The organism is Bacillota bacterium (genome assembly GCA_013178415.1).
Lineage (GTDB): Bacteria > Bacillota > SHA-98 > Ch115 > Ch115 > Ch115.
This window is the reverse complement of record JABLXA010000011.1, coordinates 57,672-106,898: the sequence shown is the minus strand read 5'-3', so window position 1 is coordinate 106,898 and position 49,227 is coordinate 57,672. Positions and strand designations below refer to the sequence as shown.

At 53.1% G+C, this 49,227-nt stretch carries 42 protein-coding genes, 1 CRISPR repeat array and 1 riboswitch (1 of these 44 cut by a window edge); of the genes, 28 read left to right on the top strand and 14 right to left on the bottom strand.

Features of this window, described 5'->3' with window-relative positions; genetic code table 11:
- Positions 1–320 precede the first annotated feature (320 nt).
- The 8 genes from HPY52_10390 (at position 321) to HPY52_10355 (ending at position 9,731) form a co-directional block, all read left to right on the top strand.
- Positions 321–812: a nucleotidyltransferase domain-containing protein gene (locus HPY52_10390; protein NPV80667.1), complete on the top strand. Its 492-nt coding sequence runs from the start codon at positions 321–323 to the stop codon at positions 810–812.
- A complete protein-coding gene (locus HPY52_10385) occupies positions 809–1,219 on the top strand; it encodes a HEPN domain-containing protein (protein NPV80666.1) in 411 nt (136 codons plus the stop codon). Before HPY52_10390 ends, HPY52_10385 begins: the two co-directional genes overlap by 4 nt.
- 39 nt (positions 1,220–1,258) lie before the next feature.
- Positions 1,259–1,438: a hypothetical protein gene (locus tag HPY52_10380; GenBank protein ID NPV80665.1), complete on the top strand. Its 180-nt coding sequence runs from the start codon at positions 1,259–1,261 to the stop codon at positions 1,436–1,438.
- Positions 1,439–1,728: 290 nt separating this feature from the next.
- Positions 1,729–2,181 carry a hypothetical protein gene (locus HPY52_10375; protein NPV80664.1) on the top strand — a complete coding sequence of 151 codons (453 nt, stop codon included), beginning with the start codon at positions 1,729–1,731 and terminating at the stop codon, positions 2,179–2,181.
- 79 nt (positions 2,182–2,260) lie between these two features.
- Entirely contained in the window at positions 2,261–5,419 is a 3,159-nt protein-coding gene (locus tag HPY52_10370; protein NPV80663.1) for an AAA family ATPase, read from the top strand.
- Between the two features lie 528 nt (positions 5,420–5,947).
- Positions 5,948–7,687, top strand: a complete 1,740-nt coding sequence (locus HPY52_10365) for a M3 family oligoendopeptidase (protein NPV80662.1) — start codon at positions 5,948–5,950, stop codon at positions 7,685–7,687.
- A 556-nt stretch (positions 7,688–8,243) separates the two neighbouring features.
- The gene (locus HPY52_10360; protein ID NPV80661.1) at positions 8,244–9,002 is read left to right on the top strand and encodes a ZIP family metal transporter; all 759 of its coding nucleotides are present in this window, start codon (positions 8,244–8,246) and stop codon (positions 9,000–9,002) included.
- Between the two features lie 153 nt (positions 9,003–9,155).
- Positions 9,156–9,731, top strand: a complete 576-nt coding sequence (locus HPY52_10355) for a nicotinamidase (GenBank protein NPV80660.1) — start codon at positions 9,156–9,158, stop codon at positions 9,729–9,731.
- A gap of 65 nt (positions 9,732–9,796) precedes the next feature.
- Here the strand turns inward: HPY52_10355 and HPY52_10350 are convergent, their stop codons facing one another.
- The 4 genes from HPY52_10350 to HPY52_10335 form a co-directional block, all read right to left on the bottom strand.
- A complete protein-coding gene (locus HPY52_10350; protein NPV80659.1) occupies positions 9,797–10,615 on the bottom strand; it encodes a hypothetical protein in 819 nt (272 codons plus the stop codon).
- Between the two features lie 145 nt (positions 10,616–10,760).
- On the bottom strand, positions 10,761–11,099 hold the full coding sequence (locus tag HPY52_10345) for a P-II family nitrogen regulator (protein NPV80658.1): 339 nt from the start codon (positions 11,097–11,099) through the stop codon (positions 10,761–10,763).
- 290 nt (positions 11,100–11,389) lie between these two features.
- Positions 11,390–12,454: a Gfo/Idh/MocA family oxidoreductase gene (locus tag HPY52_10340; protein ID NPV80657.1), complete on the bottom strand. Its 1,065-nt coding sequence runs from the start codon at positions 12,452–12,454 to the stop codon at positions 11,390–11,392.
- A 247-nt stretch (positions 12,455–12,701) separates the two neighbouring features.
- Positions 12,702–13,070 carry a hypothetical protein gene (locus HPY52_10335; GenBank protein ID NPV80656.1) on the bottom strand — a complete coding sequence of 123 codons (369 nt, stop codon included), beginning with the start codon at positions 13,068–13,070 and terminating at the stop codon, positions 12,702–12,704.
- Positions 13,071–13,367: 297 nt separating this feature from the next.
- Positions 13,368–13,478: riboswitch (SAM riboswitch) on the bottom strand.
- Positions 13,479–13,641: 163 nt separating this feature from the next.
- Here HPY52_10335 and HPY52_10330 point away from each other — a divergent pair.
- The 3 genes from HPY52_10330 to HPY52_10320 all read left to right on the top strand — a co-directional run bounded on the left by HPY52_10330 (position 13,642) and on the right by HPY52_10320 (position 15,248).
- Positions 13,642–14,013: a helix-turn-helix transcriptional regulator gene (locus tag HPY52_10330; GenBank protein NPV80655.1), complete on the top strand. Its 372-nt coding sequence runs from the start codon at positions 13,642–13,644 to the stop codon at positions 14,011–14,013.
- Between the two features lie 265 nt (positions 14,014–14,278).
- Positions 14,279–14,794 (top strand): hypothetical protein, encoded by a 516-nt coding sequence (locus HPY52_10325; GenBank protein ID NPV80654.1) that lies wholly within the window; start codon positions 14,279–14,281, stop codon positions 14,792–14,794.
- Positions 14,709–15,248, top strand: coding sequence for a hypothetical protein (locus tag HPY52_10320; protein ID NPV80653.1), 540 nt, complete (start codon positions 14,709–14,711; stop codon positions 15,246–15,248). The genes HPY52_10325 and HPY52_10320 overlap by 86 nt, the downstream gene beginning before the upstream one ends.
- Before the next feature lie 589 nt (positions 15,249–15,837).
- On the opposite strand, the gene HPY52_10315 is transcribed toward HPY52_10320, so the two are convergent.
- Positions 15,838–16,083 carry a hypothetical protein gene (locus tag HPY52_10315; GenBank protein NPV80652.1) on the bottom strand — a complete coding sequence of 82 codons (246 nt, stop codon included), beginning with the start codon at positions 16,081–16,083 and terminating at the stop codon, positions 15,838–15,840.
- 208 nt (positions 16,084–16,291) lie between these two features.
- Here HPY52_10315 and HPY52_10310 point away from each other — a divergent pair, with 208 nt between their 5' ends.
- From HPY52_10310 to HPY52_10300, 3 genes are all read left to right on the top strand, one after another.
- On the top strand, positions 16,292–17,248 hold the full coding sequence (locus HPY52_10310) for an L-lactate dehydrogenase (protein NPV80651.1): 957 nt from the start codon (positions 16,292–16,294) through the stop codon (positions 17,246–17,248).
- A 282-nt stretch (positions 17,249–17,530) separates the two neighbouring features.
- Positions 17,531–18,586 (top strand): hypothetical protein, encoded by a 1,056-nt coding sequence (locus tag HPY52_10305; protein ID NPV80650.1) that lies wholly within the window; start codon positions 17,531–17,533, stop codon positions 18,584–18,586.
- A gap of 167 nt (positions 18,587–18,753) precedes the next feature.
- Positions 18,754–19,827 carry a hypothetical protein gene (locus HPY52_10300; protein ID NPV80649.1) on the top strand — a complete coding sequence of 358 codons (1,074 nt, stop codon included), beginning with the start codon at positions 18,754–18,756 and terminating at the stop codon, positions 19,825–19,827.
- Positions 19,828–20,233: 406 nt separating this feature from the next.
- Here HPY52_10300 and HPY52_10295 read toward each other — a convergent pair whose 3' ends face one another.
- Entirely contained in the window at positions 20,234–20,530 is a 297-nt protein-coding gene (locus HPY52_10295) for a methyltransferase (GenBank protein NPV80648.1), read from the bottom strand.
- A 394-nt stretch (positions 20,531–20,924) separates the two neighbouring features.
- Here HPY52_10295 and HPY52_10290 point away from each other — a divergent pair, with 394 nt between their 5' ends.
- Positions 20,925–21,410, top strand: coding sequence for a tetratricopeptide repeat protein (locus HPY52_10290; GenBank protein NPV80647.1), 486 nt, complete (start codon positions 20,925–20,927; stop codon positions 21,408–21,410).
- Positions 21,411–21,477: 67 nt separating this feature from the next.
- Here the strand turns inward: HPY52_10290 and HPY52_10285 are convergent, their stop codons facing one another.
- The 5 genes from HPY52_10285 to HPY52_10265 form a co-directional block, all read right to left on the bottom strand.
- Positions 21,478–22,377 carry a carbohydrate ABC transporter permease gene (locus tag HPY52_10285; protein ID NPV80646.1) on the bottom strand — a complete coding sequence of 300 codons (900 nt, stop codon included), beginning with the start codon at positions 22,375–22,377 and terminating at the stop codon, positions 21,478–21,480.
- 14 nt (positions 22,378–22,391) lie between these two features.
- Positions 22,392–23,285 (bottom strand): sugar ABC transporter permease, encoded by an 894-nt coding sequence (locus tag HPY52_10280; protein ID NPV80645.1) that lies wholly within the window; start codon positions 23,283–23,285, stop codon positions 22,392–22,394.
- 64 nt (positions 23,286–23,349) lie between these two features.
- A complete protein-coding gene (locus tag HPY52_10275; protein NPV80644.1) occupies positions 23,350–24,378 on the bottom strand; it encodes an ABC transporter substrate-binding protein in 1,029 nt (342 codons plus the stop codon).
- Between the two features lie 18 nt (positions 24,379–24,396).
- Positions 24,397–24,603, bottom strand: a complete 207-nt coding sequence (locus HPY52_10270) for a hypothetical protein (GenBank protein NPV80643.1) — start codon at positions 24,601–24,603, stop codon at positions 24,397–24,399.
- A 255-nt stretch (positions 24,604–24,858) separates the two neighbouring features.
- Positions 24,859–25,866, bottom strand: coding sequence for a LacI family DNA-binding transcriptional regulator (locus HPY52_10265; GenBank protein NPV80642.1), 1,008 nt, complete (start codon positions 25,864–25,866; stop codon positions 24,859–24,861).
- Between the two features lie 280 nt (positions 25,867–26,146).
- On the opposite strand from HPY52_10265, the gene HPY52_10260 reads away from it, so the two are divergent.
- The 10 genes from HPY52_10260 to proC all read left to right on the top strand — a co-directional run bounded on the left by HPY52_10260 (position 26,147) and on the right by proC (position 42,826).
- A complete protein-coding gene (locus HPY52_10260; protein NPV80641.1) occupies positions 26,147–27,460 on the top strand; it encodes an MFS transporter in 1,314 nt (437 codons plus the stop codon).
- Between the two features lie 382 nt (positions 27,461–27,842).
- Entirely contained in the window at positions 27,843–29,999 is a 2,157-nt protein-coding gene (gene cas3 / locus HPY52_10255) for a CRISPR-associated helicase Cas3' (protein NPV80640.1), read from the top strand.
- A gap of 150 nt (positions 30,000–30,149) precedes the next feature.
- A complete protein-coding gene (gene cas5c / locus HPY52_10250) occupies positions 30,150–30,815 on the top strand; it encodes a type I-C CRISPR-associated protein Cas5 (protein ID NPV80639.1) in 666 nt (221 codons plus the stop codon).
- Positions 30,809–32,620: a type I-C CRISPR-associated protein Cas8c/Csd1 gene (gene cas8c, locus HPY52_10245; protein NPV80638.1), complete on the top strand. Its 1,812-nt coding sequence runs from the start codon at positions 30,809–30,811 to the stop codon at positions 32,618–32,620. The genes cas5c and cas8c overlap by 7 nt, the downstream gene beginning before the upstream one ends.
- A 3-nt stretch (positions 32,621–32,623) precedes the next feature.
- Complete coding sequence (cas7c, locus tag HPY52_10240) at positions 32,624–33,493, top strand: type I-C CRISPR-associated protein Cas7/Csd2 (protein NPV80637.1); 870 nt, start codon at positions 32,624–32,626, stop codon at positions 33,491–33,493.
- Positions 33,490–34,188: a CRISPR-associated protein Cas4 gene (gene cas4 / locus HPY52_10235; protein ID NPV80636.1), complete on the top strand. Its 699-nt coding sequence runs from the start codon at positions 33,490–33,492 to the stop codon at positions 34,186–34,188. The genes cas7c and cas4 overlap by 4 nt, the downstream gene beginning before the upstream one ends.
- A 67-nt stretch (positions 34,189–34,255) precedes the next feature.
- On the top strand, positions 34,256–35,287 hold the full coding sequence (gene cas1c, locus HPY52_10230; GenBank protein ID NPV80635.1) for a type I-C CRISPR-associated endonuclease Cas1: 1,032 nt from the start codon (positions 34,256–34,258) through the stop codon (positions 35,285–35,287).
- Between the two features lie 278 nt (positions 35,288–35,565).
- Positions 35,566–35,856, top strand: a complete 291-nt coding sequence (gene cas2, locus HPY52_10225; GenBank protein NPV80634.1) for a CRISPR-associated endonuclease Cas2 — start codon at positions 35,566–35,568, stop codon at positions 35,854–35,856.
- Positions 35,857–36,037: 181 nt separating this feature from the next.
- A CRISPR array of direct repeats spans positions 36,038–41,039; the repeat unit is 32 nt; unit sequence GTCGCGCCCCACGCGGGCGCGTGGATTGAAAC.
- A gap of 308 nt (positions 41,040–41,347) precedes the next feature.
- Positions 41,348–41,860, top strand: a complete 513-nt coding sequence (locus tag HPY52_10220; protein ID NPV80633.1) for a nitroreductase family protein — start codon at positions 41,348–41,350, stop codon at positions 41,858–41,860.
- 144 nt (positions 41,861–42,004) lie between these two features.
- Positions 42,005–42,826 carry a pyrroline-5-carboxylate reductase gene (proC, locus tag HPY52_10215; GenBank protein NPV80632.1) on the top strand — a complete coding sequence of 274 codons (822 nt, stop codon included), beginning with the start codon at positions 42,005–42,007 and terminating at the stop codon, positions 42,824–42,826.
- 140 nt (positions 42,827–42,966) lie between these two features.
- Here the strand turns inward: proC and HPY52_10210 are convergent, their stop codons facing one another.
- On the bottom strand, positions 42,967–44,430 hold the full coding sequence (locus HPY52_10210; protein ID NPV80631.1) for a hypothetical protein: 1,464 nt from the start codon (positions 44,428–44,430) through the stop codon (positions 42,967–42,969).
- Positions 44,431–44,816: 386 nt separating this feature from the next.
- On the opposite strand from HPY52_10210, the gene HPY52_10205 reads away from it, so the two are divergent.
- Positions 44,817–45,311, top strand: coding sequence for a hypothetical protein (locus HPY52_10205; protein ID NPV80630.1), 495 nt, complete (start codon positions 44,817–44,819; stop codon positions 45,309–45,311).
- A gap of 380 nt (positions 45,312–45,691) precedes the next feature.
- Here the strand turns inward: HPY52_10205 and HPY52_10200 are convergent, their stop codons facing one another.
- Complete coding sequence (locus tag HPY52_10200) at positions 45,692–46,894, bottom strand: FprA family A-type flavoprotein (GenBank protein NPV80629.1); 1,203 nt, start codon at positions 46,892–46,894, stop codon at positions 45,692–45,694.
- Positions 46,895–47,284: 390 nt separating this feature from the next.
- Positions 47,285–47,449, bottom strand: a complete 165-nt coding sequence (locus HPY52_10195; protein ID NPV80628.1) for a rubredoxin — start codon at positions 47,447–47,449, stop codon at positions 47,285–47,287.
- A gap of 206 nt (positions 47,450–47,655) precedes the next feature.
- On the opposite strand from HPY52_10195, the gene HPY52_10190 reads away from it, so the two are divergent.
- Together HPY52_10190 and pstC are read left to right on the top strand one after the other, a co-directional pair.
- Entirely contained in the window at positions 47,656–48,513 is an 858-nt protein-coding gene (locus HPY52_10190; protein NPV80627.1) for a phosphate ABC transporter substrate-binding protein, read from the top strand.
- 217 nt (positions 48,514–48,730) lie between these two features.
- Positions 48,731–49,227 carry the 5' portion of a phosphate ABC transporter permease subunit PstC gene (pstC, locus tag HPY52_10185; GenBank protein NPV80626.1) on the top strand. Its footprint extends 376 nt past the window's final position, so only the first 497 of its 873 coding nucleotides appear in the window; the start codon lies at positions 48,731–48,733; its stop codon lies off the right edge, out of view.

Genomic DNA, 49,227 nt, shown 5'->3' with positions numbered 1-49,227 from the left:
ATTGAATCTTTGCAGTTTTGTCCATCAGCTTTGGGGACCTCCTGTCTTTGTGGGGTTTCGTTAATGTTATACCAGGAGGCTCCCCTTTTATCAATTCTTATCCGATTTCATTACAGGACTGCTCTGGTGGTGCTACCGCGGTAGCATGGGGGTCTGTCATGCAAATCGTGTTTTGGAATTGTCTCAACCGCATCCCCATCACCATTTCGGTATTTCGCTGGTTCAATTGTTGCTATAATGAGACTCTATTTAAGACATGATAGTCGAGAGGAGACATTGGGCTTTATGTCGAAAGAACATTCGGGAGAGGAGAGATCTCCATGTTGCTGGAATCCCTCGATAGGCTCCTTGAAGTGATTAAAGAGAAGGCCCTGGACCTCTATGGAGAACGCTTGATCACCTTGGCGGTCTACGGGTCAGTAGGACGTGGAGTTCCGCGGCCTGACTCTGACGTGGATTTGTTAATCGTGGCATCCCGCCTCCCTGAGGGCAGATTGAGACGTATGGAGGAATTCTCTCACTTGGAAGATTCCTTAAGCGATGTTTTCGATAACATGAGGAAGTGTGGGATAACGCCCGTGCTTTCGCCTGTGATCAAAACCCCGCATGAGGTAAAATCGGGAAGTCTTCTGTTTTTGGACATGATTGAGGATGCAAGGATACTCTATGATAGGAATGGCTTTTTTGCAGGTTACCTGGATGAGCTGAAAACGAAGCTCCAGGCGCTGGGGGCAAAGAAGGTAAAGTGGAAGGGAGCCTGGTACTGGGATCTAAAGCCCGATTTCCGAAGGGGGGAGACAATCGACCTATGACCGGCCTGACTCTCGGAGGAAGCTACCTGATCAAGGCTGAAAAACGCCTTAAGGCCCTCGATGTGTTACTTGCGGAGGAAGACTATTCAGATGTAGTCCGCGAAGCTCAGGAGATAGTTGAACTAGCCTTGAAGGGAATGCTGAGACATATCGGCGTTGAACCTCCCAAACAACACGATGTGGGCAGCTTACTGCTGGAACATGCGGTAAGGTTTCCGAATGACGTCAAATCTCAGCTCCGGCGACTTGCCGATATTTCAAAATGGCTGCGCAAGGAGAGGGAATTTGCCTTCTATGGTGATGTAGATTTCATCCCAACTGATGAATATACCAAGGAAGATGCCGAAAGGGCGCGCGAAGACGCGAGGTTTGCGGTGGCGATTGCACGGAAGGCAATGTCGGCATGACAGAGCGGATGAGAACACGAGGGAAAGAGGGATCCGGACGTGAATGAAGCACAGGGTCACAGGGTCCCTTACGTTGCTTTATTCCTGGCGCTTGGTATTGTGTTTGGAACGCTGGCCTTTGAAATCACAAAGCGGCCATTGTATATTGGAGTCGGAGTTGGGATGGGCACTGTCATAGGCGCTGTAGCGCAATCTTTGACGGACCGCAGAGGACGGTAACGAGAATCGGCGGATTTCAAACGGGATAGCATACCCTCTTCCTCGACGTGGAGAGGGTCTTGTTTTTTGCGGCGAGATGATGATATGAGGGAGAGGGGACAGTTCGCCAGATGGAGAGTAAGAGGGGGTCATCATCGCTCCGGTGGTTTCCAGCAAATGTAACCTCATAATGGGCCTCGGATTGGTGGGTTGCAAAATGGGCAGCAGGTAAGAATGTTCAGGCGTAGAAGTATAAAACCGGATGCGGGACTTCCTGGCATGGCACGTCGATATGGGGGGAGTAGCTTGCGATGGATGTGTTTGGATTGCGCGACAACCTTATATCGGATTATAGTAGCTATGTTCGGAGCTTTATCACCGAACGCCCAAAGAAGGAGGGCCGGCCCGCAGCCGTTGTGCAGCGATTGCATCGGGGATTGCGCACGCCTGAAACCGCTTTTCGGACGCCCATCCTTGAAGCCTTGGCGGAGCTTGGTGGTTCTGCGCCTGTCAATGAGGTCCTTGAACGCGTTCATGGGAAGGTGAAGAGTCACTTAAACGAGTACGATCAACAATCGCTTCCTTCTGATCCGAGCGAGCCGCGATGGCGAAATACCGCGCAGTGGTGCCGACTTTTGCTGGTCCATGAAGGGTTGCTGGCTGCAGACTCGCCGAGAGGGATCTGGGAAATAACCGAGCTCGGACGAAAGGAACTGGCTCGTTTAAGCCAGCCTGACGATGATGCAAAACAGCAGCTAGAATAGAGAACGGTCGAAGGCACCCTGCGCTCTGCGGTGAGACTATACAGTGTTTCTTGTGGTAGCTATGCTAGGGGGTGTCGTTGTGACCTACGAGGCGATCACCGAAGAGATGATTAGGGCCCTCGGTGACGAGGTGGAAGCCATCAAGAGAGGAACCGGGGGACAGCAGGTCGGCCTCCAGGATGGAGTCAAGCGCGGTTTTTCCGTGGGGCGATACCTCTATTCTTTCAATCTCGCATTTGAGCTCAACGTTCCGGACGACACTCCCGCTCAGTTGATAGTTGGAGAAACCAGGTACAGCGTGACGGTAGTCACCGTTGATGGGTTTGAGATAATCCTCATGGTGACCAAAGATCTGGGCGAGCGCGTGCCGTCGGCCAGACTCAACACTTCTCCGTATTACCTCCTGGAAATCCTACAGACCAGGCTCCGCGAGACGCTATCGGGCTCGCTCAGAGCCAACAAGGAAATGGCGATGAGGCTATTCAACCAGGCGCCGAATGAGAAGTTCTCTTTCGAGCCGCCAGTCGGGCTCCTGCCATCGGGCGAGCACGAGCCCAATTCGGAGCAGAGAGCCGCTGTGTCAAGGGCGTTGTCGCAACGAGTTACCTTCGTCTGGGGACCGCCCGGCACAGGCAAGACGACGACTATCACTTACCTGGTTCCCTTATTGATTCAGCGGGGGGAACGAGTACTCATAACATCTCACACGAATACGGCTGTAGATCAAGTACTGAAGGCAGCCAAGAAGGGATTGACTCGCGAGCAGATCGACAACGGGGTTATCCTTCGCATTGGGCAACCCAGAGAAATGGACTCGGAAATCCAAGAGCTCCTGTTGGAGACGGTTGTGGAGAAACGAGGCGCCGGCCTCAGGCAGCGGTGTGAAGAAATCGAACGATGTCTCGCTGCCGCGAGAGAGCTAAGCGATCGGTGGGCATGGTGGGAGGAGAGGCTGAGAGAGGTATCTGACTTGCGCAAACGATATGACACGGCCAAAGACGATCTGGCAGCAGCAAGGGACCGGAATACCGAGCTCCACGGGCGGACGCAGGCATGTCTGGGGGAGAAGGAGCTATTGGAAAGAAGGCTCGCTGATGCGAGGCAGGCAGGCTTCTTCCGCAGGATATTGTTGGGGTTGAATCCAAAGACTATCGAAGCCCAGCTGCAAGAGAAGGAAGCCGAGCTAGTCGGAATCCGAGAAGAAATTGCGCGGATTGAGCAGGCGTTGCCTCATCTGGAGTTGTTAATGGAGGAAGCTCGCACAGCGCTTGATGACGCTCAACGGGTGCTTGAGAAGTACGCGCCCGTGCCGACGGCGGACGAGGTTCAGTTGCAGCTCGGGCGGTCCCGGACGGAAGTCAAGCGCCTCGAAGGTGAGCTTGCGGCTGTCCAGGCGCAAATTGCGCATCTGGTGGAGACGGTGATCGTGGAGGCGAAGGTAGTAGGCGCGACGCTCTCAAAGCTGACCACAACTCAGGAGCTTTACCAGGCACAATTCGACGATGTCGTGGTAGACGAGGCAAGCATGATACCGCAACCTCACCTCTGGTTTGCGTCTACTCGCAGCACCAAGCGTATTGTTGTACTCGGTGATTTCCGCCAATTGGCACCCATTTGTGCTGCCAATGAATCAGCCTTGGCGGTGAAGAGGATAGGCACCAGCATCTACGTCGAGTCCGGTATCATTGATGGCAGCGAGAGAGTCCAAAGGGAAGATCCGCGGCTGGTTTCACTCCAAAAGCAGTACCGAATGCACGAAACCATCGGTGACCTGGCCAACGAGCTGGTTTACCTGCCAGATGGCAATCCCCTTACGCACCACGCAAGGTCTGACGAGACTGATCGCGGACTGCAGGCTCTACCCAACGAAGGTTCGCCCATCGTCCTCTGCGACACGTCGTCTGCGAATCCGTGGTGTGCCTGGTTAGAAGGGACATACTCCCGCTACAATATCTATAGTGCCATTGTCACAGTGAGGTTGGCCGAGCAAGCTATGCAAAGCGTGGTGGAAAAAGGAGACACCAAGATGGAGATAGGGATAATGTCTCCCTACAGCGCGCAGGCTCGTCTCCTTCACGTGCTTGCCAAGGAGCACCACTTGGGTGACAACGTGAAGATTGCCACAGTGCATCGCTTTCAAGGCAATCAGAAGGATGTCATCATAGTTGACCTTGTCGATGGCCCGCCATTCAAGCCGGGAACGCTTCTGACCAACGCCCAAGCGAAGTGTCTCCTCAACGTGGCGTTCACAAGGGCGAAAGGGAAGCTCGTCCTCGTTGCGAACTGCGAGTATTTGCGGCAACGCAGGGTGGGCAGCGCACTGGAGGTCGTGCTGAGGTACTTTGGGCAAAACGCGAGTCTGATAGACAGCAGGACCGTGCTATCGGGGTATGAAGACAGTGAGACACTCGATCTCAACGAGAGACTGCAGCCGAGAGTGGACGTAGGGAATCCCGAAGGGATGTCACTGTACCATGAGGTCATGTTCTATCCAGCTTTCCAGCGGGACCTAATGTCCGCGCAGAAGTCTGTAGTCATTTTCAGCCCTTTTGTGGAGCTACGACGGACGGCACAGCTCATACCCGTAATCAGGCACCTGATCGGCAAAGGGGTGGAAGTACACGTCTTCACTCGCCCTGGTCGTGCCGCGCATCAAGGGGACACGGACTACGAAAGCGGCGACTCACTTCTGCAGCAGCTGGAATCCGTCGGTGTCAAGATCAACGTGCGTAAGGGTGTGCATGAGAAGTTGGCCTTCATTGATGACCGGATAACCTGGTGTGGTAGCTTGAACATTCTGTCTCACAGCCGCACCACGGAACAAATGATCAGGTTCGAGAATCCACGGTTGACCGAGATATTCCTCGAGTTCAATGGAGTCGTAGAAGCTTTCAACACGGAGAAAAGAAGGGAAGCAGCCGATGCTCTGCTGAAACGCATCTCAGCTGCCTTGGAGAAAAGGATGGGGCGGCCGACGTGTCCCAGACCCGACTGCCGGCGGCCGATGGTATTGAGGACGGGCAGGTTCGGTCCGTTCTTTGGGTGTTCGGGTTACCCGCGCTGCAACGAGACTATGAACATATCGAGGCCAGTGCCCGAAGTCGTCATTGAGGAACTCGATATCCCTTGTCCTGTGTGCAAGACCGGGCGGATGCGCTTTAGGTCTGGGCGGAGAGGCGCCTTCATGGGGTGCAGTAGATACCCCGAGTGCAAGGGAACCGAGCCTCTCGAGTCATAGAACCCATCTTCTCGGCTTCTGACAGATGCAGCCTGCCTTCTGACGACGGATCCCGCGACTGGCCTCGGCGGGTCCAGCGTGTGCGAGGCACGCCGAACAAAGATATGATCATGGGCTCAGCGTTCCACGAAACCCTGGCAGACATTCTTGTGAGGGGCGAAGCGCCTTGTGTATATGCACGGCGTGGATCATCTGTGTGACATACTTAAGGGGCTGCAGGAGCCTCCAGAGGCAGTCGTCGAGAAACAGAAACGCGACCTTTGGACCGATGATTATATCGAGCTTGTCAGGCGCGTCAATGCTGTACATGGGTTCGGGGCTGCGCGGCTCGCCACACGGATCCAGGAGTCGATGGCGAAATGGTTGTCTGGGTACTTGCTACAAACCCGTCCCGCAGGTTTTACGAGAATCTTGGAGCCAGGGAAATCACACAGCTCTGGCCGAGCACGACCACGGTTTTTACGGTTTAATCGGACTTTGTTTACAAAATACGGGAAGTATCAACAGTCTCATAAAGGAGTTATGCATATGATGGCAACACCGCAAACACCCACAGATCCAGCCAAGATGCCGGTTGATCCATTCGAATGGGGCACCGTCCGGCCGCTTTTCGACACTCTGCAGGCGCAAGACCTGACCCCCGACACTGTCGGCACATGGCTGCAGCAATGGAGTGACCTGCGCTGTATTCTAGAAGACGCGTCCTTTGCTGCCTATCGCGCGGTTACGGAAAATACCGCCGATGCTGAAGCAGAGGCCCGCTATCTGCACTTTGTGCGGGACATCCAGCCGAAGATCACCGTAGCTGAACAGGGGTTACGCCAGAAGCTCCTGGCTTTACAAGGATATCAGCCTCCGGAAGAATTCCGGGAAACCTACCGGCGCTTCCGTAATTGGGCAGAGCTGCATAGGGACGAGAATGTCCCTCTGCAGGCGGAACTGGCCAGCATGGAGAATGAGTACAACAAGATCGTAGGAGCCATGTCAGTCACCTTGGACGGGCAGGAAATGACTCTGCAGCAGGCCAACCAGCGACTGTACAGCCCGGACCGCTCTGTGCGCGAGCAGGCCTGGCGCCTGGTGCAGGACCGCTGGCTGAGAGACCGTTCCGCCCTGGACGCCCTTTATCTTCGCATGCTGCAGATTCGCCGCCAGATGGCCCGCAACGCGGGATTGCCAGATTTCCGTTCCTATCGCTGGCGTGAGCTGTCGCGTTTTTCCTATACGCCGACGGACTGCCTCCTCTTTCATGAGGCTATCGAGCAGCAAATGCTGCCGTTGGCTCCCAAATACGCTGCCTGGCGCCAACGCTCATTGAGGGTTGAGCAGCTGCGGCCCTGGGATACGGAAGTGGATCCTCTGGGCCGGCCTGCCCTCCACCCCTTTGACACAATAGACGAGCTCGTCGAGGGTGCGCAGAGGATCTTCAATCATCTAGATCCCGAGCTGGGTCGGTATTTTGCGATCATGCGCGATGGCAATCTGGATCTTGCATCGCGGCCCAACAAGGCTCCGGGTGCCTACAGCGGAGGTTTTCATATCACCGGGAAGCCCTATATCTTTGCCAATTGTGTAAGCATTCAGGATGATGTGAATACGTTGCTGCACGAAAGTGGTCATGCGTTTCATTTTATAGAATCCAGCCGGGATCCGTTGGTTTGGAACAGAATGGGCACGGATGCTGTTAATTTCGAATTCGCCGAGGTAGCCTCCATGAGCATGGAGCTGCTTGGCGCCTCTTACCTGGAACACAGCTGGGGCGGCTTCTATTCTGAGGCGGATGCCCGCCGCGCCCGTGCTGAACACCTGTTGGGCATCATCACATTCCTCCCCTACATGGCCGTGGTAGATGCCTTCCAGCACTGGGTGTACAGCGAGGCGCCCGAAGACGTTTCCGCAGCGGATTTGGATCGGGAGTGGGGCGCGCTCTGGGATCGTTTCATGTCCTGGACCGACTGGACGAGGCTCGATGACGCGAAGGTTAGCGGGTGGCATCGTAAGGGGCATATTTTTGAAACGCCCTTCTATTACGTAGAGTATGGGCTGGCCCAGATTGGGGCGCTTCAGATATGGCGTAATTCCTTGCATGACCATGCCGGTGCCGTGAGTTCTTACCGGAAGGCCCTGGCGCTGGGTAACAGGCGGTCGTTGCCGGAGCTGTTCCAGGCTGCCGGCGCCCGCCTGGCCTTCGATTCCCAGACCCTGGGGGAGCTGATGTGTCTGGTGGATAGCGAGCTGCAGAAACTGCTGGCGCCGTGCCGCCTGTAGCTATCTCCGGGTAGAATGTGATCTAGCGAATCTGCCTGAAGGGCCATCGGCCGTTCAAAACCTCCTTTGATGGTAGGCCATGGCTTCCGCAAAATGCTTTGATCCTCCGCCCAAACCGCTATCGCCTGCAGCCTCACCTTATAGTACGAATGCCCTTTGCACCCGAAGAGCTCTTGACGGTAAAGTCGCAGGGTAGTAGATTGGGAGCGGAAGGTAGGGTAGTCCAGTCAAGGCGAGCTTCCGCCGCATTGTATCTACGTTGAAATGCGCCATACTGTATCTGCTTGAAATGCGCCATTCGAACCAGTAGCCAGGGATGTGCCATATCCGGTGACATTGGTCTCCAATGGCGATTTATAGCCGCAAATAGGCCAGATAAGCATAGGAGATGCTACTTTTCGGCAGGCAAAAGTGGCGGCCGGATGAAGTGTAAATTTTTTCCTTCGAGCGACCCTACTGATCGGCATTTTAACAGCGCATAGAGAAAGGGATGGAGCATTGGGCATCCTGACTACTACGGTCATTGGTTTCCTGGCGGGAATTCTCGGGACTGGAATTGGCGGAGTCTTTGCACTGTGGTTTAGGTTTCGGGGGGCGGGATAGCCTCAGTTTTCTTTTGGCAGCTTCTGGCGGGGTCATGATCAGCATTTCTCTTGTAGACCTCGTGCCAGAGGCCATAGAAGTCGGCAGTAAAGGCTGGGCTTCGCTGGGCCTCCTCCTCGGTACCGTATCCTTGCTGGCATTGGACATGATCCTTCCCCATATGCACAGTGATCCAGTTAGGATAGGGAAGGGGCAGGAATGGGAGGTTTGCCATGGGCAAAAGGCTAGACATGGGCGAGGATGGGAGATTTACCATGGGCAAAGGATTGCGAAGCTTAGATCCATGGGGCTTTTGATCGGTCTCGGCATTGCCATGCATAACGTCCCAGAGGGACTTGCTATAGGTGCGGCATATGCCCATGAACAGGCTTTCGGGGTTGGGATAGCGTTTCTCATCGTAGCCCAGAATGTCCCGGAAGGAATGGCTATCGCGGTACCTTTGAGGGCGGGGAAAATGGGGCCGTTGAACGTCATTATATGTACTATGGTCGCGGGATTGCCCATGGGCCTCGGGGCACTTGCCGGTGTGGCCTTTGGGGCGGTGTCGCCTCATTTCCTCTCAATTTGCCTTGGTTTTGCCGCAGGCGCCATGATGTATGTGGCAGGCGACGAACTGATTCCTGAAGCCCACCTCTCGGGATCGGAGCAATATCCGACCATCGGGCTGGTCACCGGGATAGTTGTGGGTGTGATAGCCAGCTTTATAGTATAGGCACCATAATATAGACTGCCAAGTTTAGAGTTGACGGATTGTGCAGAGAGAGAGACTGTAATATGCTTATGCATTGCCACGATTTCGGAGCGGACCACCTATGGTAAGCTAGAGTAGTCTAGAAAGTCCATATCTGGAGGCGATGGTTCTGTGATTGCCAAGGACACTTGTCTTGCCATCGTCGATGTCCAGAATGATTTTTGTCCCGGCGGGGCGCTGGCGGTACCTGGGGGAGATGAGGTAATTCCGGTGATCAATTCCTGGATCAGGCGGTTTCAGGAGGCCGGGTCACCTATAGCCTATACCCAGGACTGGCACCCCAAAAACCATTGTTCCTTCCGGGAAAATGGCGGCATATGGCCTCCTCATCATTGCGTGCAGCGGACCAGGGGGGCGGAATTTCACCCTGATCTTGTCGTAGACGGCACGATATTTCGAAAGGGCTTTCTCCCCGACAAAGAAGCATATTCGGGGTTCGATGGTACACTTGACGGGAAGCTTGGGAACCCGGCCCTTGGACAATGGCTTCGGGAAAATGGGGTAAAGTGTCTTTATGTAGGGGGCTTGGCCACTGATTATTGTGTCAAGGCTGCTGTCCTGGATGGCATCAAAGAGGGGTTTCAGGTAATCCTGATCCGCCAGGGCATTCGAGCTGTGAATGTCAACACAGGTGATGGGGATAGGGCAATTGAAGAAATGGTCGAGAGCGGGGCACAGGTTTATGGATGAGACTCCCGCTACTTGCACCGGAGGAACTAGCTACCTTCCAGGACATCGTCAAGCTTAGCGCGGTCCTACATGTCAAGGGCACCGCCTGCTTCTCCCGCAAGTGTTATTCCGAGTTTGGAGCATACGGGGCCTATGAGTTCATAAATGACAGTTGAGGCGACAACCGTGGTAGATATGAATTCTCCGATTTCAGGGAACTGCTGTTTCACAAGCAGGCTGAGTCCAAGCGTCACTCCGGCCTGGGGCATAAGGCCTAGCCCAAGGTATTTTCTAACTGATCGAGGGGCCTCGGTGATGGTTGCGCCCAGTGAGGCTCCCAAGATTTTGCCCAGCACCCCGAAGAAAACATACCCAATACCAACAAGCCCGACCTTGCCCAGGAGTTCAATGTGGAGTCCTGCTCCTGACAGAGTGAAAAAGGCAACATAAACTGGGGTATCCAGCGCCTTGATTGCATCAAAGACTTTGTCGCCACGGCGAGAGGCATTATCTACCGCAGAACCAAGAGCCATGCAAGTCAGAAGCGGCGACAAGTCAAGCGCCAGCGCCAGTCCAGCCCCGGCAAAAATCGCCCCCAGCGTAAGCACCTGTAAGTCTGGTTCATCCCGGATCTTTTTAGCAGCAAGCGATACGAGGAATCCCAGGGTCAACCCCAGCAGTAGCGCAAGGAGTATTTCCCAAAGGGGTCTGAAGATCATGCCGGTGAGGGAAACATCAGCGTGCTTCATCAACATGGCCGCAATACCCGAGGCTATGCCAAAGGCCATGGCACATATTGGATCACCTATGGCAACTACGGCAAGTAACGTTTCCGTTAGCGGCCCTCTCGCCCTGAGCTCGCGAATTACCAATATCGTAGCTGCAGGCGCCGTCGCCGCGGCTATCGCACCATAGAGAAGGGAGACCGCTCACTAGTTAAAAGATTGGGCATAGAAGGCCCGATCATGATGCCTGCAATAAGATAACCAGTAACGGCAGGGAATCTCAGCAGATTTGCCAGCTTTCCAAAGCAAAATGACGTAATGGATTTCAGACCGGGTGCGGTTCATCCTGAGAGATCCGGCTCAACCCGACAATTCTATCTACCGGAATAGTAAAGATTATTGCGGTATCAGGGTTGTCCAAGTGTCCAAGGACTTTAACGAGAGCTTCGATCACTGGGTCGACCTTTTCATCTCTCATAACGGCGAAAATCGTGTAATTATAGGAACGCCCGTCATCGAGCATCATACCGAGGCTTGCGAAGATAGGAACTTGCTTAGCCAGTCTTCTCCCCATCCCCGTGCTGTTTAGGATCGTTGCGCCTTTAACGTCACAATCCAAGAGAGCCTTCAATACTTCATCTAGCTTATCTGTTTTGTTAAGCACCAAAAAAGGCCTTCAAAATAGCTACCTCCAGCTGGCTCCCTCCACTATGTCTTCCTGAAAAAACTGGGCTCCTTAAGGTGTCGGCCATCCCGACTAGAGGGATCCTCTTCCATGGTAGCACAGGTCGCGCCATACATAAAGGCAGTCATTTTATGAAAACGGAAGGGGAACTCGAGGGATTCCGCGATGCCGTGTCTGGGGCGGACATCGTGGTGGTGCGGCTCACAGCTTCCCCTGCCAGTGAATAGACAGGCATGGATGCCCTCCCTTGCCAGAGCAGCACCTGGGGTTTATTCTGCACTCTGTCTGACATTAACCCATCCTCCTATTTTGTTGGATCTTTCGGCTGCCTCCAGCACTTCCTGCACCCTCAGGCCATCTTCGAAGGTGGCTCCCAGAGGTTCATAACCCTCCCCGGATAGACTTCTCAGAAAATCGAATTGGCTTGCGAGATGGTACCTTGTCCAGCCGATGGAGGATTTCGGACCAGGAAAGCCTGTTGCAGGCTTTGGGTAACGCTGAATCGTCTCAATGCGGATGAATCCGCTCCTGCCGCCCAGGGGTTCCTGAGGCTGAGCGGCATCGTAGAACCAGAGCCAATTTGGTTCCATAAGGCTAAACATCACGGCTCCTTTTGTCCCATGAATTTCGAAGCGGAGGTCATCATTCGTTCCTGTAGCTACACGCGAGGCCTCAATAATGCCAAAGGAGCCATCAGCCATCTTAACCTGGAGGATCACGAGGTCATCTACATCCACTTTCCCCTTAGCGCCGGGACGCTTTGGGTCAGGTCGTTCCATAATAAATGTGTGCAGCCTGGCCATCACATCCTGATAGTCCCCAAGTAGAAACCGCATCAGATCCACCACATGAGAACTCAGGTCAAAAAGTGCCCCTCCGCCCCCCTTTTCTCTGGTGAGACGCCAGCTTAGCGGGCGATTGGGATCTATATAGCCTGAATGAAGGTATTGAGCCCGGAAATGGAGGATCTGTCCCAAGGCGCCTTCTTCGATAAGACCCATCGCTCGCATGGTGGCCGGGACAAACCTATAGTGGAAGGCAACCTGATTTCGAAGCCCCGATTCCCTTGCGGGACGAACAAGCTCATGGGCCTCCTCCACGTTCATAGCGAGAGGTTTCTCGCAATAGACGTGTTTGCCGGACTTTAGCGCATCCAGGACCACGGGGAAATGAAGGTAATTGGGGGTACAGCAATCTATGGCGTCTATATCTTCCCTTTTCACAAGCTCCCGGTAATCTGTGATGCAGTCCTTCACGCCTGACTGCGCCATCGCGAGAAGACAGGATTCCTTGGACGCGGCGCATACAGCCTTCACCGAGACTCTAGCCGGCATTGGATCATAATAGAGCAGATTCCTAGATCCTTATACTCTAGGCCAGCTACAAGTCGCTCCTCGGCCTGTCTCACTTTGTGAGCCTTCAATGCCTGCGTCACCGTAGGGGGTAGCTTAATCGTCCGTCTGCTCCTTGAGGTCTTAGGCTCAGTAAATTGCCATCCCTTGTCCCTATATACAGCGTACCGAATATGTGCGGCTACCCACCCACGCAAAGACACGAGCAAGGACCGTCAGGACTACTCTGTTAACCAATTGGTGGTGTAGAAATATCTATCGCTTCACTCATCTTTTCGCGCACGCACCATCCGTGTGATAGTCTGATCTTGTCCGTCTGCAGGGGATACCCCGCCTGCACCTGGTCAGCGTCATCCTCTGACTCCAGGACCACAAAACCATATTCGGCAAGGTCAACCAGCGCCCATCTTATTCTCTGCGGAACGATTGTGGAATCTCTCTCAGGGCCCTTGTCTCGATGAGCAGCAAAGCTGCCATCCTTGCCGCTGGAATCAGGCGGATGGGCATACCCCATGCCCTCCTTTATGACAAGAATGGTCTCGATCATCTCGCACAACTGCAAAAGCAAATTGTCCAGCGCAGAAGCCAAGTCTCTCATACTGCCCGCCCCCCATACTTGCTCTATGGCCGGGCATGATCCTCGCCAGAGGACCAGCCTTGGCCGTCGCCCCCCAGGTCGGTCTGCAAGAGCAGCCTTCAGGCCATTAGTGTCCCATTATGGCAATAATGAGACATCGGGTTGGAAATCCCTGATGATCTAATGGCGCACCGATTGGCAACAGACCATACCCCCCTTCCATGACTTCTGTGTCCGCCCCCGAATCTGGACCCGCGGTCCGTATAACAAGAAGCCCTCTGTGCAAGGGAGAGGGCGTGCAACAGCCAATTGAATATGTCCTCATCTCTCAGCGGAAATCTTCGCTGCAGGATTTAGCACCTTACCCGTGATATGCTGGCAGGTTGCCGGGCTTCATCGGGCCAGTCCATCCGCCGCTCTTGATGAGAGTTTTAATTTTCGAATCAATCATGACAGTCCCTCTCCAATCTGTCAATATTCAGACCAGACCGCCAGACTATCTGTCATGACTAAGAGGCATAATTCTACAGACTATGGGTCTATTCCTGTTTGTCGCAGAGTCTGGAACAATAAAATTAGAAGGTGAAAATGCATGGAGGAGCTAAAGCGGCGTATAGGCAGCCGCCTGCGGGCACTGCGTCAGGACCGGCGGCTTACCCAGGAAAAACTTGCTGAATCCGCCGGGATACACCCGACGTTCCTGGCCAAAATCGAGGGCGGCCGAAGGTTGCCGAGCCTTGAGGTGATCTGCAGGCTTGCCAATGCTCTTGGTGTCCCTGCCGCGGCCATCGTCTCAGCCATCGACGAACGCGAGGGGGCCTCACCCAAGGATCGCCTGGCGGATGAGATTGTCATGCTTCTAGAAGACTCCACGAGGGAGGAGCTTGAGCTCGTAAGGGACTTCAGCATGTTGTTGCTGAAGCATAGGGACCCACGAAATCGAGCCGATCCCACTGATCAGTAAAAAACAAATATACTGATGCCTGACTGATTAGTGACTGATTAGACCACATCAAGCATCTAATAACCTCCTAGCGGGAGTTTCCTAGTTACGTCTAAAGAAGGCCGGAAACCCTTGATACATCTGGATTTTCTCATGTTGCCTAACAAAATGCGACCATCGACCGATGGTATGGCAGAAGTACTTGGGTAAGGCAGAGGACATCGTGGCTAAGCTGGAAGGTGCCGGGGCAGAGCCGCATATGGCGCGAGTATTCTCGTCCGGGGCAGTGGCGGCATTGTATCAGGTGGCAACGGAGTTGGCAGGCGAGTGTCAGGATGTAACGCTCATCCTGGACAAAGGTAATAATTCCAAGAAGAACATACTCCGGCTTTCGGATGCTATAGGGTTCGTGGGATCTCTCGTGCCAAGCCACCATCCGGAGCTTTTAGCGGTGCCAAAGACTGAGTTTGTGCCCCTGGAAGGCTCCCAGTTTGGAGGCGTGCTGGCGTATCGGACCAAGAAAGAAGTATTCGGGGCGAAACGCACGGTAGTGGTCACGTACAATGAGGCTCTCTATTTGGGCCAGATGCAGGGGTTGGTGATCAGCATGCGTAAGGCGAACGAGAGGCTCAGGGAGCTAAAAAGGGCCTTGACGAACGCAATTCCGGGCGGAAGACGCGAGGCAAAAAGCCACGGTTACAGGAGTGAGAGCCGGGGTGAGAAAGATCCTGGGCAATCCCCTGGACGGGATCATAAAGTGGGAGGTCACCGAAAAGGACGGGGGCATCAGCCTGGAGTATGAGGTCGACCATGAGGCTCAAGAAGCTTATGTAGAGAAGCACTTTGGCAAGAACATCCTTTTCACTAATCGGGATGAGTGGAGTACCGAGGAGATTGAGCTGTCATACCGCGGCCAGGGATGTATCGAGGGGAGTTTCAGGGATATGAAGGATCCCCATTTCATCGGGTGGAGCCCTATGTACCACTGGACAGACCAGAAGATACGCGTGCACGCCTTTTACTGTGTTCTGGCGCTGACACTGAGCGCGCTCCTGCACCGCCGGTTGGCAAAGGCAGGGATGGATATGAGTATAGAGGCCATCCTGGAGCAACTGTCGGACATCTATGAGGTAGCCCATATCTACCCGCCTGAGACCCGTAAGAAGGACACTTTCACGCTTTCCGAGATGAATGAGGTGCAACGTATGCTTACTCAAACTCTCGGTCTGGAGGCGATGCACCGGCTAGCCAGTTAGTAACAGGAGTACAAGGTCGGAAACCCTTGTGGTACCTGGGTTCTCGCTTTTGTCTGTGCGCTAACTAGGAAAGTCCCGCTAGGGAGTTACCATTACAAGACAAGATTTCACTGGCGCGCATTACTGCTGATAGTCCAAATCTCCATGTTGAAATCACAGCCCAAGACATATAGACCCTCCTATAACTTAACATCCATATTTCTATTTTCCCTATGGAGTTCTATAGAAAACTCCCCATCCAATCAAAAGCTTTCCTGCCACTGAACTGATGAGCGCCGTTAAAAACATCCATGTCAAGATGTGGCGGAACGCCCAGAAGATCATAGGCTCACTTTATTCTATCAAAGGTAAACCTTGCCGCCTCATGGGGAATATATGCTCCTTCCCTTGAAGCCATCCATGGTCTGGTGAATGATATGGCGCACTACAAAGGCTGCCAATTGGAATTTCAATACGAATGGACAGATCCCTGCTGGGCAGGCGCGCCCCGCGTTGATATTAGTCTCGAATCCCTAACTGATGTCTCCCTCTTTATAAATGACGGGCCCCTTCTGGAGCCCGTAAATTTTGATCTTGAGCCCCAATTCCCCTAATTGCCAATTCCACTTCCCGGATACACCTGGTGAAACAGGGGAATAGCGAAGTCCATGGTCACCATCAGGGCTAAGCCCACCTGCTTCACGTTCCACTTCTGCTTGTTATGCCCCCGCTGAGGTAATTCCGCCTCGCTTGCAGTATCTATCCAGGTGAAAAAGTTGGTCGTATCGTAAACCAGGCTGCGCAGGTCCAGGGAATATAGCTTCACCATCGCCAGGGATTTTGGCACCGGCAGCATTCAATGAAGGATCATTGATGATTTTGACGAACATACCAGGTGAATCCTTTAGGTTTATAGATCGCGGATCGGTTAGCTGCCTCACTTGTGGATAGTGGATAGTGGGAGATTGGGAGGGGTAAGCCCAGGAGGTAGCCGGTCCCGGGCATGGCCATGAGGCTAATGGGCCGTGCCATGTCGATGAAAACTTTGATAGGTGGTGATGGTAATGGAGCAACCTCGTTCCGGAAGAGCTACGAAAATATCGATTATTGGCGCAGGATTTGTTGGGTCGGCCTTTGCCTATTGTCTTATGATCAGTGGGCTTTCGTCAGAGATCGTTCTCGTGGATGTGAACTTCAAAAAGGCGGAAGGCGAGGCCCTGGATCTGAGTCACGGAGTGCCCTTTGTGCGCCCAGTTGTGGTGAGGGCAGGGAAAATGGAAGATATCGAAGGATCAGACCTTGTTGTGATCACGGCAGGAGCTGCCCAAAAACCGGGGGAAACCCGCCTTGACCTTGTGAGCAGGAACGCCGCGATATTCAAGGGGCTCATTCCAGAGGTCGTCAAATATGCGCCTGACTCAATCATTCTTGTGGTCACAAACCCGGTGGACATCATGACCTACATAGCGCTCAAATTCTCAGGTTTTCCAAAGAACCGGGTTCTCGGTTCGGGCACAGCGCTTGACACGGCGAGATTCCGGTATCTCTTGAGCAAACACTGCAATGTGAGCGCTCGGAATGTTCATGCCTATATCATAGGAGAGCATGGTGACAGTGAAGTTGCGGTATGGAGCCTGGCGAACATAGCGGGCATGCGGCTGGCTGAATACTGTCCATTGTGCGAGAAAGCCTGCCGGCCTGAATTTCGGGAGGAGCTGCTGGACGATGTAAGGCGCGCAGCATATGAGGTCATTGACCGGAAGGGAGCCACCTATTGGGCGATAGGGCTAGCGATGACAGAAATCGTGGGTGCTATTCTGCGAAATGAGAATGTGGTGATGACTATCTCGTGTCTCTTGGATGGCTACTATGGAGTAGATGATGTGTGCCTGAGCGTGCCTACTCTTCTGAATCGCACGGGTGTTGTTCATCCCGTAATGATCCAGTTGAATGAGGAAGAACAGGAAGCCTTCCGCAATTCGGCCAGGATTATAAAAGGGGTCCTGAAGCAGCTGCTGTAGCGTATATCCAAGCTCATTTCGCGGCCGCTCTGCAGATTGCATAGGCTACCTCCGGACTATTGCATGCCGGGCTGCGAGCCCCTCGCGCGGGCGTGCTGCAGATTGCAGATATGGTTATTGAATAATGAGGCAGGAGTTTCTGGCATCTTGCCGAAGTGAAATCTTCGAGTCGGCCCGGACAGGATCTGAATACCAGCGGGAAGGGGGATTCCCTTGAGTATCGAACCTTGTCGACCCAAATGGAAAGGCACGATGACCGATCGGGAGCGTTTCAACAATCAAATGCATTATAAACCGGTGGACCGTTGTTTCAATATGGAATTTGGATATTGGGATGAAAACTTCCGTGAATGGAGCATCTTCAGGGATAATCACATTACCAATAATAGGGAAGCCGATATCTTTTTCAACTTCGATAGAATTGAGGTCATCAGTGGAAACATATGGATGTCACCACCTTTTGAGCAAAAGGTCGTTGATGAAACCGCCACTACCAATGTGATCATCAATGCCGATGGTCTCTTAGCGGAGATCCCCAAGGATGGCCATGATACAATCCCGCATTTCATCAAGTCATCTATTGTGACGCCCGATGACTGGAAGAGGGTAAAAGAAGAGAGGTTTCGCCGAGACGACCCGGGACGCAAAGTCGACATCGAAGCCCTCAAAAAGGCCCACCCACCCGATCGTGACTATCCATTGGGTGTAAATTGCGGTTCTATGATCGGGAAGATAAGGGACATGCTGACCTTTGAGGGACTTATCTACGCCTGCTATGATTATCCTGACATGGTAGAAGATATGGTGGAGACTTGCTGCCTCCTCGTGGAGGATTTCCTGGACCAGGTGCTGCCTCATTTCAAATTCGATTTTGCCTCTGGATGGGAGGATATAGCCTTCAAGAATGGTCCGATTGTTACGCCTGGTTTTTTCCGTGATGTTGTTATGCCGAGGTATAAGAGGATCAGCAATAAGCTTCGGGCGGCAGGAATCGATATCTGGTATATAGACTGTGACGGTGATGTCCGGCCCATTTTGCCTTACATGCTGGAAGGCGGCGTTAATTGCTTATTCCCATTTGAGGTGAATTCTAGCGGGCATCCGAGGGAGTTATTGGATAAATATGGTCCCCAGCTCCGAATCATGGGTGGTGTCGACAAGATAGAACTCGGTGAGGGTAGGGATGCTATCAAGGCGTATCTAGAAACTCTCGTTCCATTGGTGGAGAGAGGTGGATATATACCATTTGTCGACCACCGTTGTCCGCCGAACGTCAAGGAGGAGGACTATCTTTATTACCTCGATCTAAAGGAGCAGATGTTCGGCATTCCCACATGAATCGCAGAGCCCGTGCTTGAAAGCATAGAAGGAGAGCGCTGACGCGATATAGAGGTAGTTGGGGGAAATCAAGGAGTATTTTGCCCTTTGGCGAGTATTTCCATGGAACGGAGGGGAGTCGCCGCATCTCCTTGGGCCAAGTCCCGGAGATTTCGGCGAGGCAGCATATGGAGTTCGCATTGAAGCCGGACTATGAAGAGACAAAAGCGCGTTATGACGCTTTCTGGCACAGGGAGATCGTTGACAGACCGCCCGTAAGCATCATCCTGCCTGTCGATAACCCGGCGCCATTGCCCAAGAAGACTTACAAGACTCACCGTGAAAGATGGCTGGATATTGAGTTTCGTGCAGAAGTAATGGCTATTGATCTCGCCAATCATATCTGCTATGCCGATGCGCTTCCAATTGCCTGGCCAAATATGGGGCCAGAGATCTTCAGCGCCTGGTGCGGTTGCGGATATGAATTCGGCGCTGATACTGCATGGAGCGAACCATGCGTTTATGACTGGCAGCGCGATGCTGATAAAGCTGTGTTCAATCCGGAGCATCCTCTCTTCAAAGCAACTATGGAATTTACCAGACTTCTCCTGGACCATGGGAGGGGCAAATTCATTGTGGGCCTTACGGATTTTCACCCCGGCGGTGATCATTTGGCTGCCTTACGGGACCCCCAGAAACTGGCTATCGACCTGATTGAAAACCTGGATGCAGTCAAAGCGAAGCTCCAAAGTTCTCAGCAAGAATACTTTTCTGTCTACAATATCTTTTATGAGATGCTTCGCGCTGAGGGTATGCCTATAACCTCATGGACACCATTGATTCATGATGGTCGCTATTATATTCCATCTAATGATTTCTCAGGGATGATCAGCAAGAAGATGTTCGACGAGATCTTCCTGCCTGGCATTATCGAAGAATGTCGTTTCTATGAACGCTCCATCTATCACTTGGATGGCCCTGGAGCTTTGCGCCACCTCGATTCTATATTAAAGATCAAGGAACTCAATGCAGTGCAGTGGGTCCCTGGAGCCGGCCGCGAAGGCTTTGCCAGATGGGTTGATGTTTATCAGAGGATCCAGAAGGCAGGAAAGGGAATCCAGCTAGGGATAACATTGGACGAACTACCCCTGGTTTTCGAGGCTCTGAAGCCCGAGGGGGTATGGTTCGCAAACATTAGCGGTATTGATAGCCGTGAGACGGCCGATAGGGTGTTGAGGCAGATCTCGCGGTGGAAGGTATGACGCCTGCTTACACATGAGCGAGCGCCGCAATGTCACCATGACCGGTTTCCCCCATCTGGTGGAGGCTCAATCCCCATTTTCCAGCACACGCAGCTGGCCCGATGCATAACATGTATCGCCCACATCTGTTAGCTGGGAAAGTCGCTGTGGTATACCGGAAAGGAGGGTCCATAGATGCCGGCTGCTCCGAAGGAATGGGGATTTGATTTCTGGTGGATCATTATAATCCTCCTTGTAGTCTTTTTCCTTTTCTTCTTTGTTTTCCCTCTCAATAAATAAAGTGCATCTTGGGTTGATAGAATCGCTTCCATAAAACCAGCCACCCGATGACTCTCATCCGCCGGATGCAAGTCTCGGGTGGCATGGGCATTTATCTATGAGCGTTCCAACGCCTTTATGGCATGTTTCACCCCGATTCTATGACGCGGACCCCGCCAAAAACGGATTTGATCTTATTCTCATACCATTGGCGTCGTTTTGTAACCATGATGAGACGGCCGCCGAGAATTAGGTGCGCAAACGCGCCCTCAATGAAACGTTTGGCCACGGAGAAATCTGTATGATAGGGAGGATTGGACATAATAACGTCAAAATCTTTATCTGGCACGTTCTCAAAGCCGTGGCTGAGCTCTATACGTATATGATCTACTCCATTTAGACATGTGTTACGTCTGGTGAGTCTCAAAATGCAAGAGTATGCCATTTATGACAACATCCATCATGAATACTGCTCCGTGTTTCGTTTATCCTTCTAAACTGATGATCCAATATACGAGACCAAGATCCCCATGTCAAAATCCGTTATTCAACCTATGCTAAGGATAGTTCCTTATGGGAGCGAGGATCCCTGCCAATGACAGCGAGGATCACCGGATTGGAGACTTATTATAGGTTGCTGGAAATATAGATTGCCAAGTCCAGAGTTGAAAGATAACCCGGCCATGTCACCGCACGGTTGCCAGGCGCGCCGTACACAGTTGGCTTACATTTCTAAATTCGAGCTTGGGCATCTATAGGCTGGAGATTGTCCTGGCAGGTGTTGGAGGCCTTCAGAGCGAATTCATAGATGAGGGGGCAAGTAAGGAGGGATGCCAAAGATGGGATACCGCATAGATGAAATCCGGGCTGCTGATCCCGAATTGCAGGCCAGAGTAAAGCAAGCCTTGGCTGAGGCCGAAAACCTTAGGCAGCAGGGGCGCTGTCAGGAGGGACTCGATCTACTGTCAGATGTGCTTGCATTCGGGATAATGAGAGCAGATATTCACTATAGGATGGGAAATCTCTATTTCGACTTAGGTGATCTCGACAGCGCGGAACGCGCGTATCGGAAAGCTATAGAATGTAATCCAGAGCATGTAAACGCCCATCATAACCTTGCCGTGGTCTGCAAGCGCAAGGGCAAGTTAGATGAAGCCGTAAGGCTTCGCAGGAGAGCTTTTGCGCTGGAAATGAAGCATCCTCCCAAGCCGCCGCAGGGGGCGGATGAAGATAATACCAAGAGGTTAAGTCCGGTACGAGTTGGCGCCTCGATCTGGCTCATCATAGGGATTGGCATCGCTCTCCTGCTCTTTCTACGTCACTAAGGAAGATGTATGGGCGCATCAGCTGGCAAAGGAGCGCCCATACTCGCCACTAATGGAGAGATGAAAATCATCCTTTAATCGCGCCTGCAGTGAGCCCAGCGACGATGCGTCGCTGGAAGAACAGAACCAGAATAATCAATGGCATGGTCACGATCACTGAGGCAGCGGCAATTTGGCCCCATGGGATGGTGTAGTCCCCGACTCCTTCAAAAAGTTGCATGGCGACGGGAACTGTGTAAGACCTGGCGTTATTTAGGAAGGTTCGGGCAAATAGGAACTCATTCCAGGCAAATATGAACACAAGGATTGCGCACGTAAACACCCCTGGCGCAGCCAATGGAATGATGACTTTTGTGAAAGCCTGCACCGGCGTGCATCCATCCACCTTAGCAGCCTCCTCCAATTCCATGGGCAAGTCCCGGAAAAATGCGGTAAGCGTCCAGATGGTAAGGGGCATTGCGAATGTAACATAGGGGAAGATCAATGCTAGCTTTGTATTCACCAAACCCAGCCGGGAAAAGAAAAGGTAAAGGGGGCTTACTATAGCTATGCCCGGGAACATGGAGACCGCAAGCACCATGCTCAAAATAAGATCCCGCCCGGGGAACTTCAGCCGCGCTAGGGCATAAGCAGCAAAAGAACCCACCAGGAGCGCCAGGAACATGGCTGAACCTGCGACTATGACACTATTTAAAATATTGAGGGCGAATGGACGTCCATGGAAGACCTCTATGTAATTCTTCCAGAATATAGGCCGTGAAATGAGTTCCGGCGGGGTTTTATAGAGCTGGTCAGGGGATTTGAGTGAAGTGCTGACAATCCAGAGAAATGGCGCAAGACAAAATGCCACGAGTAATACTACCCCCGCATAGAATGTGACATTACCTAGTTGTTTCTTCCAGTCATGACTTTTCCAGCCACGTCTTTGACCTGCTGTGTTTCGCGGCGGAGATTTCACGATGCTCATAATAGGACCCCCCATCAGCGGGAAGCGCTTGCTCCCAGGACCTTGATATAGACAAAACTAATCAGCATGACATACAGAAAAGTGGCTACAGATAGCGCCGAACCGTAGCCAAAATCGAGATTGACGGATAGCGATCGGTAGGTATAAATCGACAGGGATTCAGTGCTGAAACCCGGACCGCCGCCAGTGAGCACGAAGAGCAGGTCAAAGACCCGGGCTGCATCGAGCGTGCGGAAAAGTAGGGCCACTAAGATCGTTGGGCGCATAAGAGGTACTGTGATAAGCCAGAAACGCCTCCAGGCGTTGGCGCCATCAACCATTGCCGCCTCATACAGTTCTCCAGGAATCGTCTGAAGACCAGCCAGGAGAAGCAGAGCCATAAATGGAGTCGTTTTCCAGGTATCTGCGCCCACAGCAGCCCATAGAGCGAAGCTCGCGTCCGCAACCCATGGGATGTATTGGTGAATGATGCCTAATTCCTTCAAAATAGCATTGAAGATTCCATATTCGCTATTGTAGATCCAGGCCCACATGCGCGCCATCACGACAGTCGTGAGAGCCCAGGGCACGAGCACCGAGGCTCGGACAATGCCTCTGCCTTTAAATTCTCGATTGATAAGCAGGGCAATAGCCATTCCCAGGACAAGTTCGACCGCTACAGAAGAGCCCGCAAAGATGGTTGTCACTTTTACTGAGTTGAGGAAACGGCCATCTGAAAGCATGTTGATATAGTTTCCCAATCCGACAAAAGGCTGACCCAGGTAAGGGTATTTGAGGTTATACTCATGTAAACTTAACCAGGAAGCCGCAAGGACGGGAAAAAAGGCTATGGCACAGATGACAAGGACCGCTGGCGCCACCAGTACCTGGCCCAGCTGCGCCTCAGTCAGACTTTTGGGTGGCTTCATGCATTCTACCCCCTCATTTGCGGGTGAGGGGATTCCGCCCCTCACCCACCGCCCCGCCCGGTGGCTATTTCTTCGCCCGGTCGAGGATTTTCTTCATATCACGCAGCATGGCTTCCGCAGCAGCCTCGCCGGTCTTGGTTCCTGCCAGGACCGCAGCTATATGCGGCTGGATAGCCTCGACAGACATCTGAGGATACGCAGGAGTCACTGGCCGCGGTAAGGCGCCAAGGAATACATCGTGGAATTGTTTGAAATGCGGGAACATCTTCAGCACTTCCGGGTCATTGTAGACAGCCCTTCGCGCCGGTGGGTTGCCCCCCATGAGTGCTTTGATCTTCTGCGCTTCAAAGCTGGTCATAAATCTGACAACTTCCCAGGCTTCCTTTGGATGCTTGGTGAACCTGGAAATGCTGAGGTTCCATGTACCAAGGGTTGCTGCAGATTTCTTGCCCGGAGCATGGACCATGGGCACAATGCCGATCTTGCCTATGATTTTGGACATAGACGGATTTTGACCATTGGCATAGACTGATGGCCAACCCCTGTGGAAGACCGCCTTGCCTTCCAAGAAGACGGCCTGGCTTTCCGCTTCCTGCCATGTGGTGACCGCTGGTGGGGTGATCTTGTATTTATGAATCAGGTCACCCATCCACTGGAGGGAATCGGCGAGGGTTTTCTTATCAGCGACGAGATTGCCATCCTCATCCAGCATGCGGCCGCCCATGCCCCAAAATACTTCCAGCCATGCGCAAACAACGCCTTCGTACTGTTTACCCTGCCAGACAAAGCCATAGCGGTCAGGAGTTTGGAGTTTTTGGGCCGCTGCAACCAATTCATCGAAAGTTGATGGGGGTTTAATGCCTGCACCATCCAGCAGATCCTTGCGATAGAAGAGCATGCCTGCATTGTTAAACCAGGGTACCGCATAGATGTGACGCATGTAGGTTGTCCCCAGGAGGGGTCCTTCAAAATACTCATTCCGATCGGTGAACAGGTCATCAAGGGGAAGCAGCCATCCTGCTGAGGCAAATTCCGGGGCCCATGGGATATCTGTAGCCATGACATCGATGCTAGAATCCCGCGCAGCCAGCACAGTGACATACTTATCATGCTATTCTGTTGTGCTTGGGGGTAGCTCCTGGTAGTTTATTTTGATGTTATCATGGGTGGAATTGAACATCTCTACAAGTTTTACGTTGGCGCCTGATTGATCTTTTCCGCAAAACATGTTGATAACCACAGGCTCTTTAGCACACGCGCCAGCAACCATGCTCAGGACCAAAGTCAAGATAACGGAGAACATCAATATGCGTTTCATCAAGGCTTTACCCCTTTCTCTCCATATCATCCTGTTGTCTTTTGGAAACATCTGTCTTCTACGGTGCTAACCCACAGCCGTCCACGTGTCCACATGATAAATAAGCCTTAAGTCTACATCTATCACCCCCGTCATTTATCGCTGGTGCGATGTCCTGTGGGCCGGAGTCCGCAATTTCATTTTGCGTCCGAGCCCAGTCTGATAATGATGCGCCTGATGTGGCGGCGGAACTCCAAAATGAGCGATATGGTTCTCTTAATCTTCACGACGCCGGCAAGATGCCCGCTCCACCAGGCGACAAGGCAAGACAAATTGGTAATTCTCCACGTCAGCCTTTTGTATCAATCGATGCAGGACACTCATGGCTGTCCGGCCCATCTCAGTGATGGGCTGCTCTATGGTAGTAAGTTCCGGTGTGCACATAATTCCAAGCGGCACTCCATCAAAGCCTATTACTGAGATGTCCCCTGGCACGGAGAGCCCGGCTGCTTGCGCGGCTTTCATCGCGCCTATGGCCATCTCATCACTGGCCGCAAAGACCGCATCGATCTTTCGCCCGTTGGCGAGCAGCCTCTTCATGGCAGCCACTCCGCTCCCAAATGTCCAGTCCCCCTGAGTGATGAGGCTCGGATCAAGATCCAGGCCGTAAGCTTGCACTGTTTCCCTAAACCCCGCCAGCCTTAGCTGCCCGGGCCATGGATCTTCTAGCGGACCCCCGATGAAAGCAAGTCTGCGATGGCCAAGCTCAATAAGGTATCTAGTGGCCCGGCTCGCTTCCTTGAATTCGTCGATGACTATGGAGTAGAACTTGCCAGGCGGAACCTTTCTGCTGATGATTATTGCCGGAATATCTGCCTTCAGCAAACCCTCCTGGTCCTTTTCCTGGAAGTATGCGTTTAGATAGATAACACCGGCAGATCGATAGCCTTTTAGGATTTGAAGGTACTTGAGTGCCCTTTCCACATCATTATTTGTGATACATAGGACAAGAGTATAACCCAGATCACCGGCAACCTCCTGAATGCCCTGTAACAGTTGCGCATAGTAGAGGTTACTGATTCGGGGAAAGATCACGCCTACTATATTTGTGGCTGATCCTGCGAGCCCGCGCGCCAAGTCGTTGGGATGATAGTTGAGACTCGCCGCTATCTCCAAAACTCGTTCACGCGTAGGGCCCGAAATGCCGGGACGTTGATTCAATATGCGCGAAACCGTCGATTGAGAAACTCCGGCAGCTTGCGCGATGTCCTTAAGCGTGATCATAAGGTGGCATCTTCCCTTTGTTGGTGGTCATGTGCCTGCATATTCTCCTGTATGCTTGGATATGGTCGTTATTCTCGAGTTATTATTTCTGTCTATGCAAGCGCTTGCATTAGGTTAATTCTATAACATATGTCAGATTCCTTCTTTTTCGCCAGAGAATTTTTGAAGTGCGAGTGAGGAATTCCCATCCAGTGAGGAGGATATTTCCGAGGAGCAGTGAACCTGATATACTAGGCTATGCGCCATAAATATTGGAAAGAGGTATCATATGCCATCGCTTATGAATAGGATGACATCTTCAACTCCTGGCCTCAGGGCCATGCTCAAGATGCGCTTCGTGACACACTACCGTCGCATGGCGCATGGAATCAGCCGGAATGTGCGAATTCTCTTGCCGACAGAACCCCTGTGGGCTATTCCTGTCGCCTGGATCAGGACTTATGCCTCATTATTCATGGAACAGCTTGGACTGAACGCGGTCCAGATAGGTTGGCTCGCCTCCCTCACGTTGATAACTCAGATGTTGGTGGCGCCGTTTGGCGGCTATGTCGCAGATCGATTTGGACGCAAACGAACCCTCATCGTCTTTGACATATTCTCATGGGTTTTGCCGACGATCCTGTGGATGCTGGCCCGGAATGTCTGGTTCTTTGTAGCAGCTGCCATTCTTAATGGTATCAATATAATCATATGGCCTTCATGGTCTTGCCTTCTGGTGGAAGATACTCGTCCTGACCGCCGTCCAATCGTTTTTGCGGGTTTCCAGCTTGTAGTGTTGGGAGCGGGCCTCTTTTCGCCGATTGCAGGGTGGATTGTTGACAGATATGGCGTGATTCTCGGATGTCGTATCATCTATGCCGTGGCATTCACAACGATAACCATAATGACGTTCGTCAGAGGCCTTTTGACACGGGAAACTTCAGTGGGAGCCGCGATGGTGAATGAACTCCGTGGAGCCAGATTACGTGATTCTTTGGCCGGCTATCGGGAGATCTATGCTGAAGGATTCAAAAATCCCACCCTTATTTTGCTTTTCTTTCTGGTTGTGATCAACTTCGGCTATCAAGCCATCTGGACAACTTATTCAATTCTTTACATGACTCATCCGAAAGGCCTGGCTCTTTCTCCGGGTCTAGCCGCGGCATGGCCAACTTTTTCCTCCCTGGTGATGATCGCGACCCTTGTGTTACTCGTACCTCGAATACACGTGGAAAAGCTCCCTCACTGGCTCATCTTTAGTAGTGGCATGCTTTGCGTCGGCACATTGCTATTCATCCTGACGCCGGCAAATTCATATATCTTGCTAGCACTATCGGCTACTTTGATCGGAATCGGCACAGTCCTTGTAAACCCAGTGCGTGACGCATTTATTGCTAATGTGCTTGAAGACAGGCATCGCGCGACTTTGCTGGCTGGCATGAATTCACTTAGCATGATTGCCATCGTTCCTCTCACCCCTCTGGCTGGGCGCATTTTCGAGGTCAACCCCCGCGCTCCACTGGCCCTTCTTTTCCTGATCCTGTCTGCTGGAGTCTTTATATCTCTTGCGTTACGTCGCGTTTCTGTCACCGCCCATAAGGCAGAAGCTGAATAGGAATCGGGAGGGAACATTAGCATGGGCAAACAGTTTGGATGATGTTAATTTGAAGTCTAAACAAAAGTCTTACCTGAGCTCCGTTGAATCATTCCGCCTGTCGACCAAAGAAAAGCAGGGATATCCACATCATCTAGAGAAATTTGGTATAAGTATTTGGACGACATTAGACTCATGCACTCCCTAGGATTCAACTCATGCCCCGGATTCACAAAGGATAGGGTATGACCACTTTTTACACCGCAGAAGATGGAGCAGTTTTCGATATACAAAATACAAAGAGGACAACTTGCGATATACGGGTACGTTGGGGAAAGATGGGCTAAAGGATGGACCATTGAGAAAGAAAGGGATCGGAAAGGTGGCCTATTACGCGCATTCAATGGAGGGTGCTGGAGAAGACAGATGGCAACTTTTGAAGAATCATCTCGAAGGCACTGGCCAATTGGCAGCCCGATTTGCCAAGGGATTCGGAGCGAGCCTTTTTGCTCAGGCTGCTGGTTTGTTACACGATATTGGCAAGTATTCTGAGGAATTCCAAAGGCGTTTGAAGGGTAGTCCATTAACGGTGGATCATTCGACCGCTGGAGCTCAAGAGGCTGTGAGGCTGTATGGTGATGCGCTGGGCCGCATCCTGGCCTATGTAATTGCGGGCCACCATGCTGGGTTGCCTGATTATGGGAGTCCGGCAGATGATGATTCCCTCTGCAGACGTCTGCATAAGGATTTGCCTTACCGGTATGATGCGTACAAGAGGGAAGTGACCAGCTTACCAATAAAGGCGAGCCTGCCCATACGGCCATCCTCTGTAAACCCTGGATTCAGCCTCCAGTTTTTCATTCGATTTCTGTACTCCTGTCTTGTCGATGCTGATTTTCTCGATACAGAGGCTGCCATCGACCCACAGCGAGCGAGGGCACGTGGGGCCCACCCCGGGTTGCAGGAATTACTGCCCCATCTGGACAGGTATTTGGAGAGTAAGCGTACGTCGTCTCCCAAAACTCCTATAAACCGGTGGCGGCGTGAAATCCTGGAATCCTGCCAGGAGAAGGCAAATCTCTCACCAGGGCTCTTTACGCTGACCGTCCCGACCGGCGGCGGTAAGACTCTTTCATCTCTGGCTTTTGCATTGCGCCATGCAATCAAACATTGTATGGACCGGGTCATCTACGTGATCCCGTTCACCAGCATCATTGAGCAGAATGCGGCCGTTTTCAGGCAGATATTCGGAGAGAGTTGCGTGTTGGAGCACCATAGCAATTTCCAGTTCCATATTGATGACGACGAAACCTGGTCGCAAGAGCAATACAGGCTGATGCTTTCCACCGAAAACTGGGACGCGCCGATTGTGGTCACAACGAATGTCCAGTTTTTTGAGTCGCTATTCGCTGCTAAAGGCTCACGCTGTCGCAAGTTACACAACATCGCTAACAGCGTGGTCATACTGGACGAGGCCCAGATGCTGCCGACCCAATATTTGAAACCCTGTCTTCTGGCCCTGGCAGAGTTGGTGAGGAATTACCACACGGCTGTCGTACTTTGCACAGCAACACAGCCTGCCATAAAGACGTTTCTTCCAGACAATCTCGTCATCAAGGAATTAGCGCCAGATCCCCCAGCACTTTACGAGGCCTTTCGCCGCATTCATGTGGCCCAGCTGGGCGAAGTGGACGATGAGAGCCTGGCTACCATGATGAAGGAACATAGGCAGGCTCTGTGCATCGTCAACACTAGAGACCACGCATTGAAGGTGTACAAACTGATCCAGGGCAAAGGGGCATTTCACTTGAGTGCCCGGATGTATGCGGTGCATCGTTCTCGGAAGCTGCAGGAAATCCGGGACATTCTGAAGGAAGGAGGTGAGTGCCGTGTCGTTTCCACGCAGCTCATAGAAGCTGGCGTGGATGTGGATTTTCCAGTAGTCTACAGGGCTGTTGCAGGAGTCGATTCCATTGCTCAGGCGGCGGGCCGGTGCAATCGCGAAGGCAGGCTGCAGTCCGGGGGAAATGTATACATATTCAGACCTGAGCGCCATGGGCAGCCTCGCGGCTGGCTCAGCCGGACTGCAGCGGTAGCGGAGATGGTGATGCGAAATTACGATGACCCGCTGTCACTGGAGGCCGTGCGTCAGTACTTTGCACTGTTATATGACATTGAAGGTAAGAAACTGGATGAAAAAGAGATCATACAGCAGTTAGAGGCGGATGCAAAGCGCCTGGCTTTTCCCTTCCGGAGCATCGACCCGGCTTTTCGGATTATCGAGGGTGACATGACTCCAATCGTTATCCCACGCGACCCCGAATGCATCGAATTGGTGCAGGAAGCGAGATGGAACGGCGCAACTGCCCGGCTATCAAGAAGTTTGCAGCCTTATTCGGTTCAAGTCTATTTCAATGAGTATATGGATCTTTTGGATCGTGATGCTCTGGAGGTGATTGCGGGGCAGTATTGTGTGCTGAAGGATCTCACTCTCTATAGCGAGGAGACTGGATTGACTCGTAGTAGCTCTGTCTCCGCCGATGATCTTTTGATCTTCTGATGCTGGGTGAACGGGAAAAGTATTGAGAACCAGGCTTAACCCTGCTCCATGCGGGCTGAGAAGTGAGACAATCATGGACTGGATGATACCATGGAGTATTGCGTTCCATATGAGCGCCCGGTCCTAAACAAAACAAACGAGGTGGTGGATGTGGGATACGGCATTAAACTCAAAGTCTGGGGGGACTATGCATGCTTTACCAGACCGGAAATGAAGGCTGAACGGGTTAGCTATGACGTAATCACTCCGTCAGCGGCGCGCGGGATACTGGAGGCCATTCACTGGAAGCCCGCCATACGCTGGGTAATTGACAGAATCCATGTGTTCAATGAGATCAAGTTCGAGAATATCCGGCGTAATGAGGTGGGAAGCAAGATCCCGGCGAAGAATGTCAAGACGGCCATGAAAGGGGATCCAGTGGTATTGTGCCAGTACGCTGCGGACGACCGCCAGCAGCGCGCGAGCTTGCTATTGAAGGACGTAGCCTACGGCATCGAGGCTCATTTTGAATTGACTGAGCAGGCTGGTGAATCGGATACCCCCGAGAAGCACTATAACATGTTCCTGCGTCGGGCTCGAAGCGGGCAATGTTATCATCGCCCATATCTCGGGTGCAGAGAGTTCCCTGCCCAGTTCGAGTTGGTGGAGGGTGAGGACTTTCCCAGGTCTTTCTACAGTGGGGAAAAAGACCTCGGCTGGATGTTGCTTGACATTGATTTCGCTAATGGCATGGTGCCGAGGTTCTTTCGAGCAGTGATGCGTGATGGGGTGATCGATGTTCCTCCTATGCCTCAGGGGGAGGGGTCATCATGCTGATCAATGCCTTATACCAGTATTACCGGTTGCTGGCTTCTGGCCCCAACCCCGAGGTCCCTCTCCAGGGGTACAGCATGGCAAATGTCTCTTTTGCCTTCAACCTGTCAGAGTCTGGGGAGCTGCTGGATGTCATTCCATTGGCGGATCACAAAGGTAAGCGGGTTATCCCCGTGAAGATGCAAGTACCGGAGCAAGAAAAACGATCCTCCGGTATTGCGCCCAATTTCCTCTGTGACAATAGTAGTTACTTTATCGGCTTAGATAACAAAGGCGATAAGAGCAAGCCAGATAGATCAAACCAGACCTTTCAGGCTAGTAAGGATCTTCACTCCTTTATACTTGGCCAGGTAGATGACCCTGGTGCTAGAGCTGTTTGCAGTTTCTTTGAAAACTGGGTGCCGCGACAGGCAGCGGACCATCCTGTTCTCAAAAATTTCCTCGAAGATCTATCGTCCGGTGGTAACATTGTATTCCGGCTCGACGGGCAGCCAGGTTACATTCATGACCGGCCTGCGGTGAAGGCTGCCTGGATGCGATACAAGATGGGAAGGATTTCCACAGTCACCGGGCAGTGCCTGGTTATGGGCGAGGTCGCGCCCATTGCCCGGTTACATCCAAGCATCAAAGGAGTCAGAGGAGCGCAATCCAGTGGGGCATCTCTGGTATCCTTCAACTTGGATGCATTCACCTCCTATGGTAAGACTCAAAGTTACAATGCGCCGGTTAGTGAGGAAGTAACCTTTGGATATACCACTGCTCTCAATTACCTGCTGGCAAGCGACCGCCAGAGAATTCAACTTGACCCAGGTACCACGGTGGTGTTTTGGTCTGGAAGCCGGGCCAATGGTCCTGAGGAGAATCTCATGGCACAGCTCCTCTTTCCATCTGGCGATGGTAATCAGGAAGTTGGGCATCCTTCAGGCGATACAACCCTACCAGATAGGGAGACCATTCAACTGGTAGGGGATATCCTGCACCGAATACAGAATGGGCAGCCTATCAGCGTTGATCCTGCCAGGCTTGACCTGGGGTCACAATTCTACATCTTGGGATTATCTCCCAATGCCAGCCGGCTGTCGGTGCGGTTCTGGCATGTTGATACCTTTGGCAGACTGTTGGATCGAGTGGTATCGCATTATAGGGATCTGGCCATGATCCGTCCCTTGAAGGGGGATGAACCGGAATTCATCCCGGTGTCCAGGCTTCTCCTGGAGACAGCACCTCTGGGCGATCGAGAAAAGATCCCACCTCTCCTTAGCGGTTCTGTGATGAGATCTATACTCGGTGGAGGCCCCTATCCCCAGGGGCTCTATACCGCAATAATCTCGCGCATTCGAGCTGACCACAATGTCAATTATGTGCGGGCGGCCATTCTCAAGGCATCTCTAATTCGTAAGAAGAGATTTCAAGGTCAGATCACTGGTATGAATACGGAGGTGAGTATTACAGTGAGTCTAGATGAACAAAACACCAACACAGCTTATCGCCTTGGCCGGCTTTTCGCTATCCTCGAAAAGGCGCAGCAGGAGGCAACTCCCGGCCTGAACGCTACCATACGTGATCGCTATTTTGGAGCTGCTTCCGCTACTCCCAGAGCGGTCTTTCCGCAGCTATTGCGTCTTGCCCAGCACCATATCTCCAGGGCGGAATATGGCGGCTTGTTGGATAAGCAAATCGAGAAGGTCATGTCCGGGATCCACGAGTTTCCTTCGTATCTGAACCTTGCAGAACAGGGCCTGTTTATGCTCGGTTATTACCATCAGCGTCAGGCTTTCTATCAGAAAGAAGAAAAGAAAGAGGGATGAGAGATGTCCAACGTAATTCAGAATCGTTATGAATTTGTGATGTTGTTTGATGTAGAAAATGGTAATCCCAACGGCGACCCCGATGCGGCCAACTTGCCACGAATTGACCCTGAGACAAGCCATGGATTGGTTACTGATGTTTGCCTGAAACGTAAGATACGTAATTATGTTGCTATGGTTAAAGAAGGTGTGGAGGGTTATGACATCTATGTGCGGGAAGGTGCTGTGTTGAATGCTCAACACAGGAAGGCATACAAAGCTTTGGGGATTGAGCCGACAGAGAAGAAGTTGCCCAAGGAGGAGGAAGAGGCCCGCAAGCTAATTGCTTTCATGTGCCACCATTTCTTTGATGTTCGCACGTTTGGAGCAGTGATGACAACTGAGGTGAATTGCGGCCAGGTGCGCGGTCCAGTGCAGCTGGGGTTCGCCCGCAGTATAGATCCCATTGTGCCGCAAGAGATAACAATTACTAGGGTGGCTGTAACCTCGGAAAAGGACGCTGAAAGGAAAGACCGGGAAATGGGGCGCAAACATATTGTCCCTTATGGTCTTTACAGGGTAGAAGGTTATGTTTCGGCGTGTCTAGCGGAAAAGACAGGTTTCTCCGAGGATGATTTGGAGCTGCTGTGGGAAGCTCTAGCTAATATGTTTGATCACGATCGCTCAGCAGCCAGGGGCAAGATGGAGACCCGACGCTTGATCGTATTCAAACATGGATCGAAGCTCGGTAATGTGCCTGCCCATCAGTTATTTGAGTGTGTCAACGTGAGACGGGAGGATGCTTCTCGCCCACCGCGGTCCTACCAGGACTATAGGGTAGATCTAAATATCGCTGGCATCCCGGCGGGGGTGAACATGATTGAAATGGTATGATCGCCATGACATATGACGAGGAGTCTCTATTGCCCCTTTCGGGGATACAGCACTTTGCCTTTTGCCGGCGCCAGTGGGCGCTGATCCATATTGAGAGACAATGGAGCGAAAACCTCCGGACTGTAGAAGGCAGGCACTTGCACGAAAGAGTGCATAGCTCAATAGCGACAGAGGCCAGGGGTGAGGTGGTCATTGCCAGGTCTCTGCCCCTGGTCTCTTACCGGCTAGGTTTATATGGAGTCGCAGATATGGTCGAATTCCATCTTGTCTCATCTGGCGAACATGGTGTTGTGTTGCCTGGGCGCGATGGCCGCTGGTATCCCAGACCTGTTGAGTATAAGAGGGGCCGGGCCAAGCCCGATGATAGAGATGAGGTGCAACTTTGCGCCCAGGCCATGTGCCTGGAGGAAATGCTCAAGATCCCGGTGGCAACGGGCAGTCTCTTCTACGGTAAGATGCAGCATCGCGTGAACGTGTTGTTTGATTCCGCTCTTAGGAAACGTGTTGAAGACCTTGCGAGACAGATGCATGAGATCTATGAGGAGGGGGTGACTCCTGCTGCTCCAGCGGATGTCGAATGCAAACTTTGTTCTCTAGTAGATGTCTGTGTTCCAGGTATCACAAGAAAAAGAGGATCGATTGAGAAATACATCAAGGCATACCTTAATGCTCCGGTGGAAAGCGACGGTAAGTGAGGCTGAAATGACCGGTAATCTTCGAGGCGCCATAACCCAGCGCCCTGAGCGGAAGCGGGGATAGTTGATGCGGAAATTACTGAATGTCCTCTATGTCACAAGTCCAGATGCATATCTGAGCCGGGATGGGGAAAATGTCGTCGTTCGCTCTGGAGAAGAGGAACGCTTCCGAGTGCCGATCCACATACTGGAGAGTATAGTCTGTTTTAACTATGTCGGTGCCAGTCCTGCTCTTATGGGCCTTTGTGCTGAGAAGGGCGTAGCATTGTCGTTCCTAACCGAATATGGGGAATTCCTGGCGAGGGTGACAGGCCCGGTTTCAGGGAATGTGCTTCTTCGCAGGCAGCAGTATCGGATGGCGGACGATCCGCTAATGTCTGCCAGGGTCGCACGATGGTTCGTGACCGCGAAGATCGCAAATTGCAGAACAGTATTTCAAAGAGCTATTCGTGACCATGCGGAAGTGGTGGACCGCGGTAGCTTGACCCAGGCCGGTGACGTCCTTGCTGCTTGCCTGGTTCATCTGGAGAATTGCGAAGACCTGGAGGCGATCAGGGGCATTGAGGGTGAGGCCGCACGGACTTACTTCTCTTGCTTTAATCACCTGATCTTAGAGCAGAAAGAATCTTTTGCCATGAATGGTCGAAATCGCAGGCCGCCAATGGATAATACGAACGCATTGTTATCTTTTCTTTACACGCTATTGCTGCACGACACACAATCTGCATTGGAGACAGTGGGTCTCGATCCCTATGTGGGATTTCTCCATCGTGATCGTCCAGGGCGTCCAAGCCTTGCACTGGATCTGATGGAAGAGTTGCGTCCTTACCTGGCCGATCGTTTGGCCCTCTCGCTCATCAATAGAAAACAATTGACAGAACGAGGGTTCCGCAAAACAGAAGGCGGGGGAGTGCTTATGAGTGACGACACGAGAAAGATCGTCCTAGCTGAATGGCAGAAACGAAAGCAAGAAGAGATCACCCATCCATATCTAAAAGAAAAGATCCCTATCGGTCTGATTCCATATGTGCAATCTCTATTGTTTGCACGTTATTTGAGGGGAGACATCGACGGGTACCCGCCGTTCTTTTGGAGGTAAGGTTGGCACGATGATGGCGCCAATCATGGAGCCCTCCCGGGGGTTCATAACCATACCAATGATTCGCTGGGTCGTGGGCCGAGCAATTGCGGCTCCATTCGGAGTTCGCAGTGGGAGGTGCCCCCAGGGGTGAGGTAGCAATAGAGCCTGCATTGCGGCTCTCTTTGGAGTTCGCAGTGGGCGAGGAGATAGGGAGGGACATCTCAAGATGATAGGGGGCATTTACGGTCTGCTCGATTGTATCAGCGGTGGGAGAAGGGATATGGAGGGACATTACGATGATGGTCCTAATCACATATGATGTCGACACAACTACTGCTGACGGACGTAAGCGTCTCCGGCTGGTTGCCAAGCATTGTACAAATTATGGCCAGCGTGTGCAGAAATCCGTTTTCGAATGCTTGCTGGATCCTGCACAATTTGCAGAGTTTCGGCACCACCTCGAAGCCATCATTGACGTAGAGAAGGATAGTATTCGCTATTATTTTCTTGGAAATAACTGGCACAGAAGGGTAGAACATGTGGGGGTTAAGGAAAGTTACGACCCTGAGGGGATGCTCATAACATAGAGGCCGTGCCTGCGCGAACCTGAAGCTACCATAAAACCTCCAAGGCAGTCGCATTCCTTGTGTCAGCGAAGAGAAAGCTATCGGTCGACCCATTTCAGCAGTCGATATCTGCTCACCTCTGCAGAGGTTCGCGGAACCAGGGGGGCAAGTCCTTCGTGGACAAGGCCCCGAGCACGATACAGTCGCGCCCCACGCGGGCGCGTGGATTGAAACACAAAACTGGCACTATGAATGGCAGGGCAAAGCTAGTCGCGCCCCACGCGGGCGCGTGGATTGAAACACAACTCCAAGCTATCTGGCAGCTTCGCGTTCCCGTCGCGCCCCACGCGGGCGCGTGGATTGAAACACTAAGACGCTAAGTGATGGTGCGGATGTGCGGGCGTCGCGCCCCACGCGGGCGCGTGGATTGAAACGCGTCGCGCAGCAGACATTGGTAGGTCGCTGTCCGTCGCGCCCCACGCGGGCGCGTGGATTGAAACAGCTTGAGTTTTGCAGAAACACATCCAGGGGACTGGTCGCGCCCCACGCGGGCGCGTGGATTGAAACTATTGGGTGGTGATTCTATGGCTCAGAGAAGCATGTCGCGCCCCACGCGGGCGCGTGGATTGAAACTTCTCTGATTGAAAAATTCTGGCAAAAGTAGCCTCGTCGCGCCCCACGCGGGCGCGTGGATTGAAACACAAAGGTTGCGTTTCAAACCGAGGTCTACGACGTCGCGCCCCACGCGGGCGCGTGGATTGAAACCTCCAAACACATCTCGCCTGGCAGCATCCATAGGTCGCGCCCCACGCGGGCGCGTGGATTGAAACTAGTCATCACTGAGGGCGAGAAAAAGGCCTTGAGTCGCGCCCCACGCGGGCGCGTGGATTGAAACAAACTGGGCGGTCCATTGATGGCAGAGGTGGCTGGTCGCGCCCCACGCGGGCGCGTGGATTGAAACTGGAAGGAGCGTTACTCCGGGCAAAGCAACCCACCCGGTCGCGCCCCACGCGGGCGCGTGGATTGAAACTATAGTCATAGGGGCTCTAAGAAAACTCCGAGAGTCGCGCCCCACGCGGGCGCGTGGATTGAAACTCCAGATTGTGGACGGGATTTCTGCTCCCTCATGTCGCGCCCCACGCGGGCGCGTGGATTGAAACCCCCATATCCTTGAGAAAGCGCTGCGGGAAGAGGGTCGCGCCCCACGCGGGCGCGTGGATTGAAACCTGTCACAATGGACCTAATGATCCGGCCACCTGTGTCGCGCCCCACGCGGGCGCGTGGATTGAAACTTCGCAAACTCGGCCTGAATATCATTCAGAATAGTCGCGCCCCACGCGGGCGCGTGGATTGAAACCAGATGATCAGGCCTTCGAGGAAGCGGTCCAGAATGGTCGCGCCCCACGCGGGCGCGTGGATTGAAACTTGTTGGAAAAGTAAAACCTTACCGTAAGTCTAATGTCGCGCCCCACGCGGGCGCGTGGATTGAAACTGTTGAATCTTGTTTTCTATGATAGCTGCCTGAGTCGCGCCCCACGCGGGCGCGTGGATTGAAACAGATCAGTGGAGGTTGACCGGGTGACCCTCCTCGTGTCGCGCCCCACGCGGGCGCGTGGATTGAAACAAGACGGCCATGAGAGAAATCGCCCACGAGGAGGGTCGCGCCCCACGCGGGCGCGTGGATTGAAACTCCGTAGATCCCATGCCGTCAAATCGAGGCCAAAGGTCGCGCCCCACGCGGGCGCGTGGATTGAAACAATGCAATCACCCAAAATAAAAAAGCGGCCTTCGTCGCGCCCCACGCGGGCGCGTGGATTGAAACGTATATTGCTGCAAAACAAAAAGCGGCCTTCGCCGTCGCGCCCCACGCGGGCGCGTGGATTGAAACCCAGGCCCGCAAGATAAATAAGTCGCCGCCTGCGCGTCGCGCCCCACGCGGGCGCGTGGATTGAAACTCCAGGGTTTAGAGTAATGGGAAGTGCCCCCAGCACGTCGCGCCCCACGCGGGCGCGTGGATTGAAACCGCAAAGGCCGCTAACCTGCCCACAGTCTCCATGTCGCGCCCCACGCGGGCGCGTGGATTGAAACAGCCTCAGCCTTGTCGAGGGCCGCGAGGACGTCGTCGCGCCCCACGCGGGCGCGTGGATTGAAACAGATCGAAAACGGAGCCCTCACCGAAGTCCCCGTAGTCGCGCCCCACGCGGGCGCGTGGATTGAAACGTATATGGGCCCGGGGCAGATTCGCCCCCTTGCGTCGCGCCCCACGCGGGCGCGTGGATTGAAACGGTGTTTCCCCTTGCGTTTAGACAGGGTGACGGAGGTCGCGCCCCACGCGGGCGCGTGGATTGAAACTTCTGCTCCTTTCTCGGGCTCTTGCCCGGCCGCGTCGCGCCCCACGCGGGCGCGTGGATTGAAACGCACTACATGTGGCATTAAACTGCGGAGTTCCGGGTCGCGCCCCACGCGGGCGCGTGGATTGAAACCAAATTTAGAAGAAATTCTCAATGAAATGGTAAGTCGCGCCCCACGCGGGCGCGTGGATTGAAACTCCTTCAGGGAGGTGGTGGGAAATGCCGATCTCGTCGCGCCCCACGCGGGCGCGTGGATTGAAACACGACTTCGCCCGTGGTCCAGTTAGCAAGGGAAAGTCGCGCCCCACGCGGGCGCGTGGATTGAAACAGCCAGTCCTCGACCGGTCCCAGTGCCGACTTTGTCGCGCCCCACGCGGGCGCGTGGATTGAAACCCACCTTACGGAGACCATACTTAGTCGCCATGTGTCGCGCCCCACGCGGGCGCGTGGATTGAAACGCTAGAGCCTCGAGCCAGGGATCATTCGCTACCGTCGTCGCGCCCCACGCGGGCGCGTGGATTGAAACTTAAAGCAGGTGTTGCGCCGGAGGACGCACGGTTAGTCGCGCCCCACGCGGGCGCGTGGATTGAAACATCTGTAGTCCCTACCCCATGGCCCGTTCCGCAGGTCGCGCCCCACGCGGGCGCGTGGATTGAAACTCTCTCTCCCATGTCTCCATCAAATTCGCCTCCGGGTCGCGCCCCACGCGGGCGCGTGGATTGAAACTTCTCCCTCGGTTTCTTGCCGCCATATCCGACCTGTCGCGCCCCACGCGGGCGCGTGGATTGAAACACGCGATCGAATGTAATCTGGAGACCATCCATCTGTCGCGCCCCACGCGGGCGCGTGGATTGAAACTCTGGAGGTATTTCGCGGCTGTAGTGCTGCCAATGTCGCGCCCCACGCGGGCGCGTGGATTGAAACTCGGGGTCCGCTCGAATCCGTTTCCGGCGTCGACAAAGTCGCGCCCCACGCGGGCGCGTGGATTGAAACTACGATGAACTGTATGGAGGGACGGACTAGATGCGTCGCGCCCCACGCGGGCGCGTGGATTGAAACTCAGCAAACATCTGCTCGCCTCTCTCCCGCCAGGGTCGCGCCCCACGCGGGCGCGTGGATTGAAACTAAGGTGCTCTTGATATCCATGATCCGATCTCCGTCGCGCCCCACGCGGGCGCGTGGATTGAAACTTGACCACCTGGGTTTTGCCCCCAGGCGCAAAGTGTCGCGCCCCACGCGGGCGCGTGGATTGAAACCCATCGACCTTGACAAACTTGCCCATGACCAGCGTCGCGCCCCACGCGGGCGCGTGGATTGAAACAATCTTTGGCACGTCGCCATATCCCAGATATTTGGCGTCGCGCCCCACGCGGGCGCGTGGATTGAAACCGTCTACCCCCGTGAGGGGGTTTCGGCTGGGGACCAGTCGCGCCCCACGCGGGCGCGTGGATTGAAACGAAGATCGTCTTAAGGAATTACGTCAACAACGTGGCATGTCGCGCCCCACGCGGGCGCGTGGATTGAAACTCTGGGTTATATCGGGCGCGGTATACTGAGATCCCGTCGCGCCCCACGCGGGCGCGTGGATTGAAACCCATCAACCTTGACAAATTTACCCATAACCAGCGGGTCGCGCCCCACGCGGGCGCGTGGATTGAAACCATTGGGTTTTACTCCTCCAGGTGAGGCCGCCGTCGCGCCCCACGCGGGCGCGTGGATTGAAACTCCGCTTCGACCGCGCTATCCACCTTTAGCTCGTGTCGCGCCCCACGCGGGCGCGTGGATTGAAACATAGCGAAGGCCATAGTGGGAAAGGGGAGAGTGCGTCGCGCCCCACGCGGGCGCGTGGATTGAAACTGCTGTCCCTCGAAATCCCGCTCCCTCGCCTCAGTCGCGCCCCACGCGGGCGCGTGGATTGAAACTACTCACCTCCTTCTAGATCCGCAAGGACCTTCGGTCGCGCCCCACGCGGGCGCGTGGATTGAAACACTGCCAGTGTGAATATTGCGGCCTCGCCGAATAGTCGCGCCCCACGCGGGCGCGTGGATTGAAACATGATCGGGTATCGGGGAATGATCGACCTGGCCCGGTCGCGCCCCACGCGGGCGCGTGGATTGAAACTTCTTACTGGCATACCCTCTATCCCAGCACTTGCGGGGTCGCGCCCCACGCGGGCGCGTGGATTGAAACTTCTCGCTGGAGATGTCACGAGATCAGGTTGTTGGGTCGCGCCCCACGCGGGCGCGTGGATTGAAACACCGTAGACTATAGCCACTTCACCATAGCGCTCCGGTCGCGCCCCACGCGGGCGCGTGGATTGAAACACCCAGCACTGTGCTGTGCTGCACAGAGTTATCCCGGTCGCGCCCCACGCGGGCGCGTGGATTGAAACATGAGGCTTTCCAACCACAGAAACAGGGCCGATGGTCGCGCCCCACGCGGGCGCGTGGATTGAAACCGCACATCCCGGTCCGAGATGTCAAGGTGCTGTAGTCGCGCCCCACGCGGGCGCGTGGATTGAAACAGGGTAGCAGCCTTCAAAGCCTCCATCGCCACCTGTCGCGCCCCACGCGGGCGCGTGGATTGAAACATAGCGCACACTGCCGTCGTCAACCACAATCCGGGGTCGCGCCCCACGCGGGCGCGTGGATTGAAACCTGTGCGTTACAGGGGCATCCTGGAGGCATACTTGTCGCGCCCCACGCGGGCGCGTGGATTGAAACGAGAATCCTGATTTGGTGCCAGAGGAGGTGCTAGTCGCGCCCCACGCGGGCGCGTGGATTGAAACGGCGAATATCTCCGCCGTGCTCTGCCCTGTGCCGTCGCGCCCCACGCGGGCGCGTGGATTGAAACGTCTCTATAAATGGCCAGGCTCATATTTCGATCGTGGGTCGACCATACACGTCATGCCGGGCAGCCCAATGCCAATATAGTGTTACAGAGTGTTATTCTTGAATACAGACTTGACTATCTACGAGAAGGATCATTGCTGATCATGCCGAACATGATAAATGACGATGAACGAGAATGATTTCATGCAGGGAGTATGTCGGTCGGCCGGCTCGGCTTAATTGGCGATATGAAATTAAGCCAGTTTAGGAAATGCTGCGCGGTGAAGCCCGCAGATTCACCGGCACGATGAGGAAGAGGAGGTAAATCCTATGGATAATCTTGCCAATGTGATGCTGGATATCATAAAAAAGAGGCGAAGCGTGAGAAGTTACACTGATAAGGAGATTGACCAGGGAATTATAGACTCATTGCTTCAGGCTGCCATGGCAGCCCCGTCTGGCAATGACAGCCGGCCATGGGATTTTATCATCGTAAGGGACCGCGACCTGAGAACCAGGCTTTCTAAGGTTCATCCCTGGGCCGCAATGGCAGCCTCCAGTCCTGTGGTGCTTGTTGTCTGCGGGGATGAATCGTCCCCGCATTGGATCGCTGACACCAGCGCTGCCACCGAGAATTACATTCTTCAGGCGACCGCCTACGGCCTCGGAACGGTCTGGGTGGGCATTTATCCTACATTAAGGTATGAAGATGCAGTAAGGCAGATCCTCGGAATCCCTGACAATATAAGGGTTCTTTGCCTGGTCCCTACTGGCTGGCCTGCGGAGAAAAAGGAACCCAGGACACGTTTTGAGGCCAGCAAGGTTCATTATGATAGATTCTGAACCATGATGTGGCGCCGATTCTATTCACAATGAATTCCGGCTGAGTTCATTTCTATGAATCCTTGCCGCTCCGCCTGCCTGGGGCGCTTCCTTCCGAAGCTTGGCCCGGAACAGGCGGAGATCTATAAACTGGAGGAGTATTCGATGTATAAGATTGGATTTGCAGGCGCTGGTAATCTCGCCGAGACCCTTATACAGGGGCTATTGAATTCAGGGGCGGTTCAGGCGTCAGAGATTCAGGTAACTGATGTAAGTGAAGATAGGAAAGAGTTAATGAAAAAGAAGTTTGGAGTAACTGTTCAACAAAGCAATCGTGACCTGGTCCAGTCGCAGGATATCATCTTTCTTACCTTGAAACCACAAGTGATAGTTTCTGTTTTAAAGGAAATCTCCGAAGTCGCGACTGGCAGGAAGATTTTTATCACCCCAGCGGCCGGGGTTTCGCTCGCCTTCGTGGAAAGCTTCCTGCCGGAATCGCCGGTGATCCGGATCATGCCAAATACCTCATGTCTGGTACTGGAAGGAACTATCGCAATATGTCCCGGCGCCAGGGCGAAAGATGGTGACATAAAGCTGGTATCCGAGGTGCTTGGCAAGCTAGGCAGGGTTATACCTGTTGCCGAGAACATGATGGATGCTGTTACTGCTCTCTCCGGAAGTGGTCCGGCATGGATCTACACAGTAATAGAGGCGCTGGCTGATGGCGGGGTGAAAGTTGGTCTTCCTAAAGGGTTGGCCCTTACTCTGGCGGCTCAGACTGTCATGGGAGCAGCAAAGATGGTGCTGGAGACCCATGAGCACCCTGCAGTCCTTAGGGATAAAGTCACATCACCTGGGGGGACTACAATAGCCGGTAGCCATGCCTTGGAGCGCGGGGCGGCAAGATCAGCCCTCATGGATGCAGTGGTGGCCGCGTATAATCGCGCGAAGGAACTTGCGCCGGATCTGGATGGGAAGGGACACTGAATCCTCTATGCGCCCGTGTGAGTTCGGCCCGTCGTCTACGCCGCCCAGTCAGTGCCATTGCAGGGAGCGCCTGACCCGGGCGGCTGGCGACGTTCATGGAAGAGAGTCGACAGTCTCTGGAGAACCAGGACCGGTGAATTCTAAGGAAGTTGCTTTTGATTCAGCTCAACTATACGCCACTTGCCCTCTACGCGCTTCAGAGTCAGAAGATCCTCATATGCTGTAGTCTTGGGACCTCCTTCCGAGGGAAGGGTCAAGCGATAGGTGGCGCGAAATCTCGGCGATTCCTCTTGTGATGGTAGATGCGTGATCTTGAGATCGGTCACCTTCACCATGTCTACCGCCTTTAGAGCGGTATTCTCAACCTGCCCGGGGCCTGGTCCAGGCTTTCCTGCCTCAATCTTCCCCCTCTGCGGCCCTTGTTTCTGTTCTTCTTGGGATTGCGGCTTCTTTTCTTGTCCAGATTGCGCCTTCTGGGTTTCATCGGCCGCTGTTGGCAGCATTGGCTGTTGCAGCGCCATGGCCAGATTCATACGTTCGACTACGTAAAGATTTGTTACCCATCTTGTCACGTTCGCCCCTGCCTTTGAATCTATAGCCTCATCCAGAAGCTGTACATTAAGATCATCAATGGCTTTGTAATAGAGCGACACAACTTGTTCCGGCGTGGTCGATGGGGTTATGATGGGGGTCACTTTGCCCTTCTGGAAAAGCAGGAGGCTTGCGACAATTATGATAGCCAGACCCGCTATTAGGCCTACTCTATAGCGGATGAACCTTTGCACTTCGAATGCTTTTTCCTTGACTTGCACCTGGCCCGCCTTACGGCTGAAGGCTTTCTTTTCTTCATCAGAGGCCACGACCTTGCCTTGCGCCAGAAGTCTCTCGATCTCAGATTCTATTTCCTCTCCCTTCTTGTATCGCTCCTTTGTGTCTTTTTCCAGCATTTTCAGGGCGAGGGAAACAAATTCAGGCGATACATCCTCGTTATAAACACGGGGATCAAGGGGGGCCTTTTGTAAGATATTGTCCGCCACGATAGCGGGATCCCGGTCATCGAAAGGCAGAATTCCTGTCAAGAGGTGATAAAGCGTCACTCCTACCGCGAAGATATCCTGCTCTTGCTTCCAGGCTTGCCCTTTGATAACTTCAGGCGGTACATAGTTATTTTCTTTTGAATTGATTCCTCTATATGGCGCAAGAAGGTGGTGAATCTTGGGATCAAATATGGCAACTCTGATTTCCTGTTCCTGACCATGAGCGGCATCGAGATCGACAATAATGCAGTCAGGGGTAACTCCTCCCAGCACGAGGCCTTTCGAATGATAGGCCCTCATGACCCTGACGATGGACTTCAAAATAGCGGCGACTACCTTGGGGTCCAATCCGTGCGGGGACGAATTCAAGAGTTCCGAGGCAGTGGTTCCATGGACATCCTTTATCTCAAGCCAGAGCTCCTCGCCCTGCCTTACAATTGCCCGGGGTTTCGCAAAGGATTCATCTTCAATAGGCTTGAGTTCCTTGATCCTCGCCTCGACCTGGCGAACCAGATCCAGCAAGAGCCTTCCCCGTATTTCCTCTCTGTTTACAAGTGGCTGGAGCATACAGGAACACCTCGCATCTCCAAACTCTATTTACATTCTAACACCATTGCGCATTCTATGCTAGATACAGGGCAAGTGGAGCCAAGACAACGTCAAAAGTCATATTGGGAGTTGTGTTTTCCCTGGGTTACACGTAATACATGCTTAGAAATCATGCCCGATGTGGAGGATATGCACAAAGAGCACGACAGCGATATGCCTGGATATTGCGGCAACTTCGGACTTGGATATTTATGGTGGTTATCTTTACATGCCATATATAGGGAATGCATGGTTCGGGGAATGATTGAATAAGAGGCAATGCTGTGTATCGGTGGGCGCAGGGTTCTAAATAAGCTACGTCGAATTTCTATACAAAACGGAGTCATAGGAGGTCGAATGGGAAGATGGACGGTGAGCTTCAGCTTAAGGTAGTGCCTATCGAGAATCCAGATGAGATCAATATGATCCTGGGACAGAGTCATTTTATAAAGACGGTAGAAGATCTGCATGAAGCAATGGCAACCGCGGGAGGCAACATCAAGTTTGGTCTAGCATTTTGCGAAGCTTCGGGACCATGTCTCGTGAGATATAGCGGAAATGATGACCAGCTTGTAGAGCTTGCTCGGAAAAATGCGTTAGCCATCGGGAGTGGGCATTCGTTCATTATTTTCATGGAAAATGGCTTCCCCATCAATGTATTGAACGCCATAAAGAATGTCCCCGAGGTATGCAGAATATACTGTGCAACAGCTAACCCCGTGCAGGTGATCGTCGCGGAAACCGAACAAGGACGGGGAATACTCGGCGTCGTTGACGGCTTCCCGCCAAAAGGCGTTGAAACCGGCAAGGACATCGAGGATAGGAAGAATCTCCTGAGACGGTTTGGATATAAACTCTAATATGATGCTTAAAGGGCCCGGGCGGCACCCCTACGATTATCCGGGTGTGGGTGATCCCGTCCCATCGGCTTTGATCCAAGAAGAACAGAATCTGGGGTGGGACACTCCTCCTATCGGCATTGATGGGGGAAGGATGATATGGGGGGTTGGGTACTGCTCCCGGCGGCATTGGTCCGAGGCCATATAGCTTAAGGGCCGAGGACCACTGAGCAGCCTCTCAGCAAGGCTGCGTCCGACGGGAGGAGTACCCATTCCCATCGCACTTCGGATCACAGAGCGGCCCGCGGCAAGGTCGCGTCCGATGGGACAATACCACCATCACCCGCAAGGCTGCGTCTGCCGCGAGGAATACCCATTCCCACCGCTGAGACAGAGCGTCATTACTTGCTCGATGTGGCCACCATCTCCGCCACCTTGCGGCCAAGTTCTCTGCATTGTCTGAGAGCTTCCTCATCCGGAGTGAGGATCGCCCGAATGCCTGGTTCAATTACCTTGAACTTAAGGCTCTTCATCCGCTCTTCTATCATCTTGACGGCCTCCCCGCTCCAGCCATAGGATCCAAAGGCTGCGCCTATCTTGCCCCGAAGTTTGATTGTGGCCAGGCTTGATAGGAGGTCCCACACTGGCTTTAGCACATCCCCATTGATCGTCGGGGAGCCCACTATGATGGCATCTGCCGCCTCTATTTTGGGGAGCATCTCTGACATGTCAAGCTGCGCGATATTGATCAAAGATACATCCACCCCCGGGGCTACAGCTCCCTCTACGATTGCCCGGGCCATCCTCTCGGTGTTTCCGTACGCTGAGGTATAGAGCACAAGTATTTCGCGGCTGCGGGCACCGGATCGCCTGACATCGGATATGGGCGCGCTCCAGGATACATATTCGTCAATGTAGCGCCATGGTTCGCTTCTCAGAATTGGTCCATGGCTTGGCGCTATCATGCGTATGGGCAGATCTTTTATCTTTTCGTGAGCCTTCATTACATGCTCGGCGAATGGTCTCATTATCTGGTCATAATATGCTTTTCTCGCATCATGGAAATCCCCGACAAGGTCGTCATATAGGGCTTCATGGCAAAAGTGACAGCCGAAGGCATCACAAGGGAAAAGGATCCCATCCTCAGCCAGAAAAGTAAACATGGTATCAGGCCAATGCAGGAAAGGAGCGGAGATGAATTTGAGGGTCCGACCTCCCAGGTCGATCAGGTCTCCATCGCCGACGACCATGGCATCTAGATCCTGATTCAGCAGGTTCTTGACGAAATGCGCACCATTCTTTGATACCACTATTCTCGCCTTCGGGGCTTGTTCCAATAAAGCAGGTAGCGCCCCAGAATGATCTGGTTCAAGATGATTAAGGATAATGTAATCTATCTTGGATGGTTCAACCACGTTGGCGATTCGCTCCAGGAAAGTTCTTTCAAAGCCCGCCTTGACCGTGTCGATGATAGCGGTTTTATCTTGTCCCAACACCAGGTAGGAATTATAGGTTGTCCCCCACCTGGCCTGCACGATTACATCGAAGATCCTGAGCTGCGGATCTAATACTCCAACCCAATATACATCTTTTGCAATTCGCAAGAGAGGTCACCACCATAAAGACATGATCGATGCTATAGATTATATAGATTGCTAAGTCCAGAGTTGAAACATAACCTATCTTCTCTTCTATTACGCGATTACCAGGCGCACTACGCAAGACCAGCTCATATTTTTAAATTTGAGCTTAGCCATCTAAAGATAACTAACTTGAGGGTTGCGGCCATATCCGACTGCACCGTAGGCGCGCTTTCTATGCCCATCCTCCGCGACAGGCCACAAGTCGCATCATGGGAGATAGCACTACAACCCTCCGTAAGTGCGCCTTTATGCTTATCCTCCGCGACAGGCGCAACTTCTCGATTTGAACTTCCGTATCTATAGATCTGAAAGGGCAGGGTTCCCTGCCCTAATGTTCAAACCAGACTTTCATTAAAGCTCCTGCTTCTCGAAGAGGTCCTTTCCTGCCCCGCACTCCGGGCATACCCAATCATCCGGAAGGTCTTCAAACGCCGTCCCCGGATCAACGCCATAATCAGGATCACCTACATCAGGATCGTAAATATACCCACATACGGTACATTCCCACTTTTCCATATCATCGTGCACCTCCAGGTTGCGCCCCGTCTTGATGAGTGTACCATTCGACGAGATGATCATCTTTCCTGCCTGATACTCCACAGAGTATGCTTTACAAATAGTTAACAGGCAATTAATCCATATGTAATCAGCAGATGTGATAATCACCACGAAAGGACAAAACCTACCCGAATTTAAAGAAAGAAGATAGGGGGTATAATCAAATGTCGTATTTCAAGAGGTTTAAAAGGCTTCTAGCCGCGACAGTCGCCGGGGTTGGCGCTCTTGCCATCGGCGTGTCCTCAATCGCTCTGGCTCAGCAACAGTTAACGCTGACAGGTTCCACCACAGTCCTTCCCATAGCTCAGAGGGCAGCAGAGGTCTTCATGCAGAAGAATCGGGATGCTAACATCTCAGTGCGTGGTGGAGGTTCCGGTAATGGAATAGCTGCTCTTATAGACGGCACTACAGATATTGCGAATGCTTCCAGGTTCATCGAGATGTCAGAAGTTCAGAAGGCCGTGTCAAAAGGCATTTATCCTGTTCCGCATAAGATCGCGCTCGATGGAATCGCAATCGTTGTTCACCCCAGCAACAGTATACGCAGACTTACGATAGAACAGATCAAGGACATATATACAGGCAAGATCAACAACTGGAAAGAAGTTGGCGGTCCAGATCGTAAGATCGTTGTCGTGTCCAGGGATACCTCTTCCGGCACATATGAAGTGTTCGGGGAACTCGTTCTAAAGGGCGCCAAGGTGAGAGCTGATGCTTTGATGCAGGCTTCTAATGGCGCAGTTGCCAGCACGGTGGCCGGCACTCCAGGAGCCATCGGGTATGTGGGCATTGGTTATTTGAACAACAAACTTAAGGATCTTGAGGTATCAAAGGATGGACATGAGTGGGTCAAGCCAAGCAATGCCACCGTCATCAGCGGCGACTACCCAATCGCAAGGGCGCTCTTTATGTTCACAAATGGATGGCCCACCGGGCTTGCGGCTAAGTTCATAAACTTCATCCAGAGCCCTGAAGGGCAGAAGCTCGTGAGCGAGGCAGGTTTTGTGCCCCTTCATGAGTAGTTTGTAAGAACAAGGAATGATCGGGGGCAACTGCTATCTTTCGGGGCTATGAATGCTCCTGGTGACCCTTGCTCGAAAGGTAAAGCCGGGCAGCATTTTAGATAGATTAGGAGCAGGGCGGTGTGCGAGGAGACACTTGCCCTGCTCCCTGTGTAGGAGAGTGAGGAAAATGCTTGGTTCATCGCCCGCTCTGAGGCGGAGGGGTCCATGGGGACGGATGAGTGAACGCCTCATGGGAATCCTGCTTCTTGCTTCGGCTTTCGCCTGTATAGTATTTCTGGTGGGAATAGTCATAGTTCTTATTATAGAAGGTGTGCCCATCTTTTCAAAGATTGGTATAACAAAAATCCTTTTTGGCACACAATGGTACCCAACCCACGAGCCGCCGGATTTCGGGGCCCTTCCCCTTATTCTCGGTTCAATCTGGGTGACTGTCGGGGCTATGATTGTAGCAGTCCCGTTAGGAGTCGGCGCAGCAATATATGTATCTCAAATAACCAGCGCCAGGGCCCGTGATCTGATAAAACCCATCATCGAGCTTCTTGCTGGCATACCTTCAGTTGTATATGGCTTCTTCGGAATGGCTCTTGTCTCTCCGCTAGTCCAGAGGGTATTCAACCTGCCCACCGGGCTCACCGCTTTTACCGGCGCCATTGTTTTGGCCATCATGTCCCTCCCCACTGTAGTAAGTATCTCAGAGGATGCGCTGACATC

Excerpts from the sequence above, each read along its gene's own strand:
- HPY52_10365 (NPV80662.1), top strand. The coding sequence starts at position 5,948 with ATGATGGCAACACCGCAAACACCCACAGATCCAGCCAAGATGCCGGTT.
- proC (NPV80632.1), top strand. The coding sequence starts at position 42,005 with ATGTATAAGATTGGATTTGCAGGCGCTGGTAATCTCGCCGAGACCCTT.
- cas1c (NPV80635.1), top strand. The coding sequence starts at position 34,256 with ATGCGGAAATTACTGAATGTCCTCTATGTCACAAGTCCAGATGCATAT.
- HPY52_10385 (NPV80666.1), top strand. The coding sequence starts at position 809 with ATGACCGGCCTGACTCTCGGAGGAAGCTACCTGATCAAGGCTGAAAAA.
- HPY52_10210 (NPV80631.1), bottom strand. The coding sequence starts at position 44,430 with ATGCTCCAGCCACTTGTAAACAGAGAGGAAATACGGGGAAGGCTCTTG.
- HPY52_10390 (NPV80667.1), top strand. The coding sequence starts at position 321 with ATGTTGCTGGAATCCCTCGATAGGCTCCTTGAAGTGATTAAAGAGAAG.
- HPY52_10265 (NPV80642.1), bottom strand. The coding sequence starts at position 25,866 with ATGATCACGCTTAAGGACATCGCGCAAGCTGCCGGAGTTTCTCAATCG.
- HPY52_10315 (NPV80652.1), bottom strand. The coding sequence starts at position 16,083 with ATGCTGCCGGTGCCAAAATCCCTGGCGATGGTGAAGCTATATTCCCTG.
- HPY52_10305 (NPV80650.1), top strand. The coding sequence starts at position 17,531 with ATGCATTATAAACCGGTGGACCGTTGTTTCAATATGGAATTTGGATAT.
- cas2 (NPV80634.1), top strand. The coding sequence starts at position 35,566 with ATGATGGTCCTAATCACATATGATGTCGACACAACTACTGCTGACGGA.
- HPY52_10330 (NPV80655.1), top strand. The coding sequence starts at position 13,642 with ATGGAGGAGCTAAAGCGGCGTATAGGCAGCCGCCTGCGGGCACTGCGT.
- HPY52_10340 (NPV80657.1), bottom strand. The coding sequence starts at position 12,454 with ATGCCGGCTAGAGTCTCGGTGAAGGCTGTATGCGCCGCGTCCAAGGAA.
- HPY52_10375 (NPV80664.1), top strand. The coding sequence starts at position 1,729 with ATGGATGTGTTTGGATTGCGCGACAACCTTATATCGGATTATAGTAGC.
- HPY52_10290 (NPV80647.1), top strand. The coding sequence starts at position 20,925 with ATGGGATACCGCATAGATGAAATCCGGGCTGCTGATCCCGAATTGCAG.
- cas8c (NPV80638.1), top strand. The coding sequence starts at position 30,809 with ATGCTGATCAATGCCTTATACCAGTATTACCGGTTGCTGGCTTCTGGC.
- HPY52_10220 (NPV80633.1), top strand. The coding sequence starts at position 41,348 with ATGGATAATCTTGCCAATGTGATGCTGGATATCATAAAAAAGAGGCGA.
- HPY52_10260 (NPV80641.1), top strand. The coding sequence starts at position 26,147 with ATGAATAGGATGACATCTTCAACTCCTGGCCTCAGGGCCATGCTCAAG.
- HPY52_10195 (NPV80628.1), bottom strand. The coding sequence starts at position 47,449 with ATGGAAAAGTGGGAATGTACCGTATGTGGGTATATTTACGATCCTGAT.
- cas7c (NPV80637.1), top strand. The coding sequence starts at position 32,624 with ATGTCCAACGTAATTCAGAATCGTTATGAATTTGTGATGTTGTTTGAT.
- HPY52_10310 (NPV80651.1), top strand. The coding sequence starts at position 16,292 with ATGGAGCAACCTCGTTCCGGAAGAGCTACGAAAATATCGATTATTGGC.
- cas4 (NPV80636.1), top strand. The coding sequence starts at position 33,490 with ATGATCGCCATGACATATGACGAGGAGTCTCTATTGCCCCTTTCGGGG.
- HPY52_10285 (NPV80646.1), bottom strand. The coding sequence starts at position 22,377 with ATGAGCATCGTGAAATCTCCGCCGCGAAACACAGCAGGTCAAAGACGT.
- HPY52_10300 (NPV80649.1), top strand. The coding sequence starts at position 18,754 with ATGGAGTTCGCATTGAAGCCGGACTATGAAGAGACAAAAGCGCGTTAT.
- cas3 (NPV80640.1), top strand. The coding sequence starts at position 27,843 with ATGGAGGGTGCTGGAGAAGACAGATGGCAACTTTTGAAGAATCATCTC.
- HPY52_10280 (NPV80645.1), bottom strand. The coding sequence starts at position 23,285 with ATGAAGCCACCCAAAAGTCTGACTGAGGCGCAGCTGGGCCAGGTACTG.
- HPY52_10205 (NPV80630.1), top strand. The coding sequence starts at position 44,817 with ATGGACGGTGAGCTTCAGCTTAAGGTAGTGCCTATCGAGAATCCAGAT.
- HPY52_10270 (NPV80643.1), bottom strand. The coding sequence starts at position 24,603 with ATGAAACGCATATTGATGTTCTCCGTTATCTTGACTTTGGTCCTGAGC.
- HPY52_10190 (NPV80627.1), top strand. The coding sequence starts at position 47,656 with ATGTCGTATTTCAAGAGGTTTAAAAGGCTTCTAGCCGCGACAGTCGCC.
- HPY52_10295 (NPV80648.1), bottom strand. The coding sequence starts at position 20,530 with ATGGCATACTCTTGCATTTTGAGACTCACCAGACGTAACACATGTCTA.
- HPY52_10335 (NPV80656.1), bottom strand. The coding sequence starts at position 13,070 with ATGAGAGACTTGGCTTCTGCGCTGGACAATTTGCTTTTGCAGTTGTGC.